This window comes from Desulfobacula sp., assembly GCF_030611305.1.
Taxonomy (GTDB): Bacteria; Desulfobacterota; Desulfobacteria; order Desulfobacterales; family Desulfobacteraceae; genus Desulfobacula.
Genome location: NZ_JAUWQB010000018.1, coordinates 1 through 50,355, shown reverse-complemented (window position 1 = coordinate 50,355; position 50,355 = coordinate 1). Strand labels below are relative to the sequence as shown.

At 41.2% G+C, this 50,355-nt stretch carries 45 protein-coding genes; 15 read left to right on the top strand and 30 right to left on the bottom strand.

Going from position 1 to position 50,355, the window contains the following annotated elements; all coding sequences use genetic code 11:
- Window positions 1-177: 177 nt before the first annotated feature.
- The 4 genes from gyrB to rdgC form a co-directional block, all read right to left on the bottom strand.
- Window positions 178-2,601, bottom strand: coding sequence for a DNA topoisomerase (ATP-hydrolyzing) subunit B (gyrB, locus tag QAI40_RS05385; protein WP_299979205.1), 2,424 nt, complete (start codon window positions 2,599-2,601; stop codon window positions 178-180).
- 14 nt (window positions 2,602-2,615) lie between these two features.
- A complete protein-coding gene (gene dnaN / locus QAI40_RS05380; RefSeq protein WP_299979202.1) occupies window positions 2,616-3,737 on the bottom strand; it encodes a DNA polymerase III subunit beta in 1,122 nt (373 codons plus the stop codon).
- A gap of 279 nt (window positions 3,738-4,016) precedes the next feature.
- Window positions 4,017-4,550 carry a hypothetical protein gene (locus tag QAI40_RS05375; protein ID WP_299979200.1) on the bottom strand — a complete coding sequence of 178 codons (534 nt, stop codon included), beginning with the start codon at window positions 4,548-4,550 and terminating at the stop codon, window positions 4,017-4,019.
- Window positions 4,551-4,555: 5 nt separating this feature from the next.
- The gene (gene rdgC / locus QAI40_RS05370) at window positions 4,556-5,170 is read right to left on the bottom strand and encodes a recombination-associated protein RdgC (RefSeq protein ID WP_299979197.1); all 615 of its coding nucleotides are present in this window, start codon (window positions 5,168-5,170) and stop codon (window positions 4,556-4,558) included.
- A gap of 247 nt (window positions 5,171-5,417) precedes the next feature.
- On the opposite strand from rdgC, the gene nifJ reads away from it, so the two are divergent.
- From nifJ to QAI40_RS05345, 5 genes are all read left to right on the top strand, one after another.
- Window positions 5,418-8,936 (top strand): pyruvate:ferredoxin (flavodoxin) oxidoreductase, encoded by a 3,519-nt coding sequence (gene nifJ / locus QAI40_RS05365; protein WP_304511469.1) that lies wholly within the window; start codon window positions 5,418-5,420, stop codon window positions 8,934-8,936.
- Window positions 8,937-9,064: 128 nt separating this feature from the next.
- Complete coding sequence (locus tag QAI40_RS05360; protein WP_299979192.1) at window positions 9,065-10,321, top strand: M23 family metallopeptidase; 1,257 nt, start codon at window positions 9,065-9,067, stop codon at window positions 10,319-10,321.
- An 85-nt stretch (window positions 10,322-10,406) separates the two neighbouring features.
- On the top strand, window positions 10,407-10,685 hold the full coding sequence (locus tag QAI40_RS05355; RefSeq protein ID WP_299979189.1) for an AMP-binding enzyme: 279 nt from the start codon (window positions 10,407-10,409) through the stop codon (window positions 10,683-10,685).
- Between the two features lie 3 nt (window positions 10,686-10,688).
- Entirely contained in the window at window positions 10,689-11,240 is a 552-nt protein-coding gene (locus tag QAI40_RS05350; RefSeq protein WP_299979186.1) for a MaoC family dehydratase, read from the top strand.
- Between the two features lie 132 nt (window positions 11,241-11,372).
- Window positions 11,373-11,981, top strand: a complete 609-nt coding sequence (locus QAI40_RS05345; RefSeq protein ID WP_299979183.1) for a helix-turn-helix domain-containing protein — start codon at window positions 11,373-11,375, stop codon at window positions 11,979-11,981.
- 35 nt (window positions 11,982-12,016) lie between these two features.
- Here the strand turns inward: QAI40_RS05345 and QAI40_RS05340 are convergent, their stop codons facing one another.
- The 3 genes from QAI40_RS05340 to QAI40_RS05330 are packed head-to-tail and all read right to left on the bottom strand — an operon-like array spanning window position 12,017 to window position 17,881.
- Window positions 12,017-15,220, bottom strand: coding sequence for an efflux RND transporter permease subunit (locus tag QAI40_RS05340; RefSeq protein ID WP_299979180.1), 3,204 nt, complete (start codon window positions 15,218-15,220; stop codon window positions 12,017-12,019).
- Between the two features lie 3 nt (window positions 15,221-15,223).
- Entirely contained in the window at window positions 15,224-16,345 is a 1,122-nt protein-coding gene (locus QAI40_RS05335) for an efflux RND transporter periplasmic adaptor subunit (protein ID WP_299979177.1), read from the bottom strand.
- Between the two features lie 15 nt (window positions 16,346-16,360).
- A complete protein-coding gene (locus QAI40_RS05330) occupies window positions 16,361-17,881 on the bottom strand; it encodes a sigma-54 interaction domain-containing protein (protein WP_299979174.1) in 1,521 nt (506 codons plus the stop codon).
- A 241-nt stretch (window positions 17,882-18,122) separates the two neighbouring features.
- On the opposite strand from QAI40_RS05330, the gene QAI40_RS05325 reads away from it, so the two are divergent.
- Window positions 18,123-18,695, top strand: coding sequence for an NUDIX hydrolase (locus tag QAI40_RS05325; RefSeq protein ID WP_299979171.1), 573 nt, complete (start codon window positions 18,123-18,125; stop codon window positions 18,693-18,695).
- Here the strand turns inward: QAI40_RS05325 and QAI40_RS05320 are convergent.
- The gene (locus tag QAI40_RS05320; protein WP_299979168.1) at window positions 18,692-18,940 is read right to left on the bottom strand and encodes a hypothetical protein; all 249 of its coding nucleotides are present in this window, start codon (window positions 18,938-18,940) and stop codon (window positions 18,692-18,694) included. The two genes, QAI40_RS05325 and QAI40_RS05320, sit on opposite strands and share 4 nt — an antisense overlap.
- Window positions 18,941-19,124: 184 nt before the next feature.
- Here QAI40_RS05320 and QAI40_RS05315 point away from each other — a divergent pair, with 184 nt between their 5' ends.
- The 3 genes from QAI40_RS05315 to alr are packed head-to-tail and all read left to right on the top strand — an operon-like array spanning window position 19,125 to window position 23,136.
- Window positions 19,125-21,215: a ribonucleoside triphosphate reductase gene (locus tag QAI40_RS05315; protein WP_299979165.1), complete on the top strand. Its 2,091-nt coding sequence runs from the start codon at window positions 19,125-19,127 to the stop codon at window positions 21,213-21,215.
- Window positions 21,216-21,231: 16 nt separating this feature from the next.
- Window positions 21,232-21,936, top strand: coding sequence for an anaerobic ribonucleoside-triphosphate reductase activating protein (locus QAI40_RS05310; RefSeq protein ID WP_299979162.1), 705 nt, complete (start codon window positions 21,232-21,234; stop codon window positions 21,934-21,936).
- 30 nt (window positions 21,937-21,966) lie between these two features.
- Window positions 21,967-23,136, top strand: coding sequence for an alanine racemase (gene alr, locus QAI40_RS05305; protein WP_299979159.1), 1,170 nt, complete (start codon window positions 21,967-21,969; stop codon window positions 23,134-23,136).
- Here alr and QAI40_RS05300 read toward each other — a convergent pair.
- Window positions 23,112-24,023, bottom strand: coding sequence for a helix-turn-helix transcriptional regulator (locus tag QAI40_RS05300; protein ID WP_299979157.1), 912 nt, complete (start codon window positions 24,021-24,023; stop codon window positions 23,112-23,114). The genes alr and QAI40_RS05300 overlap by 25 nt on opposite strands.
- Window positions 24,024-24,270: 247 nt before the next feature.
- On the opposite strand from QAI40_RS05300, the gene mobB reads away from it, so the two are divergent.
- Together mobB and QAI40_RS05290 are read left to right on the top strand one after the other, a co-directional pair.
- Window positions 24,271-24,765: a molybdopterin-guanine dinucleotide biosynthesis protein B gene (gene mobB / locus QAI40_RS05295; RefSeq protein ID WP_299979154.1), complete on the top strand. Its 495-nt coding sequence runs from the start codon at window positions 24,271-24,273 to the stop codon at window positions 24,763-24,765.
- A 19-nt stretch (window positions 24,766-24,784) separates the two neighbouring features.
- Window positions 24,785-25,648 (top strand): hypothetical protein, encoded by an 864-nt coding sequence (locus tag QAI40_RS05290; protein ID WP_299979151.1) that lies wholly within the window; start codon window positions 24,785-24,787, stop codon window positions 25,646-25,648.
- Here QAI40_RS05290 and panC read toward each other — a convergent pair.
- The gene (panC, locus tag QAI40_RS05285; RefSeq protein ID WP_299979149.1) at window positions 25,626-26,480 is read right to left on the bottom strand and encodes a pantoate--beta-alanine ligase; all 855 of its coding nucleotides are present in this window, start codon (window positions 26,478-26,480) and stop codon (window positions 25,626-25,628) included. The two genes, QAI40_RS05290 and panC, sit on opposite strands and share 23 nt — an antisense overlap.
- Before the next feature lie 9 nt (window positions 26,481-26,489).
- Entirely contained in the window at window positions 26,490-27,611 is a 1,122-nt protein-coding gene (locus QAI40_RS05280; RefSeq protein WP_299979146.1) for a sensor histidine kinase, read from the bottom strand.
- Window positions 27,612-27,695: 84 nt separating this feature from the next.
- On the opposite strand from QAI40_RS05280, the gene QAI40_RS05275 reads away from it, so the two are divergent.
- On the top strand, window positions 27,696-28,274 hold the full coding sequence (locus QAI40_RS05275; protein WP_299979143.1) for an HDIG domain-containing metalloprotein: 579 nt from the start codon (window positions 27,696-27,698) through the stop codon (window positions 28,272-28,274).
- A gap of 301 nt (window positions 28,275-28,575) precedes the next feature.
- Here the strand turns inward: QAI40_RS05275 and hisF are convergent, their stop codons facing one another.
- Genes hisF through asnS form a run of 5 tightly spaced genes read right to left on the bottom strand, consistent with a single transcriptional unit; the run spans window position 28,576 to window position 34,019 of the window.
- On the bottom strand, window positions 28,576-30,162 hold the full coding sequence (hisF, locus tag QAI40_RS05270; RefSeq protein ID WP_299979140.1) for an imidazole glycerol phosphate synthase subunit HisF: 1,587 nt from the start codon (window positions 30,160-30,162) through the stop codon (window positions 28,576-28,578).
- A gap of 9 nt (window positions 30,163-30,171) precedes the next feature.
- A complete protein-coding gene (locus tag QAI40_RS05265) occupies window positions 30,172-30,576 on the bottom strand; it encodes an acyl-CoA thioesterase (protein WP_299979137.1) in 405 nt (134 codons plus the stop codon).
- An 18-nt stretch (window positions 30,577-30,594) separates the two neighbouring features.
- Window positions 30,595-31,830 (bottom strand): nickel-dependent lactate racemase, encoded by a 1,236-nt coding sequence (gene larA / locus QAI40_RS05260; RefSeq protein WP_299979134.1) that lies wholly within the window; start codon window positions 31,828-31,830, stop codon window positions 30,595-30,597.
- Window positions 31,814-32,680 (bottom strand): class I SAM-dependent methyltransferase, encoded by an 867-nt coding sequence (locus QAI40_RS05255; RefSeq protein ID WP_299979132.1) that lies wholly within the window; start codon window positions 32,678-32,680, stop codon window positions 31,814-31,816. Before QAI40_RS05255 ends, larA begins: the two co-directional genes overlap by 17 nt.
- The gene (asnS, locus tag QAI40_RS05250) at window positions 32,670-34,019 is read right to left on the bottom strand and encodes an asparagine--tRNA ligase (RefSeq protein ID WP_299979129.1); all 1,350 of its coding nucleotides are present in this window, start codon (window positions 34,017-34,019) and stop codon (window positions 32,670-32,672) included. Before asnS ends, QAI40_RS05255 begins: the two co-directional genes overlap by 11 nt.
- A gap of 85 nt (window positions 34,020-34,104) precedes the next feature.
- Here asnS and QAI40_RS05245 point away from each other — a divergent pair, with 85 nt between their 5' ends.
- The 3 genes from QAI40_RS05245 (at window position 34,105) to QAI40_RS05235 (ending at window position 39,779) form a co-directional block, all read left to right on the top strand.
- Complete coding sequence (locus QAI40_RS05245; RefSeq protein ID WP_299979126.1) at window positions 34,105-36,630, top strand: TIGR03960 family B12-binding radical SAM protein; 2,526 nt, start codon at window positions 34,105-34,107, stop codon at window positions 36,628-36,630.
- Window positions 36,631-36,659: 29 nt separating this feature from the next.
- Window positions 36,660-38,231, top strand: a complete 1,572-nt coding sequence (locus QAI40_RS05240; protein ID WP_299979124.1) for an Rne/Rng family ribonuclease — start codon at window positions 36,660-36,662, stop codon at window positions 38,229-38,231.
- A 168-nt stretch (window positions 38,232-38,399) separates the two neighbouring features.
- Window positions 38,400-39,779, top strand: a complete 1,380-nt coding sequence (locus QAI40_RS05235; protein WP_299979121.1) for a sigma-54-dependent transcriptional regulator — start codon at window positions 38,400-38,402, stop codon at window positions 39,777-39,779.
- A gap of 4 nt (window positions 39,780-39,783) precedes the next feature.
- Here QAI40_RS05235 and QAI40_RS05230 read toward each other — a convergent pair whose 3' ends face one another.
- From QAI40_RS05230 to QAI40_RS05165, 14 genes are all read right to left on the bottom strand, one after another.
- Window positions 39,784-40,185 (bottom strand): response regulator, encoded by a 402-nt coding sequence (locus QAI40_RS05230; protein ID WP_299979118.1) that lies wholly within the window; start codon window positions 40,183-40,185, stop codon window positions 39,784-39,786.
- A gap of 70 nt (window positions 40,186-40,255) precedes the next feature.
- The gene (locus tag QAI40_RS05225) at window positions 40,256-40,735 is read right to left on the bottom strand and encodes a chemotaxis protein CheX (protein WP_299979115.1); all 480 of its coding nucleotides are present in this window, start codon (window positions 40,733-40,735) and stop codon (window positions 40,256-40,258) included.
- Window positions 40,736-40,759: 24 nt separating this feature from the next.
- A complete protein-coding gene (locus QAI40_RS05220; RefSeq protein ID WP_299979112.1) occupies window positions 40,760-41,146 on the bottom strand; it encodes a chemotaxis response regulator CheY in 387 nt (128 codons plus the stop codon).
- Window positions 41,147-41,167: 21 nt separating this feature from the next.
- Window positions 41,168-43,354 carry a chemotaxis protein CheW gene (locus tag QAI40_RS05215; RefSeq protein ID WP_299979108.1) on the bottom strand — a complete coding sequence of 729 codons (2,187 nt, stop codon included), beginning with the start codon at window positions 43,352-43,354 and terminating at the stop codon, window positions 41,168-41,170.
- Between the two features lie 3 nt (window positions 43,355-43,357).
- On the bottom strand, window positions 43,358-44,389 hold the full coding sequence (locus QAI40_RS05210; RefSeq protein WP_299979104.1) for a protein-glutamate methylesterase/protein-glutamine glutaminase: 1,032 nt from the start codon (window positions 44,387-44,389) through the stop codon (window positions 43,358-43,360).
- A gap of 2 nt (window positions 44,390-44,391) precedes the next feature.
- Window positions 44,392-44,835 carry a chemotaxis protein CheX gene (locus tag QAI40_RS05205; RefSeq protein ID WP_299979102.1) on the bottom strand — a complete coding sequence of 148 codons (444 nt, stop codon included), beginning with the start codon at window positions 44,833-44,835 and terminating at the stop codon, window positions 44,392-44,394.
- Window positions 44,792-45,214 carry a response regulator gene (locus QAI40_RS05200; RefSeq protein ID WP_299979099.1) on the bottom strand — a complete coding sequence of 141 codons (423 nt, stop codon included), beginning with the start codon at window positions 45,212-45,214 and terminating at the stop codon, window positions 44,792-44,794. Before QAI40_RS05200 ends, QAI40_RS05205 begins: the two co-directional genes overlap by 44 nt.
- An 11-nt stretch (window positions 45,215-45,225) precedes the next feature.
- Window positions 45,226-45,708, bottom strand: a complete 483-nt coding sequence (locus QAI40_RS05195; RefSeq protein ID WP_299979060.1) for a chemotaxis protein CheD — start codon at window positions 45,706-45,708, stop codon at window positions 45,226-45,228.
- Window positions 45,709-45,765: 57 nt separating this feature from the next.
- Window positions 45,766-46,581: a CheR family methyltransferase gene (locus QAI40_RS05190; RefSeq protein ID WP_299979057.1), complete on the bottom strand. Its 816-nt coding sequence runs from the start codon at window positions 46,579-46,581 to the stop codon at window positions 45,766-45,768.
- A gap of 62 nt (window positions 46,582-46,643) precedes the next feature.
- On the bottom strand, window positions 46,644-46,967 hold the full coding sequence (locus tag QAI40_RS05185; protein WP_299979056.1) for a GNAT family N-acetyltransferase: 324 nt from the start codon (window positions 46,965-46,967) through the stop codon (window positions 46,644-46,646).
- A gap of 15 nt (window positions 46,968-46,982) precedes the next feature.
- Window positions 46,983-47,744 (bottom strand): histone deacetylase family protein, encoded by a 762-nt coding sequence (locus tag QAI40_RS05180; RefSeq protein WP_299979054.1) that lies wholly within the window; start codon window positions 47,742-47,744, stop codon window positions 46,983-46,985.
- Window position 47,745: 1 nt separating this feature from the next.
- Window positions 47,746-48,342: an MBL fold metallo-hydrolase gene (locus tag QAI40_RS05175; RefSeq protein ID WP_299979052.1), complete on the bottom strand. Its 597-nt coding sequence runs from the start codon at window positions 48,340-48,342 to the stop codon at window positions 47,746-47,748.
- Window positions 48,343-48,362: 20 nt separating this feature from the next.
- Window positions 48,363-48,968: a CheR family methyltransferase gene (locus QAI40_RS05170; protein ID WP_299979050.1), complete on the bottom strand. Its 606-nt coding sequence runs from the start codon at window positions 48,966-48,968 to the stop codon at window positions 48,363-48,365.
- A gap of 92 nt (window positions 48,969-49,060) precedes the next feature.
- Window positions 49,061-50,355 (bottom strand): methyl-accepting chemotaxis protein (locus QAI40_RS05165; protein WP_304511468.1); only part of this gene is annotated, 1,295 nt, incomplete at its 5' end.

Sequence of the window (50,355 nt, the reverse complement as noted above, 5' to 3'; positions counted from 1 at the left end):
GTTCATACTTGAATGGTAGCACGCCTTGTGTCATATTTATTTCACCCCGTTGATGATAGTTTTTTGGTTGCACAAATATTCTATCTGCTTGAGCCATCAAGCGCAACGGGGTTTTTTATTTTTTTTGATGGTGAATTGGGGGATCTGTTCACCAGCCTTTTATTTTAAACAACTCTATCAATAATCGAGCGAAGAGACCTCAAGGGCATGCTTTTGAATAAAGTTTCTTCTGGGTTCCACTTCCTCACCCATCAGAAGGGTGAAAATTTCATCGGCTTTTTCAGCATCTTCAATCTCCACCTGAAGCATATTTCTTTTTTCAGGATTCATGGTGGTTTCCCAGAGCTGGTCTGCATTCATTTCACCCAGACCCTTGTAACGCTGGGTATTGATACCTTTTTTAGCTTCTGACATGACAAACTCAAACAGGCTGTTGGTATCATCAAAAAGATACTCTTTTTTTGTCAGTGCATCTGATTGCTTGGCAGATATAGAAAAAGGCGGTTTATCAAAGTGTCTGATTTTTTCATATCCCTTTAACATTCTTTTGTAATCACCGGTGGCCAGAATTTCTCTGCCAACCCTCAAAAGAAGCTGTTTTTCTTCTTTCTCATATATATCCATTTCAAAGATGTTTCTTTCCGGGTCATACTCTATTTCACCAAAGGCATATCCATTCTTTCCAAGATCTTCTGAAAGGGAAAGAAAATTTTGCTTTTCCTCAAGAAAAAATTTATCTTTCACTCCGTTTTTAATCAGGGTAAGTAAAAGATTTGTGTCCATATCTCTTTTCTTTAACAGATTCACTGCATTATAATAATTAGACAAATCGATTAAAAAAGAATAAAACTCATCTTCTAAAAGCGGTTCTTTGTTTCTGTTTAGAAAAATATCTTTCTGCCCGGCAACTCTCTTTACCAGGTAATTGGAATACTCTTCTTCGTTTTTCAGGTAGACTCCGCTTTTTCTTGAACCCACCCTGAAAAGAGGCGGCTGGGCAATATATAGATATCCTTTTGAAACCAGATCCGGCATCTGCCTGTAAAAAAAGGTTAACAACAGGGTCCTGATATGAGATCCGTCAACATCCGCATCCGTCATAATCACAACTTTATGATATCTGATTTTTTCAATATCATACTCTTCGCTGCCAACACCGGTTCCAAGAACCGTAATAATGTTTTTAATTTCATCACTTCGCAGAATTTTATCAAACCTGGCCTTTTCAACATTTAAAATTTTTCCCTTAAGGGGAAGTATGGCCTGGAAGCGTCTGTCTCTTCCCTGTTTGGCACTGCCACCTGCAGAGTCTCCCTCCACGAGAAATAATTCTCTTTCAGCAGGGTCTGCATACTGGCATTCGGCAAGTTTTCCCGGTAAGGATGAATCCATCAGAGTCCCTTTTTTTCTGGCAAGTTCCCTGGCTCTTTTGGCGGCATCCCTGGCCCTTGCCGCATCAACAGCCTTGCCAATAATTTTCCTTGCGACAGTCGGATTTTCCTCGAGATAATGGCCCAATTTTTTATTGAGAAGGGATTCAACAATCCCTTTAACTTCATTGTTCCCAAGCTTTGTTTTTGTCTGACCCTCAAACTGGGGCTCCATCAGTTTCACGGATATAATAACAGCAAGGCCTTCTCTCATATCATCACCGCCGATTTTAATATTCTGCATGTTTTTAGGCAGATTGTTTGATCCCGAAGAAATATAAGAGTTCACTGTACGGGTTAATGCACCTTTAAAACCTGACACATGAAATCCGCCTTCAATGGTCTTGATATTGTTGGCAAATGAATAGAGTTTTTCCTTAAATGTATCATTATATTGAATAGCTACTTCAACCTGTACATCCTTTTTAGTCCCTTCAATATGAATGGGATCATGCAAAACTGTGCAGGACCGGTTCAGATACTCAACAAAAGAAACGATTCCGCCCTCATAATAAAAATCCTCTTTTTCAGCAGACCGTTCATCTTCGATAATAATTCTGACACCTTTGTTTAAAAAGGCAAGCTCTCTCATTCTCCGGGTAAGGGTCTCGTACACAAATTCATTCTCGTTCATGATTTCAAAATCAGGGCTGAATGTAATCTTTGTTCCCCGTTTATCCGTATCCCCTTTAATGGCCAGTTCGGTCAGCACCTTTCCTTTGGAATAAGACTGATAATAAATTTTTCCATTTTTATAGACTTCCATTTCAAGGAGCTGGGAAAGGGCATTTACAACGGAAATTCCCACCCCGTGCAACCCGCCGGATACTTTATAGGAGTCTTTGTCAAACTTTCCCCCGGCATGGAGTTTGGTCATAACCACTTCACATGCCGGTATGTGTTCTGTTTCATGCATTTCAACAGGAATCCCGCGACCATTATCTTCCACACTCACACGCATGTCCGGATGAATGGTCACAATGATCCGGTCGCAATGTCCTGCCATAGCCTCATCAATACTATTATCCACCACTTCATAAACCAGGTGGTGAAGGCCTTGAAGATCAATGTTTCCTATATACATAGATGGTCTTTTCCGTACGGCTTCGAGACCTTCAAGTACTTTTATACTATTCGCACTATACTCTTTGCTTGTTTTATTTTTATTCACGCGTGACCTCTATGTTATGATATATGCATCGCCATTATTACACAAACAAGTTTATCATCATCAAGACCTTTAATAATACAAGGACTTTTACTGTCTTTAATATTTATAACAACCATGTTTTCTTCAAAAAGACTTAGGGCTTCTATAAAATATCTCGGATTAAAGGCACTTTTAATTTCTTCGTCGGAAAATGAGATCATCATCTGCTCTTTTGATTCGCCTATTTCAGGATTGGTAATAGTAACCAAAAGCTCATTGTTCTTGAAATTTAAAATCACGCTTTTGTAATCATCAGAGGTTAAAATAGATACCCGCTTCATAAGGGTTGAAAACATAATTTTGTCCATTTCAATGGGAATCATGTTTTCGTGATTTATCACGGGTTTATAATCAGGATACTCTCCTTCAAGAAGTTTGATCATGATGGATTCATTTTTATTTTGAAAAATAAAGTGGTTGTTTTTAACTCCCACTTTTATACCACCTTTACTGCTGTCGATGAATTTGCTCAATTCAGACAACCCTTTTTTAGGAATAATCACACTTTCATCCGGTAACAAGAGTTCTCCTTTGAACTCTGTATCATAACAATGAAGCCGTCTTGAATCCGTTGATACTATTCTTAATCTTTCGCCAGCATCTGTTGATATTTTTTCAATCAGGGATCCTATAACATAAATCCGTTTTTCTTCACCTGAATAATTCACAATAGAGGCTACATCAACCATCTTTTTCAGATCTGTGGAATTAATTTCAATAAATTCTATATTTTCTATGATCGGTGTCTCAGGAAAATTTTCATAATCAGAAGATACAATATGAAAAATACTGTCTCCTTTTCCAATTTCAACCCATCTGTTTTCTATTTCATTAATAAAAATTTTATTTTCCGGGTATTCTCTGATAATTTCAAAAAATTTTTTCGAATTAATAGATAAAACACCTTCTGTTTCCACCTGGGCCTCATAGGTCCCAAGAAAAATGGTTTCCAGATCATTGGCTGTGATAGTGATTCCAGATCCCATTGCTTTGATAAGAATATCAGATGTAATGGCTAAATTGGTTTTTCTTCCTGTTAATCCCTGAATTTTTGAAAGAACGTCCAGAATATCTTTTTTGTCAAACGAAAATTTCATTTAAATATCCTTTTTTAAAATTATACATCCCTCAATATTTATATCAAATTATTTGATTTATCAATTATTAAATAAAGGTGAGTTTATTAATTAAATACTTAGTAAAAAATAATAATAACAATAAAGGGTGTTTAAATGTTCAAAACGTTATAACTATTTAAAGTTATAATATATATTTTTTAATAACTATTTATACTTATGTTTGTTCTTCAATAAAAACTTAGCAATTTTATCTCTTTATTTTATAGTGTTCAAAACTACCCGGTTTTTAAAATTTTATTAAAATGACCCAATCCAGTTTTTAACATCTTGTAATCCTTTACTATTCCAATCATCTGCCGTTCTTTGTTCAAGATAATTTAAAAAAAGAATGTCAATAACTTCGAAAATTTTAAAACAAAAGAAAGCTTTTTCCAATACCAAACCTTCAATTTCATCTTCTTTTTTAGACAGTTCTGTTTTTGGGGTTTTAAGACCGGTAATATTAAAACTTTCCCCCTTTATAGTAAATTTATACTCATCTTTATTAATTTTAAAAATCAGGTTAATCTGGGTAACCCACGCACCTTTTTTCAATGCGGTGGTTCCTTCTTCAAGACCCGCCTGATCCCCTTTTATGGTAATTTTTTCCTTTGATTTATCCCCTAATTTATTTTCAAGGACAATTGAATTACCAACTTCAAGAGTGACAACATCTTTTGTCTTTAAAAGGGATGATATATTCCGATTGGTTTCAATTAAAAACCAGATCCAGGTTAAAAAGTCATTTCCAAGAAATTTATATTTATTATAACCAGTTGCAATATCAAGCATAAAAATTACCTCGAATATTTTAAAGGGGCAAGCGTTAATACCCTGTCTTTTTGAGGGTTTGAAAAAGTTGATTGGGTTTCAACAATGGTATAGGGAAACAGTCTTACGGGTTTTAAATTAAATGATTTTAAAAACAGGGTTTCAAAAAACTCATTGGCTGCTTTCTGTGTGGTATAAAGGTATAAATTTTTTTCTTCATAATCCCAGAGGACATCATATATATTGGGAATGGCTGGAACTTTATGCATTAAAATATCTATAACTATTTCTTTTATTTCTGATTTTTCATTTTTAGAAATAAAATCTCTTCCTGATTTTCCCTTCTTTTTTTCAATTTCAAGGGCCATATATTTTTGAATTAATTTGGCCGGGATCGATTTTTTATCAATTCTCAAAGAAAAAAGAAAATAAGTTCCAAACAAAAAGGAAAATTTATCAAAATCAGGATTATAAGGACTTTCAACCGGTGCCCAGCCTGCTGAAATTTCATCATATTCACTTTCTATTTTTGGGATGGAATGTTTTATTAGACCATTTCGCACTTCTTCTGTTATAGAGCCCTCAATTTTTCCATCAATATGATACCGGCTGACAGAATGTGTTGAAGAGATTAATCCCATACCTTTATCCTTGTTATAAATAGTTATTTTTATTAAAAAAATATATTAGTCGCACCGGGCCTTTTTATCACAGTTTAATGAAAAAAAACAGAACTCTTCTTTTAATTATTGTGTATTGACACATTTTACACGATATCTTAAGTTGTCGAGTTTCTTTAATTATTTACTTATTCAGCCAGTTATTGTATGGGTTAAAGGCTATATTGGAATTTTAATTATTTTCATATTTATAAATGAGGTAAAAACTATGAAAAAGAGAACGCAGACTATTGACGGAAATACAGCCGCAACCCATGTGGCCTATGCCATGAGTGAAGTTGCAGCCATATATCCGATTACGCCTTCAAGCCCCTTGGGTGAAATCGCAGACAGCTGGGCGTCAAAAGGCAGAAAAAACATATTCGGCCAGGTATTGAATATTAAACAGATGCAGTCTGAAGCAGGTGCGGCAGGAACGGTTCACGGTTCTCTTGCAGCAGGAGCTCTTACGTCAAGCTTTACAGCATCCCAGGGTCTTTTACTCAAGATACCTAATATGTATAAAATCGCAGGAGAGCTTCTTCCCTGTGTTTTTCATGTGACTGCCCGCTCTATTTCCGGCCATGCACTATCCATTTTTGGTGATCATCAGGATGTCATGGCTGCCCGTCAGACAGGCTTTGCCATATTGTCGTCCAATTCGGTCCAGGAGGCTCAGGATCTTGCTTTAGTTGCTCATCTCGCAACCATGGAAGCCCGGGTGCCTTTTATGCATTTTTATGAGGGGTTTAGAACTTCCCATGAAATCCAGAAGATAGAAATGATTGAATATGAAGATATGGCATCTCTGTTTAATTATGATGCCTATAAAGCATTTAAAAACCGCGCCATAAACCCGGAACACCCTGATACAAGAGGAACGGCCCAAAACCCGGATATTTTTTTCCAGGGCAGGGAAGCTGCCAACTCATACTATTTAAAACTTCCAGCCATTGTGAACGACTACATGAAAAAAGTCAGCAATCTGACCGGACGGGAATATAATTTGTTTGATTATGTGGGAGACCCTGAAGCTGACAGGGTGATTGTCGCCATGGGCTCCGGCTGTGAAGCCATAGAAGAATCCATTAACCAGCTTAATACTCAAGGCGAAAGACTCGGGCTTGTAAAAGTTCGTCTTTACAGACCTTTTGATACCCAGAGTTTTTTGAGGGCTATTCCGTCAACAGTTGAGACCCTTACTGTGCTTGACAGGACCAAGGAACCCGGTGCTATTGGCGACCCCCTTTACACAGATGTATGCACGGCATTTATGGAATATGGTGAAAGCCCTAAAATAGTTGGCGGCAGATATGGTCTGTCTTCCAAAGAATTTAACCCGAATATGATTAAGGCTGTTTATGACAACATGAAATCCATCCACCCGAAAAATCATTTTACAGTGGGTATTGTTGATGATGTAACCCACACATCCCTTGAAGTAAAAACAGGTTTTAACCCGGCACCTGAAGGAACCATTGCTTCTAAATTCTGGGGCCTTGGTGCTGACGGAACCGTTGGTGCAAACCAGAGTGCTATCGCTATTATCGGCGATAACACCGATAAATATGCCCAAGGGTACTTTGCCTATGATTCAAAAAAATCAGGGGGGCTGACCGTATCCCATTTAAGATTTGGTGATGTGCCCATCAAATCAACTTACATGATTGACCATCCTGATTTTGTGGCCTGTCATAAATCCAACTATGTAGAGATTTATGATGTCCTAAAGGGAATTAAAGAAGGGGGAACCTTTCTTTTGAACTCATCCTGGTCTGTTGAAGATATGGAAGAATCAATTCCCGGTGATGTCAGAAAAACCATTTATGATAAAAAGATCAAGTTTTTTAATATTGATGCCGTTAAAATTGCCGGTGAAGTGGGCTTAGGCGGTCGGATCAACATGATCATGCAGACTTGCTTTTTTAACCTTGCCAATGTTCTTCCGGTTGAAAAAGCAATCGGCCTTTTAAAGGAAGACATAAAAGCCAAGTTCGGTAAAAAAGGTGAAAAAATTGTTTCAATGAATATTGAAGCCGTTGATAAAACCCTTGATAATCTGATTGAAATTGAGATTCCTGAATTCTGGAAAGATGGTGTAAGAAAAGAAAAGCTTGTTGAAAAGACCACCCCGTTTGTGGATAATGTCATGAAAAAAATTAATGCTCAGGGCGGAGACGATCTTCCGGTCAGTGCATTTTCACCGGATGGTATTTTTGAACAGGGAACCTCCCAGTATGAAAAAAGAGGGGTTGCTATTAATGTTCCGGAATGGATTCCTGAAAATTGTATTCAGTGCAACCAGTGTGCCTTTGTCTGTCCTCATGCAGCAATTATCCCGATTGTTACTACAAAAGAGGAACTTGGTAATGCCCCTGAAAACTTTGTTGCTGTTGATGGTAAAGGCAAGGGTATGGAAGAGTATCAATTCAGAATTCAGGTAAATCCATTAGATTGTCTGGGCTGTGGAAACTGTGCAGATATTTGTCCTTCCAAAATCCCTGCCCTTGAGATGAAACCTCTGGCCGGCCAGCTTGAAGGCCAGCTTGAAAATTATAAATTTTCCAAAACCATTCCATTTAAAACCGATATCCTTAAAAGGGGAACTGTTAAGGGAAGTCAGCTTTATCAGCCTCTTCTTGAGTTCTCCGGCGCATGTGCAGGCTGTGGTGAAACACCCTATGCAAAACTATTGACACAGCTTTTTGGTGAAAGAATGACCATTGCCAATGCCACCGGATGCTCCTCAATCTGGGGCGGTTCCGCTCCTGCAACACCATACTGCACAAACGCAGATGGGGCAGGTCCGGCATATGCAAGTTCTTTGTTTGAAGATGCAGCAGAATTCGGGTATGGCATGATGCTGGCCACCAATACCAGGAAAAAAGCTCTGGCATCAAAGGTTGAACAGGCCCTTGAAACCGATATATCCTCAGAACTAAAAGATGCATTAAACGGCTGGCTTGCAGGGAAAGATGATGCAGAAGAATCCAAAAAATTTAGCTTTGCATTAAAAACCCTGTTAAAAGATGAAACCCATGGCATCTTAAAAGAAATCTATGATGAAAAAGATATATTTGTGAAAAAATCCCACTGGGTCTTTGGTGGTGACGGCTATGCCTATGATATTGGATTTGGTGGCCTGGATCATGTCCTTGCATCCGGAGACGATATTAATATCCTGGTTATGGATACAGAAGTCTATTCCAATACGGGCGGTCAGTCTTCCAAGGCAACACCGACCGGTGCCATTGCAAAATATGCCGCGTCGGGCAAAAAAATGGTTAAAAAAGACATGGGCCGCATGATCATGAGTTACGGATATGTCTATGTGGCATCCATCTCCATGGGGGCAAACAAGAATCAGACCATGAAAGCCTTCCTTGAAGCGGAAAGATATCCCGGACCATCCTTAATTATCTGTTATGCCCCATGTATTAACCAGGGTATCAGAAAAGGCATGGGTAAATCACAGCTTGAAGGAAAACTCGCGGTTGAATCCGGTTACTGGCCATTATACAGGTATAACCCTGAATTGGTCAAAGAAGGAAAAAATCCGTTTATTCTTGATTCAAAAGCTCCCGACGGAACTTTGCAGGAATTTCTTGGCGGTGAAACCAGGTTTGCTGCTCTTGAAAAGAGCTTCCCCGAAGAATCAAAACGGCTGAGAGCTAAAATAGAAGGAGAAGTGACGGATAAATACACCGTGCTTAAGATGATGGCTGATGCTGGTAAAGAAGAAAAATAACGCTTTAAGCAGATAAAAATTATGCAGAAAGGGTCGGGAACTAAATTTCCGGCCCTTTACTAAAAATGTTTGTTGGTATGTGGTGCTAAACAATTTAGCTAACTTATTATATAAATTGGGAATAAGACATGAGAATACGCTGGAGCCTGAAAATGACCTGCCCAAAAAAAATTATTTTTATACTGTTCTTTGCCAGCATTATTTTTAACTTCGGGTTAAATAATGTTTTTGCATCAAATTCAGACAAAAAGATTCCAAAAGCCTTTTCAACCATTCACCCTGATATTCAAGTTGTAAAAGGAGTCGTGAAACGAGGAGATACGGCATCTTCTTTACTCAATAAATATCTTCCCCTGAAAACCATATACGAGATAAGCAGGCTGAGTTCGGATAATTTCTCTTTAACACACATCAGAAAAGGTCAGCCGTATAAAATTATTTTGCAGGAGAATAATCTGGTTGGGGTTGAATATGAAATCAACAAAGAAGTCAGGCTGGTTGTTCAAAAAGAAAATGGCAGATTTTCCATAATCCAGGCACCAATCGAATATGATCTATCTCTTGAGGTGGTATCTTCTACAATTACATCCAGCCTGTTTGAAGCCGTAAGAAAATCAGGGGAGCAAAGCAAACTTGCATGGAAATTGTCTGATATTTTTGCATGGGACATTGATTTTATCAGAGATATCCAATCTGGTGACCAGTTCAAGGTTCTTGTGGAAAAACGGTATCGCGATGGTAAGCTTTCAGGCTATGGTAATATTCAGGCAGCCTTTTTTACCAATAACAATACTTGTTTTAAAGCCTTTTTGCACAAAAGCTCAAAAGGGGTGTCAGGATATTATGATGAGAACGGGAGATCACTTCAAAAAGCATTTTTAAAAGCACCGCTTGCGTTTTCACGAATTACATCCAAATTTACTAAAAAAAGGCTTCACCCTATTTTTAAAGTGTATCGGTCACATCCAGGAGTTGACTATGCTGCTCCAAAAGGTACACCCATAAAAACTGTTGGAGACGGTATTATCGCGGAAATCGGTTACAACAAGGGCATGGGAAATTATATTAACATTCATCATTCTAATGGATATACTACCGGGTATAACCATATGAGCAAATTTGCCAAAGGCATGAAAAAAAAGAAAAGCGTGTTGCAGGGAGATGTGATCGGATATGTTGGAATGACAGGGTATGCAACAGGTCCCCATTTGGATTTCCGGATGAAGAAAAACGGAAAACTGCTTGATCCGCTCAAGCACAAATCCCCGTCGGCAAAACCGGTCAGACCAGTTGAAATGGAACAGTTTTTAGCAAGAACAATAGAGTTGTCTGTAAGAATATTAACCGCTCAAAAGCCTGTCTCGTCAGATAAAAAATCAACTTAAAGGATTACTGAAGGTGTCTTAAAACCAGAGCTTCTTCATATAATAACATGACCCATGGGGTGTTAAATACGACGGAGAGATTGAAATGGCAATAGAATCAATCAATACATGGTTTGAAGACAGTTTTGAAACATATGGCAGGGAAAAAGCCATTACGTTTTTTCGGGGTGAAAAAGTGGTGGCCCTGGTTCAAAAAACAGAAGGGGTTGAATTGACTGAAGCCAAAATAAAATCTGTGTGCAAGGAAAAGCTTCATGATTGGAAATGTCCAAAAAAAATTCTGTTTACAGACAATATTCCTAAAAATACAATGGGCAAGGTGTTAAAGAAAAAAGTGAAAAGTTTTTTTATAAAGGGAAAATAGAATATGGCAAACCCAATCCGGTTAAAAGCTATCAGTGGTCTTAAACCAGATGATACATTTACATATCAAAGAACATTTACAAAAGAAGACACCCTGTTATTTGGTGATATGACAAGGGACTACAATCCGGTTCATTATGATGGGCGCTGGACAGATAAAAAAGGTTTTAAAGGGTTTATCTGCCACGGTCTCCTGGTCGGGTCAATGATCTGTGAGTTTGGTGGCCAAGTGGGGTGGCTTGCCACAGGCATGAATTTTAAATTCATCCGCCCTGTTTATTTTGGCGATACCATCCAATGTACCGTGACCATCACCAAAATAGAGGAGAATGGCCGGGCAGAAGCAACGGCGCTCTTTACCAACCGGGACAAAAAACAGGTTGGTTGTGTCCACATGACAGGTCGTTTACCAATGAAAGAAGAAAAAGAAATCTTGAGAGCCATGACACAGGAAGGTGATCCAACCAATCAACTGGCTGCTGAACATTATTCCCTAATGGGCGAGTTCTTCGGGAACAACAAATATCATGGCAAGAATCGTAAGGGTAAAATGTGATTGCCGCCATTGATAAGTAGTCTTGGCGAAAATAGCCTTGATCTCAATGTTCCATCGTGTTAAACTTTTTTGTTTTTTGTTAAATATTTTCAAAAAAAAACCTGAAATATTTTAAAAGGAAGTGAAGCAAAGATGTCACCTAAAACAGGAAACAAAGTGAAAGAAGAAGTTGCTGCACTTAACCTGGGCAATAAAATTCGAAACCTTCGTAAGCAAAGGGCTTTAACGCTTCAAGAAGTCTCAAATCTGACCGGACTTTCCAAGCCGTTGCTCTCGCAGATTGAAAATAATATAGCTGCACCTCCCATTGCCACGCTGATTAAGATTTCAACCGCTCTTGGTGTAAAAATCAGTTATTTTTTCCGGGATCATGAAAAGAGAGACCGGATTGTGGTAGTAAGAAAACATGAACGGTACAGCGTTAAAAAATTGTTTCATCATAAAAACGAATCCAAAGTCGGGTATCGATGGGAGTCTTTGGCATATCCTATGGTGGGAAAACACATGGAGCCGTTTGTTGTAGAGATAGAGCATAGGAAAGAAGAAGAGCTGCTTTATAATGACCACAAAGGAGAAGAGTTTCATTTTGTCATGGATGGCGTTGTTGAGTTCAGAAGTTCTGAACAGATCCATCTGCTTGAAAAAGGTGACTGTATTTATTTTGACTCCAGTATCCCCCATGCCCTGCGCGGCGTTGATGGTGTTGCTAAGTCTTTGATCGTTATCTTTTCACCTCAATAAAAACAGTTTAATAAATAAACTCAAAAAGTGTTCAGTTATCTCTCGTATTCTTTTTTATAAACCGCATAATAAGTGACCGGAATAACCAAAAGTGTAAACAGCGTTGATGCAAATAAGCCGAATATCAATGCCCATGCCAGCCCTGAAAAAACAGGGTCAAACGTGATGGGAAAGGCACCGATGGCAGTCGTTAAAGCCGTTAATAAAATGGGCCGCATCCTGACTACTCCGCTGATTAAAATGGCATCCTTGAATGGAAGGCCTTTTTTAATGGCATCCTGAATAAACTCGATCAATACCAGGGCGTTTCGGATCACGATACCACCAAGGGCTATCATGCCGATCATGCTTGTGGCGGTAAAAAAGACAGGGTCATTGAATCCGCCGACGCTTCTGGTAAAAAGGTTTAAAATAAAAAATCCCGGCATAATTCCAAGGATGGTCAGAGGAATGGCCATCATGATTAACATGGGCATAAAGTAAGACTCTGTATTAATCACCAGGATAAAATAGATGCCAAGAAGAGCTGCGGCAAAGGCAAGACCCATATCCCTGAAGACTCTCAGGGTAATTTTCCATTCACCCTCTCCCGCCCAGTTGACACGAATCCCGTTTTCAGCCGGATTGTCTTTAAGCGTTTTCATCATATCCAGAACCGCTTCTCCGGGTGCCCTGCCGGTCATCTCTCCAACAACATAGACAACCGGTTCAAGATTTTTATGGTAAATGGGTTTTTGGGTTTTTAGTTCAACCACACGAACAAGTTCAGCCAGGGGGATCATTTTGCCCATGGAAGACCTTATGGGAATGTGGGAGATGGATATCATGTCGGACCGTATGTCCCGGGGCAGAACAACCTTGATCCAGAGTGGATTTCTTTCAGGGTCCATATGAAGGCTTGCAGGGGTGATGCCTCCCACGGCACTCTTCAGGGCGTCAAGAATGGTTTTTGTAGTAATCCCGTGCAAGGCGGCTTTTTTTCTGTCAACAACTATGTCCATCCGGTTGCTGTTTTTTTCTGTCATGATTTTTACATCGGCAACGTTGGGTTCCTGTTCCATGATGGTTTTAATATGTTCCGCGCCATGTAACAATTCTTCATAGGTTTTGTCATAACTGCCATAGATTTCAGCCACAAGGGTGGATAGAACAGGCGGCCCCGGCGGTACTTCCACCAGCTGAACACGGGCATTGTTTTCTCTGGCGATTTTTTCAAGATCTTTTCTGATGCGCAAAAGGATGGTATGGCTTTGCTGGTCTCTGTCAGATTTATGGGCCAGGTTGACCCGGATGTCTGCAAGATGGCTGCCTTTACGGATGAAATAATGCCGGACCATGCCGTTAAAATCCATGGGGGATGATATTCCGGTAAAGGACACAAAATTGGTGACCTCATTGACGGTCTTCAGATAACTTTCAAATTCCCGGACCACCCGGTCCGTATATTCAAGGGATGTTCCTTCGGGCATATCTATCACGATCTGGAATTCGTTTTTATTGTCAAAGGGCAAAAGCTTCATCGGCACAAGCCTGAATACAGCAAGGGAACATGATCCGATTAAAAGAATGATGATCACAATGAACAATAAGATCCGCATGTATTGTTTATTCAGGAAGGGGGTCAGGACAGCTTTGTAAAATTTAGCCAGATATCGCTTTGATTTTTTTTTCTTTTCGGTTTTTTTTTTAACGTTTTTTAACAGTTTATAAGATACCCAGGGAACAATGGTAAGGGCACAAACCGTTGAAAAGGTCACTGTCAGAGGCACATTGATTGCCATGGGTGCCATATAGGGACCCATCATGCCGGTAATAAAAGCCAGGGGCGTAAAACAGACAATAATGGCGATGGTTGACATGATCACCGGTGGCAGCACCTCTTGTACAGCATAAAGAGTGGCCTCAAAGGGCATGAAAACTTTTTCCTTAATATGCCGCTGGATATTGTCAACATTGGTGATGGGATCATCCACCACCAGCCCCAAAGAGAGAATCAGGGCAAACAGGGTGACCCGGTTTATGGTATACCCGAAAATATAATTCATAAAAAGGGCCAAAGAAAAGGATATGGGAACCGCAAGGGCAACGACACAGGCTTCCCGCCATCCCAGGGTGAAAGCCAAAAGGATAACGACAGAAACAATGGCAAACCCAAGGGACTTTAACAGCTCGTTGACCTTGGTCTGGGCAGTTTTGCCATAATTCCGGGTCACTTCGATATAAATGCCGCCGGGAATGATGGTGTTTTTTAGTTTTTCAACCTCATCAAGAAGGTCTTGGGCCACTGTGACGGCATTGGTTCCCTTTTTTTTTGAAAACGCCAAGGTCACGGAGGGAAAGGATAGAGGCCTGTCAGACTGAATGTCATGGGTCTTTTTATAAAAATTGGAAAAGCCGATCCGGGTATAGGAATCTGCCTCCTTAGGACCGTCAATGATATTAGCCACATCTTCAAGACAGACCGGTTTTGACTGTCTTGAAGTTATCACAAGGGCTTTTACTTCGTCCACAGAGGTTAAAAAAGAACTGCTGGTAATCGTGATTTGGATATTGTTTTTATTAAAGACTCCGGCCTGGGTGGAGACATCCGCCCCTTTAAGCGCCTGTTCAATGTCCTGTATTGAAACGCCAAACCCCTTCATCCGCAGGGGGTCAAGTTCAACCCGGATTTCTCTCTTTCTGCCGCCATAAATGGAAGACCTTGAAATATTGTCAAGCCTTGACAGTCTTGCGATCAGTTCTTCTCCTACCCTTTGAAGCTCATGATCACTGTATTTGTCTGAATAAAGGGTGAGATTTAAAATAGGGACATCGTCTATTTCAATGGGTTTGATCAGCCAGCTGGTGACGATGGGCGGCACCCTGTCAAGGTTCATCTGTATTTTGTTGTGAAGCTTTACAAGAGAGTTTTCCCTGTCTTCTCCCACAAAAAAACGGACAGTCACAATGGCTTTTTCTCTTGTGGACATGGAATAAACATACTCAACCCCGTCAATTTCCCAGAGCATTTTTTCAAGGGGTGTTGCCACAAGCTTTTCTATCTCTCCGGGATTTGCCCCCGGTGCTTCCACATAAACATCTGCCATGGGGACAACGATCTGGGGTTCCTCTTCTTTCGGGGTGATATAGATGCTGAATGCCCCTAAGCACAAGGAGATAACTATCAGCATAATAGAGAGCTGGGAGGTTAAAAAAAGCTTTACGATACGGGTAAGAATTGAATTTTGTTTTTTAACCATTTGCTATTTGTATCCTATGGTTTCATTTCCGGTGAGCCCTGCAAGCACTTCAATTTTTTCATCAAAGATCTTTCCTGTTTTGATATAGACCGATTGCCAGGCGCCATCTTTTTTTACATAAACCAGTTCAAGCTGACCTGCCCGGATCACAGCCTTTTGCGGAATGAGAAGGGTTTTTTCTTTTTCAACCGGGATAAGAAGCCTTCCAAACATTCCCGGATAAATGCCCGGTGTGTCCGGCAGGGATGCCTTTACCAGAAAGGTCCGGGTGGTTGGATCAGCATAGGGCACAATTTCATCTATTTTTGACACCACGGTTTTCCCTATGGTTTCAATTCTGACCTGATAATTATTTCCCAGAATGATACGACTGATCAACCCCTCCCTTACATTGGCCTCAAGCCTTAAGGCGCCGCTGGTCTGGATCATTAAAAGCGGTTTCCCCGGGACGGCAAGATCTCCCGGATCAATCATTCTTTCCACCACCACACCGGTTGCCGGTGATGTAATCGCGGAATAGCCAAGAGCGATTTGGGCTTCTTTAACAAGTTCTTCAGCCTGTCTGATGGATGCTTTTGACGATAGTTCAGCTTCCTGGGATTTTTCAAGTCGTGCTTTTGCTTGAAGATACCCTGCTTTGTCAATTTCAAGCTTTTGAGATGTTACAATATCTGATTCAAACAGCTTTTCCATTCTGTTGTATGCCGCTTTTGCCTGGTCAAAGCCGGCCTTTGCTTCATCCATGGATTTATAATTCTGTTTCAGGTTGTTTTTTGCAACGGCAAGTCCTTCTTTTGCCTGTTGGAGTCGGGTTGTGAGTTGTCTTGCATCAAGCTGGATGAGAAGCTGTCCTTTTTTTACGGCCGTACCCGGAACACAGGATACTTTTATAACCTGCGCACTTACCTGAGATTCAATCACGGATTCTGTCAGCGGCCGGATGGTTCCGACAGCTTCATACATCTGGGTGATGTCCTGTTTTTCAACGGTGGTAATATTTTCAGGGTCAGATATTTTGTCGGCTGCGCCGTTTCCTGAAAACCCCGGTTTTATTTTATCATTCTCACAGGCAAAAAAAAGGAACAAAACCGACAATAGAAATACGAAAAAAAACATTTTTTTCATGGCATAGCCCTCAAATTATCTGTAATCCTTATAATTGATATTATATTTAGTCGCTTTATAAGAAAATTTCCTGACAGTAACCCCAATCACTTTTGCCGCCTTATTAATGTTTCCTTTAGTGTTTTTCAAAGAATCCATTAGAATTTCTTTTTCAAGATGGGCTACAGCATCTTCAAGAGAGAGGGGAAGGGTTTTGGATTTGATTCCTGTTTGAAGAGTGGCTGGAAGATGATAACTGTGGATGGCCCCTTCATTACAGAGGATGACAGCCCGTTCAATACAGTTTTCAAGCTCTCTTACATTTCCGGGCCAGTGGTATTCCATCATCATGTCAATGGCAGGGGTTGTGATCCTTTTGATATCTTTACCATGTTCTTTTCTGTATTTTTCAAGAAAGTGATCAGCCAGCAGAATCACATCTGTTTTTCTCATTCTAAGGCTTGGAATGTAAATGGGGAATACATTCAGCCTGAAATAAAGATCATCTCTGAAGTTGCCCTGTTGAAGCATCTCTTCAAGATTTGAATTGGTGGCGGCAACAATTCTGACATCGCTTTTTATGGGCTTATATCCCCCTATTCTTTCAAATTCTTTTTCCTGTAGGACTCTTAACAGTTTTACCTGGGCGGAAGGCGCCATGCTACCGATTTCATCTAAAAAGATGGTTCCGTGATCTGCTATTTCAAACTTCCCTTTTTTCTGGTGGGAAGCTCCGGTAAACGCCCCTTTCTCATGGCCGAACAATTCGCTTTCGATAAGGTTTTCCGGTATGGCGGCACAATTTATTTTGATAAAGGGCTTTTGGTTTCTATCACTGTTATAATGAATGGAATTAGCGACAAGCTCCTTTCCTGTACCGCTTTCTCCCCGGATTAGAACAGTTGCTGAAGAAGAAGATACCTGGGAAATCATTTGAAAGACTTCCCTCATTTTGTTGGAATTTCCAATGATATTGGTAAAGCTGTATCTGTTTTCAAGCTCTGATTTCAGCCGAAGGTTTTCTGTTTTTAACTGCTCTTTTTCAACCCGGATGGTTTCTATATTGATGACATGGTGGGCCACCATGGCTGCCACAACCGATAAGAGTTTTTCTCCTTTTCCCAGGGATTTTTTGCCTTCAAATGGTCTATCCGCACTGATGGCACCGACGACACGGTTATCTTTTTTTATGGGGACGCAGATATAAGAATAGTCCTGGCCTTCTACAATATCCCTTGAATGGGTTTTATCCAGGAACAATGGTTCTTCGCTTATCCGTGGGACAACAGCCGATTCTCCGCTTTGAATAACTTTGCCGATGATGCCTTCACCGGGAAGGTACTTAATTTGACGAGTGGTATCTTCGGAAATACCATGGGCAATTTCAATCCGGATTTCGCCGGTTTCAGAGTTGATCAGAAAGATGATTCCTCTGACCAGATTCAAGGATTCAGATAGAACACTTAATACCTTGAACAAAGATTTTTTCATGTCCATGTGCTGGTTCAGTGCTTCACTGATTTCATACAGGAGCGAGACTTCTTCAAAAGATTTCATTCATACCATTCCAAATAAGTATTCATGTTAAGGTATTGCTTTCATACTATAGTTGTTTGGATATTATTGCATAAAATTTGATTCCATAACAAGGTTTTATGCTTTGCCAGGGTGAAAAATGAAAACCCGCCCCTTTTTTTAAGGTATCGGGTTGTTTATTAAAAATCTGGATATTTGACAATGACACTTTTTCCTTGTATCTTTTTCGGGTTTTGTTTGAATATTTCAGGTGAAGGTTTTCATGGATAAAAATAAGTGTATCAGTATTATTCGATCAGCAGTTCAAAACGGATCTCACCCCGGGCCTCCGGACGATGGTCTGTTTCAGTCAACCAGTGTGATTGCATTATTTGTTTTTAATAAGGAAATTGAACTGGTGTTTATCCAGAAAGCAGATGTAAAAGGATATCCCTGGGCCAACCAGATGGCATTTCCAGGTGGGCATAAAGACAAGAAGGATCTTTCAACAAAGGATACGGCTTTAAGGGAACTTACAGAAGAAATGGGGATAAACCGGGAAAACGTAGAGGTTCTCGGTTCGCTAGGGCACTTTCAAACTATTAACAGCAAAGATATTGAAGCCTGGATCGGTATCTGGAATCAAAAAGAAGCCATTAATTATGACAGGTCTGAAATATCCAGAGTATTTCAGATTCCGTTAAAGTATTTGATTGATCTGCACAAAGAAAAAGAGTTTCATCGACAGGCACCCAATGTTATGCATCTGACATATCCCTATGAAGATGTCCTGATCTGGGGTGTGACGGCAAAAATTTTGTACCACCTTATTGATGTGTTGTTAAAGGGCGGTTAGTTGTTTTTTGAACGTCTTTTAAGTCTTAAAAATATTTTAACCACAAGAAACAAGCTTAAAAATGCCAAAAAGCCTGGAAACCATACATGTTCATGGAAATTCTGATTGTCGGAACCGACAAAAACGCCGGCAATAGCAAAGGCAAACACAAAGAACATTATGGTGATAAGTGTCCAGCAGGCAAAATTTGAATCATACCATGGTGTTATGGTTTTTCTGAAAAATGGATTTTGATCTAATTGCATTTGTGTTTCTATTAAACGTTTGTTAAAATCACAATATATAGATTTTTTTCTTGACAAACAACAATATGTTGATTAAATTTATTATTCTGCGTATAGTTTGACGCACAAGGTAAAAATTTTTATAGTCATTAAAAACGTTTACAAAAGATATGTTAATTTCAATCAGATTTCAAGAGGTAGATACATGTTTGAGCAAATTAAAAAACGGGATGGAAGAATAGCATCGTTTGATTCATCAAAAATTACCCATGCTATTCAAACAGCAGGTGAGGCAAGCGGTGAATTTAATGGAAGAGAAGCAAAAAAAATGACGATGAAGGTTGTCACCCTGGCAAGAGACCTGCGTATTGGGCCGATTCCCGAAGTAGAAGAAATTCAGGACATCGTGGAACGAGTCCTTTTGGACTCCCCGTTTTATAAAACTGCCAAAGCATATATTATTTACCGGGAGCAGCATAACCAGATCAGAAAGATTGCCATTAAAGAGAATGTGGGGCTCATGGAATCCTATATTCGGAGAATGGATTGGAAAGTCAAAGAAAACAGCAATATGAGTTATTCTCTCCAGGGATTGAACAATTACATATCTTCAGACATTACAGCAGAATACTGGCTCAACAAAATTTATCCACCGGACGTCAGGGATGCACATTACAGAGGAGATCTCCATATTCATGATTTAAGTCTTTTGTCCGTATATTGTGTGGGATGGGATTTAGAAGACCTTTTGCATGAAGGGTTTAAAGGTGTAGCAGGAAAAGTGGAATCTGCTCCGCCAAAACATTTCAGAAGTGCGCTGGGTCAAATTGTCAACTTTTTCTATACATTGCAGGGCGAGGCTGCAGGTGCCCAGGCCATGTCCAATTTTGATACGCTTTTAGCGCCGTTTATCAGGGAAGACAACTTATCCTACAAAGAAGTTAAACAGGCACTCCAGGAATTTGTATTTAACATCAATATCCCCACAAGGGTCGGATTTCAGACGCCTTTTACAAATATCACCATGGACCTGAACGTACCGTCCACTTTAAAGAATTCTCCCGTTGTCGTCGGTGGAGAATATGGAGAGGAGACCTATGCCAGGTATCAGGAAGAAATGGATATGCTGAATGCTGCATTTGCCGAAGTCATGATGGAAGGCGATGCAAAAGGCAGGGTGTTTACCTTCCCGATCCCGACATATAATATTACCGAGGATTTTGACTGGACCAATCCAAATCTTGAGAATATCTGGAAAATGACCGGAAAATATGGCATCCCCTATTTTTCAAATTTTGTAAATTCAGACATGGATCCTGAAGATGCCCGTTCCATGTGTTGTCGGTTAAGGCTGGACAACAGGGAACTCAGAAAAAGGGGAGGCGGCTTGTTTGGTGCCAATCCATTGACCGGCTCCATTGGGGTTGTCACTATAAACATGCCTAGAATCGGTTATCTGGCAAAGGATGAAAACGACTTCTTTAAAAGACTGGATACCCTAATCAAATATTCAGCAGACTCATTGAGCATTAAACGAAAGATCCTTGAAAAATTTACAGAGGGTGATCTTTATCCCTATTCAAAATTTTATTTAAGAAAAATTAAAGAGAGTACCGGTGTTTACTGGCGCAACCATTTTTCAACCATCGGCATCCTGGGCATGAATGAGGCCTGTCTCAACCTTATGGGAGAAGGCATTGCCACACAAAACGGGCAGGATTTTGCCGTAAAGGTCATGGACCATATCAGAGCTAAAATTGAACAATTGCAGGAAGAAACCGATGAAATCTTCAATCTTGAAGCAACCCCGGCCGAAGGCACCACCTACCGGTTTGCCAGTATGGACAAGGCCAAATTTGAAGATATTATCTGTGCCAATGAAGACGAATACAAGCAGGGTAAAGATCCGTTCTATACCAATTCCACCCATCTGCCGGTAAACTATACCGACGATATTTTTGAAGCCCTGGAACTTCAGGACAGGCTGCAGGTTAAATATACGGGCGGAACTGTCCAGCATCTTTTCCTGGGGGAAGAAGTTACGGACATCGAGGTTGTAAAAAATCTAGTGGACAAGGTGTCCAACTCGTTTAAACTGCCGTATTTTACATTGACCCCGACATTCAGTGTCTGCCCGTCCCATGGATATCTTTCAGGGGAGCATGAAAAATGTGACACCTGTGATGCAGAAACTGAAGTCTACTCAAGAGTTGTCGGATACTTAAGACCTGTCGGGCAATGGAATAAAGGAAAACAGACAGAATTTTTCATGCGTAAGACATTTAATGTAGCCTGATAAAGAAAGCTTAAAGATGAATATTGGTGGGTTTCAAAAAAATTCTCTGATTGACTTTCCTGAAACCATAGCTTGCATCGTTTTTACACAAGGGTGTAATTTTATATGCCCGTACTGCCATAACCCTGATCTGATCGCCAGCCCCAAAAAGGAGGCTGGCGATCTTTATGATGAAAACAAGATCTTTGAATTTCTTGAAAAAAGAAAAGGTTTTTTGGAAGGCCTTGTGATCACAGGCGGAGAACCCACACTGCAAAAAGATTTGATAGCATTTTGCCGGAAAGTTAAGGATATGGGATATAAGTTGAAGCTGGACAGCAACGGGACCTGTCCCCACGTACTGGCAAAGCTTTTTGAAGACAGGCTGGTTGATTTTATTTCCATGGATATAAAAACCAGCCTTGAAAATTATCATCTTGTCGTACCGGGAAAATTTGAGACCCAAAAAATTTTAGAGAGCATCCGCCTTTTAATGGAAAAAGCACCTGCCTATGAGTTCAGAACCACTTGCACCAGACCGTTTGTCAGCAAAGAAATCATGAAGGATGTCGGGGAAATGATAATGGGCGCATCAAAATATATTCTTCAGAAGTGCTCAAGGAACGTAAAAGTACTTGATCCAAAATTTTTAAAAGCGGATAATAACTTTTTTTCTGATAAAGAGATGCTTGAACTAAAAGAGACAATCGATAAATATGTTATAACATCGGTTATCCGTTAAAGGTGAAAATCTCCTGGAAAGGAAGGATGCATGGAATATCCTCTTGTAAAGGCCTGTATCGATCTTGATACCATCCAGAAGAATATTCAAAATCTAAAACGAATTACAGACAAAAAATCTAAATTCATGGCAGTGGTCAAGGCGGATGGTTATGGCCACGGGGCGGTAAAGGTAGCCCAAAAAGCTCTTCAAAGTGGCGCTGACTGGCTGGGGGTAGCAAGGCTCAACGAAGCTGTTGAACTTCGGAAGGCCGGGATCGATGCGCCTTTGCTGGTTTTCGGATATATCCATCCGGCACAGGCCGCCATGATAAAAGACCTGGATCTGGTTGCTACCGTGTATGATCTAAAGATGGCTAAGGCCTTGTCCAATAAAGCAAAATTGTTAAACAAATCTGTTAAGGTGCATTTAAAGATTGATACCGGAATGGGCAGGGTCGGCATGGTTATTGGAAAAAAGAAAACCCTGGCCGATAAATCGGCAAGAAAACAGGTATTAAAAGAAATTCAAGAACTTGTAAAATTGCCGGGTATTGATCTTAAGGGTGCCTATACCCATTTCGCCGCTGCCGACTGCAAGGATAGACACTATACAGACTTACAGATAGAGTTGTTTGCATCTTTGCTGGATGATTTAAAGAAAAAGGGAATCGAACTTTCGACCTGTCACGCTGCAAACAGTGCAGGAATTATTGAATTTCCCGGGTCTCATTTTGATATGGTGAGAGCCGGCATTTCCATTTATGGGCTCTACCCTTCCGGTGAGGTGGATCAGTCAAAAGTAAAACTGGGTCCGGCCATGACATTAAAATCCATTGTGACGGCGGTAAGAGAGGTTTCCAAAGGATTTTGCGTCAGCTATGGAATGACCCATGTAACCCAAAAGGCGACAAGGCTTGCCTCGGTACCCGTCGGGTATGCCGATGGGTTTTCAAGACGGTTTTCCTCCAATGGCATTATGCTTGTAAAAGGACACAGGGCGCCTGTTGTCGGCCGGATCTGCATGGACCAGACCATGATTGATGTGGGCGACATCCCTGGTGTAAATCCGGGTGATGAAGCCGTGTTGATCGGTTCCCAGGGGGATGAAACCCTTGGCGCAGATGAATTGGCAAACAGGATAAATACAATTAATTATGAGATTGTATCTGCTTTGACAGTCCGGGTAAAAAAGGTTTATTCAGATTCTGGTTCCGGGTAAAGCATTTTACCGGTATAGGATAAATCATAACCGCCGAACTCTTCGGCAGTGGCCTGAATCACTTTTCCTTTTAAAAGAGATAAGAAAAGCTGGATACCCTGATCAAAAAATCGCTCTTTAGTGATGAGCAAATCAAACCGTTCCCAGCAAAGGGGAATAAAATCAAGCCCCAGAACTATGGAAACCGGTCTGATGCCGGGGCCTGCATCTGCTTTGTTTGTCAGGATTTGTAAACCAACATCCATATGTCTGGATAAAGTATTTCCATATCCGTCTATGGTTTCGCCTTTTATCCCTGATTTTTTCAGCTCTTTATCAAAAAGCTGCCGGGTTCCTGTACCTAAGGGGCGATTGATGATTCTGATGCCTGGTTTGCCAAGGTCTTTTGCCGATTGGATGTTTTTTGGATTCCCTTTCTGGACAATAATGCCCTGCTCTCTTAAACAGAAATTTACCACTGCCGGCATCTGGTTCATTTCATCTTTTAAGAAAGGAAAATTATACTCTTCGTTGTCTGCAATAAGATGGCTGGCGGCAATGTGGCAAAGATTATGCTTCAAGGCCCTTAAACCGCCCATGGAACCTGCAATACCGAACATGGCCATATGCTCTTTGTGTTTAAGATTAAAGGTTGAAATAATTTTATCCAGCAATAAGTCATTACTGCCGGCAATGAGGACAAGCCCGTGATAAGGGGGAAGTTTGGCAAGTTGGGGGTAATTTTCGGTACCGACTTCTATCCACTGCCGAACCAGATGTATGGGGAATAACCATTTTCCTGTAACTTTGGAGGCAGGCAGACCTTTTTCCGCAATGAGTGAATATATCATTTTTTCATTTACGTTTAAAAACCTTGCAACTTCTCTGGTTGACAGCATTTCTTCCATAATAGGTCTCCCTTTGCCTCAAGATAAATATTTCACTGCTTTTTCAACAACTTGTTCTGCTGTCATTGAGTCGCAATCAATTTTTATATCATAATATGTATCATATAAGCGGGTTCTTTCTTTGTAAAGGTCTTCAGCTCTTTCCTTTTACATGCGATTTCCCGGCTGAGCTTTTCCCGGCTTGACTTTCTTTGTTTCGAAGACTATTTTTATGAAAATTTAATAAAAGGCTGTGAAGACAACGAAAATGAAACCAAAGATAATTACCATTGTAGGGAAATCCAACTCCGGAAAGACCACTCTTCTTGAAAAATTGATCCCCCTTCTGACACAAAGAGGGTACAAAACAGGATCTGTAAAGCATGCCCATGACGGGTTTGAAATGGACAAAGAAGGCAAAGACAGCTGGCGTCACAGAAAAGCAGGTGCCAGGGCCACTCTTGTTATTACTCAAAATAAAGTCGCAATGATTAAAGACGACAACCATGGCTATATTGAAAAGATGAGATCTTATCTTTCTGATATGGATATAATTCTAGCAGAGGGATTTAAAAAGCAAAATCTGCCGAAAATAGAAGTTTTCAGGACCCAAAGTGTGCACAAAGAACCGCTTTGCATGGAGGATGAAAATTTGATCGCCTTTGTTACAGATTCGGACTATCATCCGGATGTGCCTTTGTTTGGACTTGAAGAGATCAGTCAGATTGCCGACTTTATTGAATTAAATTTTTTAAAAAGTTAACAGCGTGCAAAAGAAAAACATGAAACGAAACAGACGGTGCCTGGCGTATGGCTGTATTATTGCCGCAATCTTTTTTTATTCCTTTTGTATGGCAAGCCAGGATCAACCTAAGGGGTATCATTGCATTACCCAATTTGAAAATGGGACTATAAACTGGAGCACTGGAAAGATCTCTGCAATTGGTAAGGCGTCTCCTGAAGATAACAGGGAAACCTCCCATGAATCGGTTCCCGGATCAGCAAGGGCAGGGGCAAACCGGCAGCTCATAGATATTTTAAAACAAATAAAAATTAATAATATTTTGAGCGTGGGAGAGTATGCTTCCAAAAACGATGTCATTTTGGCGGGTATGGAGAAAACAGCAAGGGATGCAATCATTTTAAAACAGTATTATACTTCCGCCCTTTCTGTGGAAATAATGATTGAAACCAGTATGTTTGGTAGCTTTTTACAATTGATATTGCCGGAAGAAATTCGCCAGATATCAAAAATCAGCCCTGATATACCCCGGGAAGATATTAAAATGACAGGAGAAAATTTCTACACGGGTTTGATCATTGATGCAAGAGGGCTTGGAGTTGAACCTGTGCTTAATCCTTTGGTTGTCAGCGAACAGGGCCATAACATATATTCTTCCGTTTTTATCAGCAGAGAGTTTGCGGTTCAAAATGGTGTCTGCAAATATCTTTGCAGTATGGATCAGGCATTAAAGGACAAGAGAATTGGCAATAATCCCATGGTTTTCAAGGGGCTTCGCAAAGAGGGAAAACCCAATACCGCCATCGTTATCAGCATGTCGGATTACCGCCTGTTGGAAAAAGCAACAGAGCGCCATACGTTTCTGAAAGAATGCAGGATAATTATTGTGAAGGATGATCAATAAGGGCATTATCAATTAATCTTGTTTTTCCTATTTTCACAGCTATTGCCAGTAAGACCTGATTTTCTATGCTGTCAATAGCCTCAAGGGTTTTAGGATTGCAAAAGGAAATATATTCTATATTTGTTTCAGGAAATGTACAAATAAATGTTTCTATCCGGTTTTTGATGGCCACAGGGTTTTTCTCCCCCCCGGCAATTAATTCTTTGGCCAGATTCAATGATTTTGAAAGACTTAAGGCGGACGCCCTTTGAAGTTTGGAAAGATAGGCGTTCCTCGAACTCATTGCAAGGCCGTCTTCTTCCCGGAAGATATCTCCTGCTATAATTTTGATGTCAAAATCCAGATCCAGTGTAAGTTGTCGAATAACCTGAAGCTGCTGATAATCTTTTTGCCCGAATATGGCAATATCAGGCATAACAATATTAAACAATTTGGTGACCACGGTTGCAACACCTGCAAAATGAACCGGTCTGAATTTCCCGCATAAAAATTTTGGAAGATATTGAAGTTTAATTTGGGTTTGAAAGTTTTCAGGATAGATATGTTCTTTATTGGGTAAAAAAATTGCGGACACACCGGTTTTTTGGGCAAGGGCAAGATCATTTTCAATGTCTGAAGGGTAGGAATCCAAGTCTTCATTAGGCCCAAATTGAGCCGGGTTGACAAAGATGCTGACCACAAGTTCATCACATAAGGGTTTTCCTTTTTCCATCAGGGAAATGTGTCCCTGGTGAAAATATCCCATGGTCGGTACAAGGCAAATAGTTTTTGATTCTTTTTTCTTTTTTTTTGACCATTCCTGCATGTCTGATGTTGTTTTTAAGATGTCCACTATTTTTCTTTACTCCTCTTTTGTGGTATTTTTCTGCCGGATTGCAGGAAACAGCAGATCAAATTTTGTTCCCTTGTTATTGGAAACCACATTAATAAATCCATTATGATCCTGAACCGCATTCCAGACAACAGTAAGACCCAAGCCAGTACCGCTTTTCCCCATTTCTTTTTTTGTAAAGAAGGGGTCAAATATTTTTTTCAGATTTTTATTATCAATGCCCGGCCCATTATCAACCACACTTAAAATGACATATTCGCCAGGCACAATATCGTTATACCCGGGTACGGAGGAATCAATATACCTGTTAGAGGTTGTGATAAGAACCTTGCCGCCTTCATTACCTGAAGCTTCTTCCGCAGCATTCAAAACAAGGTTCATGATCGTTTTTTCGATATGAAGATAGGAGCCCTTGATATTCAACAGCTCCGGTTCTGTCAGAATTTCTATTTTTACCTGCTGGTAGGCTTTTCTTATTTTGTCAAAATCATGGGCAGAGGTATAATGGTCTATGATAGAATTAATATTGATGATTTCCATTTGTGTACTGGAACCCTGGGAGATGGTTAATAGATCGCTCACAATGGCAGACGCTTTTTGACCGGAATACTTAATCAGAGTCAACCCCTGTTTGAGCTGGGGATCAAGATCTTTGTCCATCATAAGAACCTCCGGATATGTGGCAATTCCTGAGAGGATGTTATTCAGGTCATGGGCAACATTTCCGGCTAATATCCCCAGGGCCTTTAATCTTTCAGCCTGTATGAGTTTTTCTTTGAGCCGTTGCTGTTCTTTTTCCAGATTTTTTATCAGGAGTTTAAATTCCCTGCCTGAGATTTTCAGGGCTTTGATCAAAATCGCCAGGGAAAGGGTTGCTACAGCACATAAAAAAGAGAATGTTCCAAAAAACACAAGCCATCCTGCAGGGCTTGAAACCCCTTGAGAATGTCCTAATGAGATCCATCCGTTAAAATAAAAAAATCCAAATACAATCAGTATTACGATATAGGGGACAAGACTACCGACTAAAAGGATCAGCAACAGACGGCTGAAGATTTTTTTCTGCCGGAAATAAAGGATATCGTCATCGTTTTCATAAATAGATTTTACAGTGGAAATACTGGAGATCATAACCGTTGACTTATTAATAATTTAAAGATAATGAAGATTGTACTATATCGGTCATAAAATGCAATATAATTTAAAGGATTTGTCATGAAACAGTACGTCCCGACCAGAGAAGATGCATTCAAGCTATTAAAAAAATATAATAAAAAAGAAGGGTTAATCCGGCATGCCCTTGCTGTTGAAGCCGTGATGGGCCACTTTGCCCACCGCTTCAATGAAGATGAAGAAAAATGGCGGGTCATAGGATTGGTGCATGACCTTGATTATGAGATGTTCCCTGACGCGCATTGCCACAAGTGTGTTGAATTGTTCAAAGAACACAATTGGCCTGAAGACTATATCCGGGCGGTGATCAGTCACGGCTTTGGAATTTGTACGGATGTGAAGCCTGAAACCAATCTTGAGAAAACACTCTATGCCATTGATGAACTTACAGGCCTTGTGGCAAGTTCTGCCCTGGTCAGACCGTCAAAAAGCATTCTTGATATCAAGGCAAAATCCGTGAAAAAGAAATTTAAAGATAAACGCTTTGCCGCAGGGGTTGACAGAAAGGTGATCCAGCAGGGAGCCGAATTGCTTGATATGGATCTTTCCGAGCTCATTACAGAAGTAATCTTGGGAATGCGGCCCGTAGCAGAAGAGATCGGTTTAAAAGGAAATTTGTAAATTCAGTTACTTTGTTTACCATTGTTGCTTCATCTGCCGGTCCGACAAAACCATGCCTGAATCGGCTATCCGTTTCACCTGGTTCAGATAATGGGATACAAGAATCATCGTACAATCCTTTTTCAGTTCAAGGAGCAGGTCTTCAATTACTTTTTAATACGGCCTATCAGTATTAAAAATTCCGGGGTTAATCCAATTTTTAATATGAATAAGAAAGGTGAAAGAGATTGAAAAAAGCGATAACTCACATTTTGCTTGTTTGATTTTAAAAATTTTCGTTTAAAACAGCGATGAATATGAGCTATATGGCAACTCTTACTTCAATATTTTTTTTGGCGAGATAGTTTTTTACACGCTGAATTGGCACTTCTTTCCTGTGAAATATGCCGGCGGCCAGGGCTGCCTCTGCAAAAGTTTTTTCAAACACCTGGGCAAAATGTTCTTCACAGCCAGCCCCGCTTGAAGCAATTACCGGGATGGAAACAGCGTTTTTTACTGCATTGATTAATTCAAGGTCAAAACCTGAGTTTGTTCCGTCTTTATCAATGCAGTTGAGGAGAATTTCTCCGGCGCCAAGATCCTGGCAGGCTTTTGCCAGTGCAACAGCATCCAGGTCCCTTGTTGTCCTGCCGCCCTGGACTGTGCACTGATACCAGCAGTAAGTTTCATTGTTGGGCCCGGGAAATTTAGTTTTGATCACATGGTGTTTTTTTGCATCGTCCGGGGAATTCACATAGACTCTTTTAGGGTCAACTGAAATCACAACAGCCTGGTTTCCATATACTTTCGAAATTTGTTCTATGGAACTTTTCCCTGATTTCCCCCCTGATTTTAAATATTGTTCGGCAATATACACGGCGTCGCTGCCAATGGATATTTTATCAGCACCTGACCTGAAATACCGGGAGGCCACATCAAGCGCTGTATATGTTTTACCGTTGCTGTCCGTATAATCCCTGATCCCACCGCCAATGGTCAGCGGTACAAAAACGTTTTTACTGGTTTTTTCAAGAACATCTATCATGGGCATATCTTTTAAAGGGAAATCCCTGAATCCTGTGATATTTAAAAAGGTAATTTCATCGGCACCTTCTTCATAATACCGTTTGGCAAGTTCCACGGGTTTACCCAGATTCCTGACATTCCCTTCTTGTCTTACATCATACTGGTCCCCTTTGGTCACCACAAGGTCGCCTTCATCGTTGGTCCTGACATCCAGGCAGGCGATGATTCTTTTTGAAAGCCCCTTTCCTTTGATATCGATAGTTTTTTGAGCCTTCAGATTTTTTTGGTAAATAAAATTTTCAAGCAGTTTGATCCCGGCATTCCCGCTTTTTTCAGGGTGAAACTGGGTACCGATGATATTGCCTTTCTGAACACTGCTCACAAATTCATAATCATAATTTGTGGTGGTTAAAACAACAGACTCCTCCTCAGGTACAATATGATAGGAGTGGACAAAGTAAAATTTTGTATCTGGCTTAACACCTTTAAAAACAGGAGAGTCCTTTTTCAGATTCACCCCGTTCCATCCAATATGCGGAACAGCAAGGCTGGTCCTGAATCGTTTGACCATGCCCTTGAATATACACAAGCTTTCATTGCCTGAAAAAGCTTCTTCGCTTCCCTCAAAAAGGGCCTGCATGCCCAGACAGATACCCAAAAAAGGCCGGTCGGCTTTAAGATATTCCCTCAAGGGGTTGATATATTTTTTTTCGTTGAGAATCCTGATCATGCTCTCAAAATTGCCCACACCGGGAAATAAGAGTTTGTCAGCATCCAGGATATCAGAAGGTTTGGTAACCGGCTTGATTGTCCCGCCCAGTTTTTCAATGGCATTGACCACGCTTCGAACGTTACCGGCCCCATAATCAAGCAAGGTAATCATAATGTTTCTCTATCCTTTAAACCCGGGGATTTGCTGGAATTTTTCTTTGAGCTCACCCTCAATTTTAAGTGGTTTTCCATTAAGGCCTGCAATCACAAAGGTGATGTCGGCATCCACACAAACAACACCGGTTTTGTTGTTGATAATCTGCTGTTTTATGACGGCACTCTTATTTCCTATTTTTCCAAGGCCTGATTTGATGATAATAACATCATTGACCCTGACCGGACTTTTATACGATATATTAATATTAACAACAAAGAAGCGGAAACCCTTATTCATAAAGTCTTCAAGGTTTATATGGCCTTCAAGAAGCTGCCACCTTCCTTCTTCTAAAAATTCAAGATACCGGGCATTGTTGACATGCTGGTACAGGTCTGTATGATATCCTCTGATTCTGATTTCAGGTTCCATTTTTAAGCTCCCGTGTCTTTATCTGATCAATAAACTTGCATTTTCAATACATGCCATATCGTGTTGAAATTCTTTTATCAGTGTCTGTATTAATGTTTCCTCTACTTTTTTTACTCCAATTGTTTTGCAGATTTTATCATCCAAAGCGGTTTTTAGAAAGATATTTATCCTGCTCGTTTTGGCCATCATGGACAGTGCCGTACCGCCGTTGCCTTTATAGTCCTTTTCAAGGACATTAAACGCCTGGTTGAAACTGCCATAATTAAAGTATTTAATAAAGGTGTCAGACCCGATGCCATCAAGGCATTCAGCCAGAACAACCAGGCTGCCCTTGTCTTTTACAACCATGGCCGCGTTATTGATAGCTTTATGGGCCTGAATGAAATTAATATCTTTTGGAAATCCGCCGCAGGATGCAAGGACAAGTTCATACTGCTTTTTGGTCCTGGTTTTATAAAAGGAGTCAAGGGTTTTGCACGCCGTTAAAAAGTCGTTGTAAGTTTTTCCGACAATGAGTTGACACACCTTTCCTTTTGAATCAAGAATCCCGTGGATGGAAACCCTTTGGATCTCAATAAAATCATCAACTTGTTTTAAATCCTGGGCTAATGGATTGTTTTCAAGGTTTCCGGGCCGGGATTCAGCAGATAGTTTTTTTAAGTTTTTATCAAGAAAAAGCCCGTGGTTCTGATAAATGTCAGGCGTATACCCCAATCCGGGGAACATAAGCTTTCTGCCACCCCCGTATCCTGCAAAATAGTGATGGGATAAAGCGCCAAAAGTAATGATCAGGTCACTTTTAAGAATGTCTTTCCGAAGATGAACCCTTGTACCTCTTTTGGTTTTACCAAGATGTGTGAAAAGGCTTTTATCATTACTATCATGGTGAATAAATCTGTATCTTTGATATATATTTCCGTAGATATTCAGGCATTCTTCATCACTCTGTCTTGCATGGGTCCCATAGGCAATAAAAAACGTAATCTGCCGGTTTTCTATCCCTTTTAGGCGGAGTATCTCCAAAATCCAGGGCAGATAGGTTTTATAGCCGCAAAGCCTTGTTTTATCAGCCACCACGATTGAGATGGCATGGCAGTTCGGTAAATCTTCAGGCAACGCCTTTGAAAAATCGGTTACAAACTTTTTTCTGTCAATAAAAGATACAGGTTCCCGGATGCTTAAACTGTCTGTTTTATCCGGTAATTCAATGTCCCAGAAGGCCTTTCCATATTTAAATTCAGTTTTTTTGTGCATAAATTCCCTGTAGATTGTCATGAAAGCAAAGGGCTTTAAATCCTGATTGTTCAAGCCGTTTCATGGTATTTTTAATAAATTTATTTTTGGTTTTAATTTTTTTCGGGCTGCCGGTATAGTGAAACAATTTTGAGCGGGACGTCATGATCCTGAAAAGTGCATCATAAAATTTTCTTCCGTAAAGATCTCCGGTAGCTGATGTGAACCTTGGCGGATCATGAATCACACTGTTAAACATGCCATTTTCAAATCTGTCAATCTCACGGGTGATGTCGGTATGGATCAGCTCCAGTCTTTTGTCGGCATATTTTTTTAACCAGGGGTTTAAATTGCGTATTTTTATTACAGCAGGGCTTTTTTCCGTTGAAATTATTTTTTTTGCCCCTGCCTTTAAAGCAAAAATGGCTGAATATCCAAGACCACCGCAGGTATCGAGAACCTGATCATTTGTTGTAACAACCAGCCGCGTTTTTAATTTTGCATCAGTTAAGGGGTCAATATCTTTGGAACGGTGCATCTTGATTCCGTTGATCTCAAGGGTCGGTGCGCTCTGCGTGGGAACCAGTTTGTAATACCCGTCACTTCGAACTTCAACCGGAGTCAACACATTGTTTTGAAAGATAAAAATTCTGTTTTTAAAAGAGGATATGGGCTCAAGCTTTTTCATATCAATAAACGTATCATTATCGAGTATCAACCTGTCTGCTTCAATTTGCCAGACCTTTTCAGACAAGTTCAGGTTCAGGGACAGGCTAATACTTTTTGTACCATTCCTGATCGCCTCAAGAATTCTTGTGATAACATCAAAATGGAAATAATAAGTGTAATGCATATAAAGTTTAAAAATCAATACTACCCGGAGTTCTTGGGAAAGGTATAACATCCCTTATATTACTGATTCCGGTAATCATCATTAAAAATCTTTCAAACCCCATGCCAAACCCTGAATGGGGTGCCGAGCCGAATTTTCTGGAATCCAGATACCACCAGTAGTCTTCCTTTGGCAGATTCATCTCATCCATCCTTTTTTCCAGCGCAGTAAGCCTCTCTTCTCTCTGGCTGCCGCCAATAAGTTCCCCTATTCCGGGAACAAGCAGGTCTACGGCTGCAACGGTTTTTCCATCATCATTCATCCGCATGTAAAACGGTTTGATTTCCTTTGGATAATCTGTAAGAAAAACCGGTTTTTTAAAATATTCCTCGGCCAGATACCGTTCATGTTCAGACTGTAAATCGGTTCCATATTCAACTTTATAGTCAAACTTCTTTTTTGAGTTGAGTAAAATTTCAATGGCATCCGTGTAGGAAATCCTCCCGAATTCCGTGTTCAAAAGGGTGTCAATGCGCTTTAACAGTGATTTGTCTACAAAATTAATGAAAAGAGCCATATCCTCACTGCATTCATCCATGGCATGCTGAGTGAGATATTTAACGAGCTCTTCACCATGATCCATGTTTTCTTTTAAGTCACAAAAAGCCATTTCCGGTTCCAACATCCAGAATTCTGCCACATGCCGGCTGGTATTGGAGTTTTCCGCCCTGAAAGTCGGGCCAAAGGTGTAGACATCACCTAGGGCAAGGGCAAACATCTCAGCAGGCAACTGGCCTGAAACCGTCAGGCTGGATTCCCGGCCAAAGAAATTCTCCTTCCCGGGATCAGGGCCGGTTACCCTGAACATTTCACCCGCACCTTCGCAGTCAGCCCCTGTGATCAAAGGAGTGGTCAGATATTTGAAACCTTTTTCCTTGTAAAATTTATGAATGGCAAACATCATCTCTGATCGGATCCGGAAGGCAGCTCCATATTTGTTTGTCCGAGGTCTGAGATGGGCAATGGTTCTTAAGAATTCATCCGAGTGTCTTTTTTTTTGAAGGGGATAGGATTCCGGAGCAATATTTATAATTTCAATATCTGATGCCTGGATTTCCCATTTTTGCCCTTTTCCGGGAGACTCTACAAGCTGTCCTGCAACAGTTACAGAGGTGCCCGTGGTAATTTTTTCTATATCCGGATAATTTTCAAGATCATTATTTGCAATGACCTGGATACTTTTTAAGGCTGATCCGTCATTTATATCCATGAAAGAGAATTCTTTTGAATCCCTTTTGGTTCTGACCCAGCCTTTGATAAGGACTTTTCCCGGTGTTTTATCAAGTGCGAGCAACACATTGATTTTTGTTCTTTTCATTGCTTTATCCTGCAAAAAATAATATATTAAAAATTTTGATTATACCTAAACGTTTAAAGATTATATTTTTTAAAAATTCACTATCATGCATAAACAAAATTATCAAGATATCCTTGCACTGGTCCAGACACCGACACGATACGTGGGCAATGAGATCAATGCCGTGAAAAAAGATCTGGAACAGGTGGATCTGACATTTGCCCTGGTATTTCCGGATCTTTATGAAATTGGAACCTCACACTTTGGGCTGCAGATTCTTTATTCCATTTTAAACAACCATGAAAATATTGCAGCAGAACGTTTTTTTTCGCCTGCTCCGGATATGGAAGCCTATTTACTGGAAAAAAAGATTCCCTGCCTTTCCATGGAGTCCCAAAAAGATCTGAAAACCTTTGATATCATTGGGATCAGCCTTCTTTACGAACTGAACTTCACTAATATCCTCACCCTATTGAGCCTGTCAAAGATTCCTTTTTATTCGAAAGAAAGAGATGATTCGTTCCCCCTTATTATTGGCGGTGGACCCTGCGCCTTCAATCCTGAGCCCCTGGCTGACTTTTTTGATGCCTTTGTCATCGGGGATGGTGAAGAAGCGGCTGTTCAAATTTCAAATCAGGTCATTGAGTTTAAAAAACAAGGCGACGGGCAAAAGAAGACCCTTCTCAAGCTCTTGTCAAAGATAGACGGGGTGTATATTCCTTCTTTTTTTGAACCGACATATGATGAAAATGGTATCCAGGTCCTTACCCCCATATTCGAAGACTACCAGAAAGTTAAGAGGGCATTCTTGCCGAGCCTTACAAAAGACAATTTCCCCAAATCTCCGATTATTCCCTTTGCCAAACCGGTTCATGACCGGTTGAGGCTTGAGATAGCCAGGGGATGTTCCAGGGGATGCAGGTTCTGCCAGGCAGGCATGATATACCGCCCGGTCAGGGAAAGATCATTGGATGACTTGATAGAGATCACAGGGGAATCTTTAAAAACAACCGGATATTCTGATGTTTCTCTTTTGTCATTAAGTACGGGGGATTATTCAAATTTGCCCCAATTGATGGCGCGGCTTCTTGATTTGGGTCAGGGGCATTGCAATGCTATTTCCCTTCCATCCATAAGGGCGGAAAAACTTAACTTGGAATTGATGAATATTATACAAAAGGTCAGGAAAACCGGATTTACCATTGCCCCGGAAGCAGGCTCTCAGCGTTTGAGAGATATTATTAATAAAAATCTGACTGAAGAAAGCATTGTGGCAACGGTTGAAAATGCATTGAATCTCGGCTGGAAAAATATCAAGCTCTATTTTATGATGGGGCTTCCCTTTGAAACATCAGATGACATTGAGGCCATCTGTAGTCTTTCAAAACGGCTGGCATCTTCCTATGCCAAGGGAAAAAAGGCCATCAATGTCAGTGCAACCACGTTTATTCCCAAAGCACACACCCCTTTTCAAAGATGCGCCCAAATTTCTCTGGATGAAACAAAAGAAAAACTGCAATACCTGAAAGACAATTTAAGGCATCGCAAGGTGAAACTCAAATGGCAAGGTCCTGAGATGAGCATGGTTGAAGGGGTTTGGGCAAGAGGAGACAGGAAATTGTCGCAGCTTTTGGTAACGGCTTTTGAAAAAGGGTGCCGCCTGGACGGCTGGACCGATAAGTTTGATTTTTCTTTATGGCAAAAAGCCTTTGAAAAAACAGGGATTGATCCCTTATTTTATACGACCCGTCAACGAAATGATGAAGAAACTCTTCCCTGGGATCATATTGATTCAGGTGTGTTGCCCCAATTCTTAAAAGAAGAATTTCAAAAAGCCAGGGAGAAATCACTTACCGCTGACTGCAGGGAGAATGACTGCACAGGATGCGGTGTGTGTGATTTTAAAAAGATAAAGCCGGTGCTGCACGACGTCCTGTCAGACACTCCAAAAACTGATCCGGGAAACGTTGGCACTCTGAAAAGGTTGCCGGATGACAGCTTTAAGAAATTTGAGATCGCTTTTTCAAAACTTGGAACAGCAAGATTTTTCGGGCATCTTGAACTTGCCTCCATTGTTCAGAGGGCCGTGAAAAGAACCGGATTAAATGCAAAATATTCACAAGGGTTTAATCCTTCCATGCGACTCTCCTTTGAAAATGCCCTTCCCGTTGGAATGGAAAGCGAAGAAGAAACACTTTTTATTTACCTTGAAAAGGATTTGGCACCCAAAACAATTGTTGATCTGTTAAACAACACGCTCCCTGAAGGCCTTTGCATCACAGGGTGCAAACCTTTTAACAAGCTTGTAAAAAGAAAAGAGCAACCTTCTTGTTATATCATCGGGTTTGCTGATGTTTGTCTTGGACAAGAAAAAGTAGATCGATTTTTGAATTTATCAGAATTTATTGTTGAAGACCTGAGTAAAAAAGGGAAAATAAGGAAAACGGATTTGCGAAAATCTGTTGAGAAAATATTTTTTATAGATTTACAAACCATTGAAATGGTTTTAAAAAAATATAATGAAAGAACGATAAGACCCGCAGAAATATTGACAAAATATTTTGAACTGGATGAAGATGTCATAAAGATAGCAAGGATAAAAAAGATAACCCGAAGGTCACACGTAACCTAAAGGTCACACGTAAAAACAAGGATAAGCCCATGTTAAAAGAGCTTGTTGTGAATACCGCCCCCCATGAAACAAGGGTGGCGCTTCTTGAAAACGGCACCATTGTAGAAGTTTTTATTGAAAGGGAAGACGAGACATCCATTGCCGGAAATATTTATAAAGGACGGGTGCAAAGAGTTCTTCCGGGGATGCAGGCCGCTTTTGTTGATATCGGGTTTGATCAGGCCGCCTTCATATATGTGGATGATGTTCTGGATACAGCCAGTCATAAAATGTATCAGAAATTTGAGCAGGACAATGATGTTGAAACGGATACCGAATCCAATGATGAAGATATTGAAACAACAGACATGGCAGATAATTATACTTCCTGGAAAGCTTCTTTAAACCAGGGGTGCAGTATTGAGGAATTGCTCATAGAAGGTCAGGAGATCCTGGTCCAGGTAGCGAAATCATCCATTGGCACCAAGGGGCCGAGAATCACTACCCACATCTCCCTGGCAGGCCGGTATATGGTATTAATGCCCACTGTTGATCATATCGGCATATCAAAAAGAATTGAAAATGACACTGAAAGAACACGGTTAAAAGAGCTTTTAGTCGCTATTCGGAAAAATAAGTTTGGATATATATTCAGAACACAGGCCCAGGGAATTGATGAAGATACCATCAAAAAAGAGATCGATTTTTTAACCAAAACCTGGGAAGACATTCTGGCAAAGAGCGAGACGACCTCTGCCACATCTCTCGTATATAAAGACCTTACCGTAACATTCAGGGCGGTCAGGGATCTTTTGGCCAATGAAGCCGACAAGCTGATTATCGATTCAAAGGAAGAGTATGAAAATGTTCAGAATTTTTTAAAAAGGCTGATGCCGGACGTGAAATTATCTGTGGAACTTTACCGGGGAAGGGAATCTATTTTCGATGCCTATAACATTGAAGGAGATGTGGCAAGAGCATTAAAGAAAAAAGTGTGGCTCAAATCCGGTGGATATATTGTGATTGAGCAGACAGAGGCTCTTGTGGCCATAGATGTGAATACCGGCCGGTATGTGGGAAAGCATAATTTTGATGAGACCATCCTTAAAACCAACCTTGAGGCTGTCAAAGAGATTGCCTATCAGATACGGCTTCGGAATATCGGTGGTATCATTATTCTTGATTTTATTGATATGAAAAAAGAGCAGCACAAGAAAAAGGTCATGGCACATATGAATGAAGCCATGAAAAAGGACAAGAGCCAGACCAATGTCCTGCCATTAACCGAGCTTGGCCTTGTGCAGATGACAAGGAAAAGAATCAGACGGAACCTGACCCGCACCCTTTGTGAGCCCTGTTTCTATTGCAACGGTGACGGACATCTTTTATCAGGAAAATCCCTCTGCCATAAAATTTACAGGGATCTTGTCAGCGAAGCAGGTGATATCATGGGTAACCGGTTCACTGTAAAGGTGCATCCGGAAATCGCCCAATTGCTCCATGGCAGGGAAAAGCACCTGATTTCATCCCTTGAAAAACAGTTTTCAAAACCGATTGCGATATACCCCGAACCCCATTACCATATAGAGGAATACCATATCTTCGAGTCCCTGGTAAAATAGCACAGAATTTTCAGCTTGCAGCCATTGGTGCCTCAAACCAGCAAGTTTTTTGCTATTCTTGTTATCAAATTTTCTGATCTATAGACAAAAATGAAAAACTGTTTTATAAGCAACTCGCATATGTTGCTTTTTTTGAAAATAGTTCTTGGTTGTTGGGGGTAGGTTGCTATGAAAAAGGCTAAGATATTAATTGCTGAAGACCATGATCTTAACAGAAAAAATCTGGTAGAATTGTTGTCTGAAAACGGCTATGAGGTTAAGGCTGTCAAAGATGGTCAGGAGGCAATGGAAGTCTTTCCTTATGACAAATATGATCTGGTCATAACAGATCTGAAAATGCCCCACATCGATGGTCTGCAGCTGCTTAAATTCATAAAAGAGATGAATCCCGAAAATGTCGTTGTCATGATGACAGGTTACGCCACTGTGAAAAGCGCTGTTGAAGCCATGAGGTTAGGAGCTTTTGATTATATAACAAAACCTTTGAAGAAAGATCGTGTCGGGCTGGTTGTTGAAAGGGCTCTGTCCCATGCAAAACTCAAAGAGGAAAATATCATCCTTCGGGGTCATTTAGAGGAAAAGTATAACTTTGGCAAATTGACAGCTTACAGCGATAAGATGAAGGATGTTTTTGAAAAAATCAAAAAAGCGGCTTCATCAGACAGTACTGTTGCTATATATGGCGAAAGCGGAACAGGCAAGGAACTGGTGGCCCATGCGCTGTGTTTCAATAGCGGCAGGAAAGCCCAGCCGTTTGTTACGGTAAACTGCGGTGCAATTCCTGAAGAGCTTCTCGAAAGTGAATTGTTCGGGCATGAAAAAGGCGCATTTACAGGGGCCATACGGAGCAGGACAGGTCGGTTTGAATTAGCCCAGAGGGGAACAATCTTTCTCGATGAGATAGGCGACATGAGCCCTTCGTTGCAGGTAAAGGTGCTGAGGGTAATACAGGAAAGGCAGTGCGAACGAATTGGAGGCATAAAAACCATAGATTTGGATATAAGGATTATTACCGCGACAAACCTGGATCTGGAAAAAGCCGTGGCAGAAAAAAAATTCAGAGAGGATCTCTTTTATCGCATCAACGTGATACCCATTCATCTTCCGCCTCTTAGAGAAAGAAAGGCGGATATACCTGTCCTGATCAATCATTTCCTAAGAACATTTAATAAATCAAAAGAAAAAAAAATTCAGGGATTAACGCCCGAATCCATGAATTGCCTTGCGAAATATTCCTGGCCCGGCAATGTAAGAGAATTGCAAAACCTTATTGAAATGCTTGTTGTCATGAAAGGATCCGGCACTATAGAGTTAAAGGATTTGCCTGATAAAACAAAACTGAATTCAGAAAAAATTGAAGGAATCATAAGCGATATTGAGATTTCGGATAACGGTCTGGGTCTGAATGAAACAATCGGTCAATTTGAAAAAGATTTGCTCCGGAAGGCCCTGGTGAAATCGGGGGGGGTAAAAAGCAGGGCCGCAAAGTTATTAAAGCTGAACAGAACAACCCTTGTAGAAAAATTGAAAAGATATAACATCAGCTAAAGGCCTATCTTCTATCCAGAACCTTTCTTGCTTTTTTCACCATATCAGCTATCCGATATGGTTTGCTTATAAAACCGGCAGCACCGGAACCAAGCGTTTCTTTTACCTTTCCGCTGGCAGGATAACCAGTGGCAATAATAACCTTTATCCCGGGATTGATTCTAAGAAGCTCCTCAAAACACCTGTGACCACCCATGCCGGGCATCCCTATATCCAGGAGCACCAGATCAATCTGATCTCCTTTTCTCTTATAAACCTCAATGGCCGTCTCTCCGCTTTCCGCCGTGATAGTCGTATAACCACGCCGAGTCAGCATATCGCATGTTACGTCGAGAATGGGCTTCTCATCATCCACTAAAAGAATGGTCTCATTGGCCGTCAGATAATCATTGGTTTTAGTTTTCACTCCATTATTCCCCTATTCTTTTTATTTCAATTCTCTACAGCTCGGCTTATCAGTTATTTAGATTTTTTCTTCACTTTGTTTTCTGTTTCATCTCGCTCATACAAACATCCACGACAAAAGGCCCATCTTTCGTTTCAAATGGAATAACAACACTTGTACCACCCAGGACATGCTTGATTGAGTGACCCTTGCCTGAGACTACAGTAGGGATTGCAGCTAAGACAGTTAAGCCGAGCGACTCCAGCTTTTTTCTGGCCACACCTGAAATTATATTTGTAATCTCACCCACGGCATCCTCAATGTCACCATTGATTTCTCTAATTTCCTCCCCAAGCATATTTGATACAATCTTCAATATGGCGTTCTCAGAAAAACTCAGGGCCATTGAACCTGATAGTGTTCCTGTAAAACCTATGATGCCGGAGACATCACCCCTGGCCAAACCATCATTTTTAAGATAGGGTTTGCCAGGTTTTGGTTCAACAAAGGCCATTGTTTTCAATACGCTAATCGTTCCCTCTAAAAAGGGATTTATAAATCTAACATCCATCCTTGTCTCCTTCAGACCCCGTTCTTATAGTTTTTCTATGATTTTTTTAATCTTTTCATTCAGGACTTCAGCAGTAAAAGGTTTTACAATATAATTACTGACACCCGCCTTAACCGCCACCACAACGTTTTCCTTAAGGCCTTCCGCTGTAACCATCAGAAACGGCAAACCGGAAAGGTCACTATCTGCCCTCACGGCCTTTAGAAGTTCAATGCCTGTCATGTTGGGCATGTTCCAGTCGGAAACAATAAAATCCACCTTTTCTGATTTCAGCACCTTCAAGGCCTCTACACCATCCTCGGCCTCAACGATATTATTATACCCGGACTGTTTTAAGAGATTTTTAATGACCTTCCTCATTGTGGCAAAATCATCAACCAACAGTATTTTTATATTCTTATCAATGTTCATAACCATACTCCCATCGTTTTTTTACACCTCACTCAATTCAAACAATCCTTCCGGGTCCAATATCAATCCTACATTACCATCCCCCATGATAGCACCGCCGGAAACTCCTTTGCTATTTTTTAAACTTTCACCAAGGCTTTTGATAACGACTTCCTCTTCACCTAAAATTTCATCAACCATCAGGGTCTTGGAGCTGTTTTCACATTCAACCACTACCACTATGGCATCCCAGGGATTTTTATGCTCAGGCTCTATATCGAAGATTTTATACAACCTTACCAACTGCAAAAGGTTGCCCATCACATTTATCGTTTCACCCTTGCCGATTATGTTGTTATAAGATTTCTTCACTGGACGTAACAACTGTCTTATCGCGGTGGTAGGAATAATATATCTTTCAGTGCCCACCCTCACAATCATACCGTCAATAATAGCCATGGTAAGAGGAAAGCCGAGCGAAAAGGTGGAGCCTTTATTAATAGTGCTGTCAATCTCTATTTTACCCCGCAGTTTTACCACGGCCTGTTTCACTACATCCATCCCGACCCCCCGCCCGGAGATATCCGTTACCTTCGCAGCAGTTGAGAAACCGGGGAGAAAAATCAATTTATAAATATCCTGATCCGAAAGATCCTGTGAACTATCGATGAGTTTTTTCTCGACAGCCTTTTTTAGTATTACATCCCTATCCAACCCCTTTCCGTCATCCGATATTTCGATGACAACATTACCTCCTCTGTGAAAGGCCTTGAGCTGTATTAAACCCTTTTCAGGTTTACCGGCCTTTATGCGCTCCTCCGAAGAATCTATACCGTGATCTACGGCATTTCGTACCATGTGTACAAGCGGATTATATATCTCTTCCACCATATTTCTGTCTATTTCCGTATCCTCACCTTCAGTTACAACACCAACCTGCTTTCCGGTATCTCTGGACAGATCCCTGATAAGACGGGATGTTCTCTGAAATGTCTGCTTGATAGGCACCATTCTTAAGCTGGTAGAGGTTCTTTGGAGTTCCGATGTGATACTGGACAGACGGGAAACATCTCTGCTTAACCTTATATCGGAATTTGATAGAATAAAGGAGTTTTGCCTGATCATCGCCTGGGTAATGACCAGTTCACCAACCATATCGATTAAATCATCCAGCTTCTTTATATTTACCCTTATCACAGCAGTATCTGCGACCTGCTTTGTCTGTTTTCTCAGGGCCTGTGATACCTGCTTCGGAGTAACCTTGCCTTCAGATATCAGGGATTCTCCAATTTTTTTAGGTGGAGTCAATTCTTGCGCAACCTCAAGCCCTTGTTCCAGGTTCTCCTCTGTTATAGCGCCGTCTTCGACCAGTATTTCACCCAGTCTTTTTACTTCCACCGCATCAGAGACGTCCTGTTCAACGTTTTCTATCCTTTTTTTCAAGGCAGGCAGGTCAATTTCGAGAGGTTCGCCGGGATTGCCTTCCATGTTTTCTTTCAATTCAATAATCAGCGCCTTCAGGGCATCGGCTCCATCCAGAATTATATCTATAAGCCGGGAAGTCACCGATAATTCCTTATTTCTTATCCTGTCCAGAAGGTTCTCCAGAATATGGGCAAAATCACAAACCGTTTCTAAATTAAGAAACCCGGCGACCCCCTTGATGGAATGAAACGGTCTGAAGATAGCGTTAACGCAATCCAGATTTTCAGGCTCCTGCTCCAGATTCAATAAATTTACCTCAATCTCATCAATATATTCCAGACCTTCAACAATAAAATCCCTCAGCAGCGAGTCATCCTGTATCTCCTCAATAGTTTCAGCCGGTTGCGATTCCTCTTGATAAGCCTCCACCACTTCTTCCAGTAGTTGATCTCCCGTAAGAGCGACAATCGACTCCATAAAACTTTCAATATCACCTTCGTAACCATTGGTGTTCTTAAAACTTTCACCGATCTCCTGCATCAGGGCAATTCCTTTTTCAAGGACATTAAAACTTGCTTCTTTATCATCAATGTCATCAAGAATAGTTTTTTCTAAAAGTGAATTCAAACCGCCGGCAACGTTTTTCAACTGAAATACCTTCTGGCTATTCGCTTCTTTTATCAATTCATCCAAGTTATTAAGGAGCTTCCCCGCAGTGGGCACATCAATCTCTCTGCCGTCAATAAATAAAAAGTCTGAAGCCATGCCGTCAATCAAATTCATCAAAGAGCCATATTTTTCCATAATTTACACCATCCTCACTATTCTTTCAGCTATTCGATCCAATGATACTACTTTATCTACTGCCCCCAAGTTTATTGCCGCGCTCGGCATTCCGAAGACGACACATGATTTTTCATCCTGGGCAATTGTTTTAGCGCCGGAGCGCTTCATCTCTAAGAGCCCTGCTGCGCCATCTGATCCCATACCGGTAAGAATAACACCAATCGAATTTGACCCCGCATATTGGGCGGTCGATTTGAATAACACGTCAACCGCTGGACGCTGATGGTGAACCATCGGGCCATCCTTGATCTCAACATAATACCTGGCGCCGCTTCTCCTAAAGATCATATGGTAATTACCCGGAGCAAGCAATGCGATCCCGGGATATACAGAATCATTATTCTGGGCCTCCTTCACTGTGATCTGACAAATTCCATTTAACCTTTCGGCAAAAGCCTTTGTAAAATTGGCCGGCATGTGTTGCACCACAATTATCCCGGGTGAATTCGAGGGCATTTTGGTCAGAACATTTTTTAATGCCTCTGTTCCACCCGTAGAGGAGCCTATGGCAATAACTTTATTAGAAGTCTTTGTAAGAGCTTTCATCCGTTCAGGCTTCCGAGGAGCAGATATTTTATCTGAACTTTTCTTTGTCATCCTCACCCTTGATGCGGCCCTGATCTTTTCTGCGAGCTGGGGGATCATATCTCCGACAGTATAAGAACCTCCGGGTTTCCCAACAACATCCACAGCCCCGTTATCCATAGCCTCTAACGTCAAACGCCCTCCTTTTGGTGTCAGGGAACTCACCATGATCACCGGCAGCGGATAATACCTCATCAGCTTCTTGAGAAAGGTCAGGCCGTCCATTTTCGGCATTTCAATATCCAGTGTTATCACATCCGGCTTAATCTTTAAAATCTTCTCCCTGGCAATAAAGGGATCAGGGGCTGTTCCTGCCACTTCGATATCGCGAAACTTTGAAAGCTCTTCGGAAAATATCTTCCTCACAATAGCTGAATCATCAACAACGAATACCCTTATCTTTTTCAAGGCTACACTCTCCCATCAGCATCAAATATCACTCCAATTTTTCCTTCATCCGAGTCAAAATTCATCCTGCAGGCATTCTTACCCGGCTCAATGCTTGCAGTCTCCATTCTAAATGACGGCATTGTTAGATTAAACACCTTTGTGCTGTCGAGTTTGCCGAGGAAATTTCCGCAGATCATATTAACCGCTTCTTTTGAGCAATCTTCCATTCTCTGCGTGGTAATTTCATCTTCCTTCAAACCCAGCATGTTTTGAATCATGGTCTTTGCTATATCCATGGAGAATAAAATTCTGATTTTCCCACTCAGGAAACCTTCAAACCTTATGGCAGCCTCCATATCATATTCAGTACTTTCATCATCCAGAGGTTCGAGAAAAATATAAAACATCTTTTCAAAGACTTCAAAAATCGAAAACCTCATTGTCTCCTCTATCTTCTTTTTCATTGCTTGCCCCTATGACCTCATAAAGAATTTTTTTAACCGCTTCAGGAGTAAAAGGTTTTTTTATAAAACCTTTTGCTCCCAGATTGAATGCATCCTGCATACGCTCCTTACTGCTTTCCGTGCTTATAAGTATGACGGGAATGTTCTTTAAAAGATCATCATCTTTTAAACTCTTTAATAATTCAAAACCATTCATTTCCGGCATATTTATATCCGATATAATTACATCCACCCAATTGTCTGTTAGCGCCTTCAACGCTTCCTTTCCGTTCCCGGCCTCAATGCATTGATCCATCTTAAAACCTGAAATTGAAATAACCTTCTTTATAACAGCCCGCATTGAGTTTGAATCATCCACTATCAATACATTAAAAGACATGATACCCCCTCTTACAATTCCAGCAAAATATTGCTGGGTTTTTTAACAACAACTTTGCCGGTAGAAACATCGAGAGAAACTGTTCGGTTGCGATCTCCGCCGGTGTCCTCGGCATCTATTAACACATCGTTTTTCCAGAATATCTTCCTTAAAGCAGTTATGTTTTTCTGACCGATCCGGAAATAGTTTGAATTATCCAGGATGCTGGCCCCGCCGGCAATCTTTACGATCATACGTTTTTTTTCAGCTCCCAACCCGTAACACGATTTGAACAAAAGAGGTATGCCGGTATCTGCAAACATTGCAGGAATTGCTTTGGCTTTATTCAAATCAAGCTTTGAATTCGGAAGCATAAAATGCAAAAGCCCTCCCACCTTTACCGTGGGATCATAAACAGCGACAGCGATACATGAACCCAGAGCATACGTAATCAACATATCCTCAACGTTCCCACTTGCCTTCAAATCTGAAATTCCTACTATCATCCGGCTCATAAAGTTATATCCATTCAGGTTGTTTAGACTATGGTCTAAACAACTTCAGTCCACCTTTCATTTGCGATAAACACTTGGCTCAACATACTTAAACGGATGCGTCATGCCTGTCAAGCTTTCGGAATGTCCGATAAACAACCACCCGTCTTTTTTCAGGCAGTCATAAAATCTGTTGATCAGCTTTTCCTGAGTTTCTTTATCAAAATAAATCATAACATTTCTACAGAAGATACTGTCAAAGGGATTATTAAAAGGAGGCTTTTCCATAAGATTGAACCTCATGAATTTTATAATATCTTTAATATCTTTTTTCACCCGATAATATCCCTCCCATTCCTCCTGGCCGATTTGAAAATATTTTCTAAGTAAAGAATTGGGAATATTCTTGACACGCTCATTCGGATAAACACCTGCCATAGCGGTTTTAAGCACTTTCGTGGAAATATCCGATGCCAGTATTTGTGTATCAATATTTTGGCCGTTTAACGCTTCTTTTAATGTCATAGCCAGGGAATAGGCTTCCTCGCCCGTTGAACACCCGGCACACCATATTCTGAGACGGCCATAGTGAGAAAGTGGTCCTGCCATCCCGGGTATAATCTTGCGGAACCTATGGAAATGAGCGTCCTCCCGGAAAAAACTGGTAAGATTCGTTGAAAGGGAATCGATCATTACGGTCAGTTCATCCGCCCCCTCTTTTTTTGTAACAAATCTAAAATATTCGGCAAAAGACCTGAAATTTCCATCTCTCAAACGCTTGCCTAAGCGAGCCTTCACCAGCTCCTTTTTGCCGGCGTGAAGATTGATTCCGTATTTTTCATAAACAAAACGGCTTATCTTCCCAAAATCAATATCTCTCAGTTCGGCTGTCATCGTCGTCTAACCAACTCAAGTTTCGAACCCATTATTCACTCCCATGTTTGGTCGAATAGTCTTCAGCGCGCTTTGTGCACCCACCTGTAATTTCCATCTCCAGCATCGAAAAATCCCATTTTCTCCCAGAACCCTTTTGCTGTGTCTCTTACTCTGTCTGCAATAATTTCTCTGGCTGTTTCCTTGAATAACTCTATCGTCTGTCTTGCATAACCGCGCTTTTCAAACTCGGAAAAAATGTTAATGTTTTTAATTATAAGCCGGCTGTAAATTTTTTTTATCCTGACCTTGCCGACCCGGGCGCTTCCAAGCTCAATGTTTACCCAGCAGTAACTTGAATCCCCTTGTTTTATGTTTTCCATCTTGATATTCAGTTTTTTTTTCATTCACTTATTTTCCGATTACTCAAAACCCTGGCAAAAGGCAAGTACATTTTTACCCAGATCCTGTAGATAATAACCCCCTTCAAGTACTGCAAATCTTCGACCATTACACAACTTTTTGGAAAACTTTTTAAGCAGCCGGCCGATGAGATAGAAATCGAACGTTTTGAGTTTTTTCCCGAAATCTTTTTCATAGGTATCAAAGCCGGCCGAGGCAGCGATGATGTCAATCCCGTTGATTCCGGCTAAAAATTTTTCAATCTCCGCAAGATAGGCTTTTCTATCACCTGAGAATGGATTAAAGACTCTGATTTCCGGATATTCAGAAAGCACGTCCTTATTTCCGTCTCCCGTGTGTACATCGAAATCCAGAACGAATGCGCTTTTTATCTTGCCTTCCGACCTGAGCTTCAAAAGAGAGATCCCAATGTTGTTGAAATAGCAGAATCCCCAGGATGAGGCACTGGAGGCATGATGCCCCGGAGGCCGGATACATGCGAATGTGGGTTCTCCGTCAAAAGCAATTTGGGCAGCAGTTATGGCACCGCCGGCCGACAGGAGTGCCATGCGAAACAATTTTTCATCCTGTTTGATGCGGCTCACATGTTCTTCTACGTGAACCCGCAAAATATCTTCAATCTTAGCCGCTGTTGGTTTGATCACGGAATAATCTTTTTGTCTGGATAGAAGATCCATTATGCTTTCCATTCTACCTTCTGCGGCTGCAGGGTCCGAGGCATAACTTGAATCCTTGTAATCATTATGGAAGACAATTTTCATTTTAAAAAATCTTGCTTTTTCTTATGTTGTCAAGAGAGTTATAAAGTAATTGCTTAGGCTGTCTGGTTATGGGCTTCCCGTGCCCCGGGTAGATTACCTTGATATTCCTTCGCGCAATGCTTTCAAGGGCGTTAACAAAAGCTTCCTGGTATGAGCCATCCATCGCAGTAACGATAAGGCCTGCATCACCAGAAAACAATGAGCCCTCTTCCGCACAATAAAGACAGATCGAATCACTGGTGTGACCCGGAGTGTGTATGACCTCGAACCACCTGTCTGCCAGCTTCAGTACCTGTCCATTCCTCAAGGCATAGCTCACCCCGTTAAATGGATGAAAGGAATAGGCATCCGGGTTAAACTCATCTTTGATGACCGGCAGAAGACTTGCGTGGTCATAATGCCCGTGGGTCAACACTACCTTTTCTACCCTCTTCTTGCCTATGCCAGTATCAAGCTGTCTAATTTTCTCAATGATCGAAGAATCCCTGCCAACGTCGATAAGGGTATTGACGTCATCAATGGCCTTCCAATCACCCAGAAGAAAATAAACATTGGATGTGTATATATTGCTGTTGCTTGTAAGATTTATGATTTTCATATGTTTTTTCCAACCACGTACTATACTTTACGAAACAATTGCACGTTTGAGATTACCTGCTTGAACAGGCGGGCTGTTGTCACGGGCATTTTCTGTGTCTGCTCTGTTACAAAGAATCCTCCGGGAGCAAGGGATTTATGGAACATCTTGATAACGTCAATACGCTCGGACTCTTGCAGGTGGAGCAGCACATTTTTACAGACGATCAGGCCGAAATCATCACGGATCGGCTTCAATGTGCGCAGATCATGTTTTTGAAAAGAAATACATTGCATGATCTCGTCTGCAATCTTGAAATGGCCGGGCTTATTGTTAGCTGAAAAATGTTTTTCAAAGATATCCCTTGGTATCCTTTTAACTGTTTCTTCCGGATAGAGCCCTTTTGCAATAATATTTCCAAACTCATGGCTTTCTTCATCAAGGTCTGTGGCATATATTTTCAGCCTTTTAAACTCGTAGTACCCCAGGGCCTCCTTAAAGATAATGGCCAGGGAGTATGGTTCGGGTCCCATAGCGCACCCTGCATCCCAGGCATTAATATAGCGGTTTTTTCTAAGCTCCGGGATCACATGATCCCGGATCGCATGAAGGGCTGGAAGATCTCTGAAAAAAAATGTGAAAGCCATCTGTTGGTGCACCTCCTATGATAAGTTGAAAACGATCCCGGCTCCGCCCTTTCCTCACTTGGGAAAGGGCGGAGCCGGGATCAGGTTATTGATTAGAAATCTTTAAAAAACTCATCGTTGGCAGCATTATCCATTGGGATTATGTTTTCAGGATTCACGTTCTGCCCAGTCTTTTTGACATTGCGAACCTTCGGCTTTGGAGCAGCTCCGGTTACCTTTTTAGGTTTGCCTTTGCTATTCCCGCCCCCGTTCAACTTAAAAGAGGCAAGCATGCTGTTGAGTTCCTGTGCCTGTCCGCTCATCTCCTCGGAGGCCGAAGCACTCTCTTCAGCATTTGCCGCATTCTGCTGGGTCACCTTGTCCATCTCGGCAACAGCTTTGTTAACCTCATCAATTCCCTTGGACTGCTCATTGGAGGCCACATCAATCTCGTCGACGAGCACGCTGACCTTGCCGGAGCTTTCGGCTACCTTGTTGAATTCTTCACTGGTCTTTTCGACCAGGTCTGACCCGCCTTTGACCTTTTTGACGGTGCCTTCAATAAGATCTGCCGTGTCCTTGGCAGCATCAGCAGACCGCATTGCAAGATTTCGCACCTCTTCCGCCACCACGGCAAATCCGGCGCCCGCCTCGCCCGCCCTGGCAGCTTCAACAGCCGCATTCAAGGCAAGAAGATTGGTCTGGAAGGCGATTTCATCAATGGTTTTTATTATTTTCTGCGTCTCCTCGCTCGCCTTAGATATATCTTCCATTGATGTGGTAAGATCACCCATGGACTGTGTAGCGATTTTAACGACCCCACTCGACTCCCGCATCAGGGTATTCGCCTGATTGGCGTTGTCGGCGTTTTGCTTTACCATGGAGGCCATTTCTTCAAGAGAAGAGGAAGTTTCCTCTAATGACGAGGCCTGTTCAGCAGAACCTTCAGCCAGTTGCTGGCTTGATGATGCGATCTGACCGGATGCGGAACCCACCTGGTCGGCTGTCACTGTGGCCTGGGTGAGTGCCTCGTGCAGACTCTCTATCATCTTATTGATATTTTCTTTCATTTTTGCGTATAGGCCTTGGTATTCTCGTTTCACACTTACTGTGAGATCCCTGTTAGCCGCAGCCTCAAGAGCCGCTCCTCCATCTTCTTCAATCAGTGACTTTAGCGCATCGACACACTGGTTCAGGTTGTTCTTGACCTCGTTGAAGTCACCCTTGTAATCGTCTGTGATATTCTCGGGAATGTCACCCTTGGAGATACGGTCAACATACTCGGCAGCTACATTCAGAGGAGCAATTATCGCATCGAGAGTATCATTGACACCCTTGATCATCACAGCAAAGTCTCCGCCGAACTTGGATGCATCGCCTCTGGTATCGAGCTTGCCTTCCGCTCCAG

Excerpts from the sequence above, each read along its gene's own strand:
- QAI40_RS05325 (WP_299979171.1), top strand. The coding sequence starts at position 18,123 with ATGGATAAAAATAAGTGTATCAGTATTATTCGATCAGCAGTTCAAAAC.
- QAI40_RS05175 (WP_299979052.1), bottom strand. The coding sequence starts at position 48,342 with ATGAAAATCATAAATCTTACAAGCAACAGCAATATATACACATCCAAT.
- QAI40_RS05280 (WP_299979146.1), bottom strand. The coding sequence starts at position 27,611 with ATGATCTCCAGTATTTCCACTGTAAAATCTATTTATGAAAACGATGAC.
- QAI40_RS05375 (WP_299979200.1), bottom strand. The coding sequence starts at position 4,550 with ATGCTTGATATTGCAACTGGTTATAATAAATATAAATTTCTTGGAAAT.
- dnaN (WP_299979202.1), bottom strand. The coding sequence starts at position 3,737 with ATGAAATTTTCGTTTGACAAAAAAGATATTCTGGACGTTCTTTCAAAA.
- QAI40_RS05360 (WP_299979192.1), top strand. The coding sequence starts at position 9,065 with ATGAGAATACGCTGGAGCCTGAAAATGACCTGCCCAAAAAAAATTATT.
- QAI40_RS05225 (WP_299979115.1), bottom strand. The coding sequence starts at position 40,735 with ATGGATGTTAGATTTATAAATCCCTTTTTAGAGGGAACGATTAGCGTA.
- QAI40_RS05185 (WP_299979056.1), bottom strand. The coding sequence starts at position 46,967 with ATGAAAAAAAAACTGAATATCAAGATGGAAAACATAAAACAAGGGGAT.
- QAI40_RS05355 (WP_299979189.1), top strand. The coding sequence starts at position 10,407 with ATGGCAATAGAATCAATCAATACATGGTTTGAAGACAGTTTTGAAACA.
- rdgC (WP_299979197.1), bottom strand. The coding sequence starts at position 5,170 with ATGGGATTAATCTCTTCAACACATTCTGTCAGCCGGTATCATATTGAT.
- QAI40_RS05300 (WP_299979157.1), bottom strand. The coding sequence starts at position 24,023 with ATGGAAGAAATGCTGTCAACCAGAGAAGTTGCAAGGTTTTTAAACGTA.
- QAI40_RS05350 (WP_299979186.1), top strand. The coding sequence starts at position 10,689 with ATGGCAAACCCAATCCGGTTAAAAGCTATCAGTGGTCTTAAACCAGAT.
- larA (WP_299979134.1), bottom strand. The coding sequence starts at position 31,830 with ATGCACAAAAAAACTGAATTTAAATATGGAAAGGCCTTCTGGGACATT.
- QAI40_RS05330 (WP_299979174.1), bottom strand. The coding sequence starts at position 17,881 with ATGAAATCTTTTGAAGAAGTCTCGCTCCTGTATGAAATCAGTGAAGCA.
- QAI40_RS05290 (WP_299979151.1), top strand. The coding sequence starts at position 24,785 with ATGAAACGAAACAGACGGTGCCTGGCGTATGGCTGTATTATTGCCGCA.
- QAI40_RS05335 (WP_299979177.1), bottom strand. The coding sequence starts at position 16,345 with ATGAAAAAAATGTTTTTTTTCGTATTTCTATTGTCGGTTTTGTTCCTT.
- QAI40_RS05340 (WP_299979180.1), bottom strand. The coding sequence starts at position 15,220 with ATGGTTAAAAAACAAAATTCAATTCTTACCCGTATCGTAAAGCTTTTT.
- QAI40_RS05345 (WP_299979183.1), top strand. The coding sequence starts at position 11,373 with ATGTCACCTAAAACAGGAAACAAAGTGAAAGAAGAAGTTGCTGCACTT.
- QAI40_RS05315 (WP_299979165.1), top strand. The coding sequence starts at position 19,125 with ATGTTTGAGCAAATTAAAAAACGGGATGGAAGAATAGCATCGTTTGAT.
- QAI40_RS05170 (WP_299979050.1), bottom strand. The coding sequence starts at position 48,968 with ATGGCTTTCACATTTTTTTTCAGAGATCTTCCAGCCCTTCATGCGATC.
- QAI40_RS05200 (WP_299979099.1), bottom strand. The coding sequence starts at position 45,214 with ATGTCTTTTAATGTATTGATAGTGGATGATTCAAACTCAATGCGGGCT.
- alr (WP_299979159.1), top strand. The coding sequence starts at position 21,967 with ATGGAATATCCTCTTGTAAAGGCCTGTATCGATCTTGATACCATCCAG.
- hisF (WP_299979140.1), bottom strand. The coding sequence starts at position 30,162 with ATGATTACCTTGCTTGATTATGGGGCCGGTAACGTTCGAAGCGTGGTC.
- QAI40_RS05180 (WP_299979054.1), bottom strand. The coding sequence starts at position 47,744 with ATGAAAATTGTCTTCCATAATGATTACAAGGATTCAAGTTATGCCTCG.
- QAI40_RS05310 (WP_299979162.1), top strand. The coding sequence starts at position 21,232 with ATGAATATTGGTGGGTTTCAAAAAAATTCTCTGATTGACTTTCCTGAA.
- nifJ (WP_304511469.1), top strand. The coding sequence starts at position 5,418 with ATGAAAAAGAGAACGCAGACTATTGACGGAAATACAGCCGCAACCCAT.
- QAI40_RS05265 (WP_299979137.1), bottom strand. The coding sequence starts at position 30,576 with ATGGAACCTGAAATCAGAATCAGAGGATATCATACAGACCTGTACCAG.
- QAI40_RS05220 (WP_299979112.1), bottom strand. The coding sequence starts at position 41,146 with ATGAACATTGATAAGAATATAAAAATACTGTTGGTTGATGATTTTGCC.
- QAI40_RS05245 (WP_299979126.1), top strand. The coding sequence starts at position 34,105 with ATGCATAAACAAAATTATCAAGATATCCTTGCACTGGTCCAGACACCG.
- mobB (WP_299979154.1), top strand. The coding sequence starts at position 24,271 with ATGAAACCAAAGATAATTACCATTGTAGGGAAATCCAACTCCGGAAAG.
- asnS (WP_299979129.1), bottom strand. The coding sequence starts at position 34,019 with ATGAAAAGAACAAAAATCAATGTGTTGCTCGCACTTGATAAAACACCG.
- QAI40_RS05235 (WP_299979121.1), top strand. The coding sequence starts at position 38,400 with ATGAAAAAGGCTAAGATATTAATTGCTGAAGACCATGATCTTAACAGA.
- QAI40_RS05205 (WP_299979102.1), bottom strand. The coding sequence starts at position 44,835 with ATGAAAAAGAAGATAGAGGAGACAATGAGGTTTTCGATTTTTGAAGTC.
- QAI40_RS05195 (WP_299979060.1), bottom strand. The coding sequence starts at position 45,708 with ATGAGCCGGATGATAGTAGGAATTTCAGATTTGAAGGCAAGTGGGAAC.
- QAI40_RS05215 (WP_299979108.1), bottom strand. The coding sequence starts at position 43,354 with ATGGAAAAATATGGCTCTTTGATGAATTTGATTGACGGCATGGCTTCA.
- QAI40_RS05320 (WP_299979168.1), bottom strand. The coding sequence starts at position 18,940 with ATGCAATTAGATCAAAATCCATTTTTCAGAAAAACCATAACACCATGG.
- QAI40_RS05240 (WP_299979124.1), top strand. The coding sequence starts at position 36,660 with ATGTTAAAAGAGCTTGTTGTGAATACCGCCCCCCATGAAACAAGGGTG.
- QAI40_RS05275 (WP_299979143.1), top strand. The coding sequence starts at position 27,696 with ATGAAACAGTACGTCCCGACCAGAGAAGATGCATTCAAGCTATTAAAA.
- QAI40_RS05190 (WP_299979057.1), bottom strand. The coding sequence starts at position 46,581 with ATGACAGCCGAACTGAGAGATATTGATTTTGGGAAGATAAGCCGTTTT.